Genomic DNA, 55,900 nt, shown 5'->3' with positions numbered 1-55,900 from the left:
GATGTTCGCCGTGGAGATCGCGCGCCGCAGCAGCGAGGTGTGCAGCACGTCCGGCAGCACGCCCGCGTCGCGGAGGAGCTCACCGCCGCGCTTGGCCTCGGCCTGGCCCTTGTCCGACAGCGGGACGTCCACCCAGCCGGTGAACAGGTTCTCGGCGTTCCACGTGCTCTCACCGTGCCGCAGCAGCACCAAAGTCGAAGTCATGGCCCCAGGCTATCCGGCCCGATCCGCAGGGCAGCGGGGTTGTGAGCTTCACCCGAGAGTTACGTGATCCCCGCCCGGCTGTGACACGACAGTGTCGGCCGTCACTTTCCGTGGAAGATATGGCGCCTCCAACCGTGCGTGCTCTAGTTTTCTAGTCGAACATCACACGAATGGAGTAATGCGGCGGCCTTGTGGCAGCTACATAACTCTGCGAAGTTGACAACGCTCTCCTTGATCGGCTCCCACGCACTCCCCGATCTCGCGAGAGCGTGAGCGCGGTTCAGCTCCCCCAACGAGCCGCGCCCCGCCGGGTTCAGGGTGCCCCCGCCCTCCAGACCCGTCAGGCGGGACCACCGTGGTGGGGCGGCTCGAGCTCGTGACTCCCCCTCTCTCCCGAGCCGCCCCTCCCGGTCTCTTTTCGATCGTGGTCGTCTTGCGTGGCGGTGCGGGTAGCGGAACCTGAGCGCCTCCGTGGACTCCGTGCGCCGCTCCTTGAGTATGTGAATACGCGGCGTCACGGCGTACTCGCCACGAAGGCGCTCAGAACCCGCGGCGGTGCCGGTTGCTTGCTCGGGGTACTGCGAAAGCACCTGCGGTGCTTGCCTGACGTTCGTGACTTTCCCGTCAGCCCTCTAGTCCTCTTGGTCCACCAGTTGTTTGAAGGGTTGGAGGTTGGCGAGGGACTCGCCCCTGGACTCGCGCCAGGCCCATTCCCTCCTGATGGCAGTGGCGAAGCCGAGTTCCAGGAGGGTGTTGAAGTCCCCGTCGGCCGCTTCGAGGACCTGGCCGAGGATCCTGTCCAGCTCGTCCGGGGTGGTGGCCTGGTGGCTGATGCGGCCCACCAGGTAGATGTCACCGGTCTTGTCGATCGTGTAGTGCACGCCGTAGAGCTTGGCGTTGCGGCGCAGCAGGTAGCGGTAGACGTTCTCGTGGTTCTCGTCCGGCTGCCTGCAGACGAACGCCTCGATGAGCAGAGCGTGCTCGGCGACGATGAGCCAGCAGTTGGTCTGCAGCTTCTTCGTGCCGGGCAGCGTCACGAAGAAGCGCCCCTCGCCCTTGTCCTGGTGGGCGAGCTCGTTGGCCTCCAGCGTGGACGTGATCACCTGTTCCGGGGTCACGCCGTCACCTCCTCGATCCGCAGGCTCCGGTTGAACGCCAGTTTCGCCTGCGCGTAGGTCTCCAGCAGGGACTCCGTCGTGCGCGCCCAGGAGAACGTGCTCGCGTGCTCCCGCGCGCGGGCCGCCAGCCGGTGCCGCAGCTCCGGGTTCAGCAGCGCCGAGCCCAGCGCGTCGGCCCACTGCCCGGTGCGGTGGCCGTCGACCAGCACGCCGGACACGTCGTCGGCGACCGCCACCGGGAGGCCGCCGACCGCGGCCGCCACCACCGGCGTGCCGCACGCCTGCGCCTCCAGCGCGACCAGGCCGAACGACTCGTTGTGGCTGGGCACCGCCACGACGTCGGCAGCGCGGTAGAGGCGGGCGAGGTCCGCCCCGCCGCGCGGCGGCAGGAAGCGCACCACGTCGTCGACGCCCAGGTCCACCGCCAGCTGCTGCAGGGCCCGGGGCCGCTCCAGACCGCTGCCGGAAGGACCGCCGACGACCAGCACCACCAGGCGCTCGCGCAGCTCCGGACGTCGTCGCAGCAGCTCGGCGGCCGCGCGCAGCAGCACGTCCGGCGCCTTCAGCGGCTGGATCCGTCCGACGAACGCCAGCACCAGCGCGTCGGCGGGAACGCCCAGCTCCTCGCGCGCGGCCGACCCGTCGCCCGGGGTGAAGACCTCCAGGTCCACCCCCGGCGGGATCGTCGCGACCGCGTCCGGGTCGGCGTCGTAGCGGTCGATGAGATCGGTGGCCTCGAACTCGGTGTTGGCCACCAGCATGTCGGCCTGGTCGACGATCTGCTCCTCGCCCAGCACCCGCACCCTGGGCTCCGGCGAGTCGCCCTCGGCGAGGTTGGCGTTCTTGACCTTGGCCAGCGTGTGCGCGGTGTGCACCAGCGGCACTCCCCAGCGCTCCCGGGCCAGCCAGCCCACCTGGCCGGACAGCCAGTAGTGCGAGTGCACCACGTCGTAGTACCCGGGCTCGTGCCGGGCCTCCACCCGCAGCGCGCCGGCGGCGAACGCGCACAGCTGCGAGGGGAGGTCGTTCTTGTCCAGGCCCTCGAACGGGCCGGCCACCACGTTGCGGACCAGCACGCCCGGTGCCAGCTCCGCGATCGGCGGGATGTCGGAGGAGGTGGCGCGGGTGAAGATCTCCACCTCGGTGCCGAGCTCGGCGAGCCGCCGGGAGGTCTGGGCGATGTAGACGTTCATCCCGCCCGCGTCACCGGTGCCGGGCTGCTCCAGCGGGGAGGTGTGCAACGAGAAGACGGCGGCGCGGCGCGGCCGCATCCGCAAGGTCCTGGAAGTCATCTGCTGCCCATCGCAAGCCGGTGGGCCCGAGTTGTTCGGACCCGATCAACCCCGACACCGCACGCCGCCGAAACATTCCCGTCGACGCGCTGAAACCTCGGAGCCAACCCACGACGCTACCCCCGAGGGGCGGCGAAACCCCCGCTCCGCCGCCCCTCGGTGGCTTCCGTCACAGGCCGTCCGCGCTTCCACGGCAACGCGGTGGGGGTGGGGAAGTTTTCATGAAAACCTCCCCACCCCGGGCCTCGATCAGAGGGCGGACTTCGCCTTCCACTGGTCCCAGGTCAAGATCCAGTCGTAGACGTCGTAGCGCGGTTCCATCGAGCTCGCCGAGCCCGTGACCTCGACCGGGTCGCCCAGCAGGGCGCTGTCGTAGTAGGCCTTGGCGTCGGCGGCGTTGAGGTTGATGCAGCCGTGCGAGTTGTTCACCTTGCCCAGCGCGGCGGCGTTCTCCTGGTTCTCGTGGATGAACTCGCCGTGGTTGGAGAAGCGGGCCGCGAAGGTCTTGCGCACGTCGTGGTACCCGTAGCGCGGGTTGTCCATGATCTCGACGGGGTTCTTCTCCATCACGATGTACGTGCCGTTCGGGGTGTTGCGCCCCGGGTCGTACTCCTCGCCGTAGCTGGCCGGGTAGCTGGCCACCTGCTGCCCGTCGCGCATCACGACCATCTGGTGGGTGCCCACCGCGGCCTTGACGATCTGCGCGCGGCCGATGTCGAAATCGCTGGTCAGGTCGGCCAGGCCGTAGGAGCCGTTGCCGTAGGGCACGCCGTAGAGGTCGGCCTTGACGGTGACGTGCGTGTTCGCCGGCCAGTACTCCTTGGGCCGGTAGTCGACCTGCTTGTCCGACAGCCACGCCCACGAGCCCTCGACGGGCGTGGAGGTCTGCACGCTCAGCGCGCGCTCCGCCGCCGCCTTGTCCTTGACCGGCTCGTCGAACTTGACGCTGATCGGCATCGCGATGCCGACCTTCGCGTCGTCGGTCGGGTTGACCGTGGCCCGGACCGTCTTCTTCGGCTGCACCGTGCGGAAGGAGCCCTGCACCGGCGCCTTCCTCCCGTCGGTCCCGACGGCCTGGCCGGACCAGGTGTACTCCTTGCCGTAGCCGAGCGCCTCGGTCGCCTGCCAGCTCGTGCCGTCGGCGGCCAGCTGCCCGGCGACGGCCTTGCCGTCGGCGTTGGTCAGCTGGACGGACTCGAAGCGCCCCTCGTCCACGGAAGCCTTGATCGGAGCGGTCGGACTGACCTCACCCGCACCGGCGCCCGGTTCGAGGTGGACCGCGGCGACCGGCGGAGCGGGCTGGGACTGCTCCTGCGATTGCGCAGAACAGCCCGCGATCAGCAGGACGGCCGCCAACGCCCCCAACAACACGCGCCACGGCAGCCGCATCACACCACTCACTTCGAAGGAATCCTCTCTGAAAATGAAGTCGAAATCGGCAAAAAACGGTCACCGCCGGAAAAAGCGAACGCGCTTCTCTCCAGCCGGCGGTTCTCCTCGCCCCCACCATTAAGACGCGCGACGGCGCGAAAAGATGTCCGGGACGCTTGTGCATCGCATCACAACCGCCGAATGCCGCTCCACCTGCCCCGAAAGGGGGACATTCGACGCGAAATGGAGTTCGCGCGATTCCCCGGCACAATTCGCGCGAACGGCCCTCAGACGCCGAGCGACTGGAATCGCGGGTGGAGCCGGACGTCGAGTTCCGAGAGAACGTCCCCTATCGGAGTCGCATATCCGACGACCCCGCCCTCGGCCCCGGCGACGTGCAGACCCAGCAACCGGCCCGACGGGTCGACGACGGCCGCCCCGGCATCACCCGGGCCGCAGAAGTGCGGCCGATCGGTGGTGATCCGGATCTGCTCGCGCAGCACCCGCACCCCCAGCGCCGCCCCGTGATCGACCCTGATCGTGGCGTCCACCGAGGTCACGACGCCGTCGGTGAGACCCGTGCCGAAGCCGTGCTTGCGGACCGGCTCGCCCGGGCAGGCCCGCGCGTGACCGGTGACCGGGCCGAGCCTGCCGACCTCCGGCGAGGCCGTCAGACCGGGCACGACGCGGACGGCGGCCGCGTCCACCCGGCCCGACAGGGCGGCCCTGGCGAGTTCGGCGTGCACCTGGCCGCTCTCCGGCTCGGCCATCCGGTCGCCCACCGACCACGCGTCGTCCAGGCAGCCGACGTCGAAGGTCGTCAGCCCCATCGGCTCGGCGGAATCACCGGCCACCAGCACCCCGAGCGTCCCGATCCGGCGGTACTCGCCGGCCTCCAGCCGGACCGACCGGCACGGCGCCAGGCCGCTGCCGCCGCGCACCGCGCGCAGCGGGCACCCCGGAGCGCCGTCGGAGCCGATCGTCCGGGTCGGCCACCGCAGCGGCTCCTCGCTGGAGCGGTGGATGTGCTGCAGGAGAGCCTGCTCCTCGACCACGTCGGTGGGGATGCCGAACAGCTCGGCGGGCACGCAACCGTCCCGGCCGAGGACCTCGCGCGGCCGCTTGCGGGCGACCGACACGACGATGACCTGCTCGCGGAGTCGGCTGCCCGCGCGCGTCCGGGCGCCGATGTCCACGCCCGTGACCCCGGGCAGGTCCAGCAGCTGGTCCTCGACCGCGCGCTTGATCGGGCGGATCACCGCGCGGTCGCGAAGTTCCCTGATGCTCAGCATGGTGGCCCCCTCCACCTCTGCCATTTAACACACAGGGTTACCTGTTAGTCACTAAGAGTCACCTGGATGGCCGCTGGATCAGAGCGCGCAATCGACCATCACGGGCTCGGGAGCGAGGGTGACGCCGAAGACCTCGCGGACGCCGTCGCGGACCTCGCGGGCCAGTTCCAGCAGGTCCGAGGTGGTCGCACCGCCCCTGTTGGTCAGCGCCAGGGTGTGCTTGCTCGACAGCGCGACCCGACCGCCCGGCCCCCGGTGGCCCTTGGCGAAACCGGCGCGCTCGATCAGCCAGGCCGCCGACAGCTTCCCGCCGCCCTCGGCCGGGTACTGCGGGATCCGCTGGTCCGCGCCCACCCGCTCGGCGATGCGCTCCAGCGCGGCGGGCAGCTCGGCCTCCGGCACGATCGGGTTGGTGAAGAACGAGCCCGCGCTCCAGGTGTCGTGATCGGCCGGGTCGAGCACCATGCCCTTGCCGCGCCGCAGCCCCAGCACCGCGTCCCGCGCCTTCGCCGCGTCCACCCGCTCCCCGGGCTCCACGCCCAGCGTCCGGGCCAGCTCGGCGTAGCGGATCGGCGCCGACAGGCCGCTGTCGTGCAGCCGGAACCGGGCGCGCAGCACCACCGCCGCGTCGCTGTGCTTGAGGACGCTGCTGCGGTAGGTCAGGCCCAGGTCGGCGGCCCGCACGGTCCGCACCCGGCCGGTGCGCCGGTCCAGCAGGTCGACCGAGACCAGCAGCTCGGAGACCTCCACGCCGTAGGCGCCGACGTTCTGCACCGGGGTCGCCCCGGCCAGGCCCGGGATGCCCGACAGGCACTCCAGCCCGCCCAGGCCCTGGGCCACCGAGTCCGCGACCACGTCGTCCCAGTCCTCGCCCGCCTCGGCGGTGAGCTGCACGATCCCGTCACCGACGTTGTCGTACTCGCGGCCGCGGGTCGCGATGCGCACGGCGTGCCCGTCGAAGCCCTCGTCGGCGATGACCAGGTTCGACCCGCCGCCGAGCACCAGCAGCCGGTGCCCGCCGTCGTCGGCCGCGCGGACCGCGTCGACCAGCTCGTTCTCGCTGGTGGCGACCACGAGGCCGGTCGCGGGGCCGCCGAGTCGCAGGGTGGTGAACTCGGCCAGCGGCGACCCGCCGCCCGGCTTCTCACCAGGCAGGGCAGTGTCGTCGCGCACTTCTTCGGCACCGGACGTAGAGGCACTCACGACTGCCAAAGGTAACCTCCGCTGCATGGCACGCCGCATCGAGCACCGCAGCACCTCCGAACGGCCCGCCGTCGAGGTGTACCGGGCGCTGATCGATTCCGACTACCTCGCAGCCCGGCTGGAGGAGCTCGGCGGCTCCACCGCGACCCTGCTGCAGCACGTGGACACCGACGACGGGGCCCGCTTCCAGACCCGTCAGGGCGTCCCGGCCGACAAGCTCCCGTCGGTGGCCCGCACCGTCGTCGGCGGCGACCTGCTCATCGACCGCAGCGAGTCCTGGCGGCGCGAGGAGGACGGCCACTACACCGGCGAGATCGCGGCCGAGATCGCCGGCGCCCCCTGCTCCATCACCGGCTCGATGTGGCTGCGCGACCTCGTCGACCCCACCGGGCCCGCGGTCAGCGAGCTCGTCGTGGAGGGCTCGGTCAAGGTCACCGTCCCGTTCGTCGGCGGCAAGCTCGAAGACCTCGTCGCCGAGCAGGTGCAGAAGATGCTGGTCGAGGAGGACCACTTCACGGCCGCGTGGCTGGCCCAGCGCGCCTGAGCGCGCGACTCCCGCCCGCGATGAACGTCCCGAAGAAGCGCAACCCCCGGCTCGCCGCCGGCCGCGCCCGGGCGATGGGGATGCCGACGCGCGGCACCACCAACCCCAACCGGCTGCGCCGCGTCGACCGCTGGATCGCCGCCACCCCGCAGGTCGCCCGCGCCGTCCGCACCGCCGTGGAACCCGTGGTCATCGACCTCGGCTACGGCGCCACCCCGACCACCACCGTCGAGCTCGCGCAGCGGCTCTCCGGGCTGCACCCGCGCCTGCGGGTGGTGGGCCTGGAGATCGACCCGGAGCGGGTGGCGGCGGGCAAGGTCGTCGCCGATCCGCCCCGGCTGGAGTTCCGGCGCGGCGGGTTCGAGCTCGCGGGCCTCGCCGCGGGCGTCCGCGGCTTCCCCGGTCCCGCGCTGATCCGCGCGCTCAACGTGCTGCGCCAGTACACCGAGCCGGAGGCGTGGAAGGCGTGGGACGAGCTGTGCTCGCGGCTCGCCCCGACCGGGCTGCTGGTGGAGGGCACCTGCGACGAGATCGGCCGCCGCTGCTGCTGGGTCATGCTCACCCGCGAGGGCCCGCGCACGCTCACGCTGGCCTGCCTCCCCTCCGCCATCGACAAGCCCTCCGATCTGGCCGAGCGGCTGCCGAAGACGCTGATCCACCGCAACGTCCCCGGCGAGCGGATCCACGCGCTGCTCGGCGAACTCGACTCGTGCTGGGCGACGGCCGCCCCGCTGGCCACCTTCGGTCCCCGCGCCCGCTGGGCCCACGCCGTCCGCCTCCTCGCGGAGCGGTGGCCGGTCCTCGACCGGCACCCCCGCTGGCGCCTCGGAGAACTCACCGTCCCCTGGTCCTCCGTCGCCCCCTGACCTCGGTCCTGGGGGAAGTTTTCATGAAAACTTCCCCGTCCCCCTCCGGGGCAGGAGACGGCCTGGGGACGGGAGAGCCCTTCTCACCTGCATCGGAACGGGATCTCCTCTCGGCTCTCGAACGTGACCCTGCTTCGCAGGGGTCCGACAGTTCTCATGAGAACTGCGCCGTCTCGGACACGACGGGAGCGGGCGTTTCCCCGCGAGCGGGGTAGCGCTTTTAATGGGGGCATGGATCGCGACTTCCACCTCAAGGCGTTTCAGGAGCAGGCGGACGCTTTCCGGCGTGCGGTCCTGCAAGCCGGTCCGGACGCCCCGGTCTCGACCTGCCCGGGCTGGGACGTCCGGCGGATGACCGGGCACCTCGCGCGCGTCTACGCGCGGGTGCGGGCATCGCTGCGGTCGGGCCCGGGCGACGCGCGCCCGGACGTTCCCGACGCCCCAGCGGATTTCGACGCGCTGCTGTCCTGGTGGGACGAGCTCCGCGGCGAACTCGTCTCCGATCTGTCCACGATGGACCCGGGTCGGCGGGTGTGGGCGTTCTTCGACGACGCGACCCCGACCGGCTGGGCGCGGCGGGTCGCGCACGAGACCGCGATCCACCGGCTCGACGCCGAACTCGCCCTCGGGCAGGCGCACGACCTGGTCTTCGACCCGGAGCTGGCGGCCGACGGCATCGACGAGATGCTCACCGTCCTGCTGCCGCTGGGCGACTGGAGCGCGGGCGAGCACGACGGCACCGTGCTCTACCACGCGGCCGACGCGGGACGGGCCTGGCTGGTGACCTACCGCCCCGGCGAACGCCCCGAGACCGGCGCTCCCGCGGGCGCCGGGCTGGAGACCGGCGCGACCGTCGCGGGCACGGCCGACGCGGTGTACCGACGGGTGTGGGGACGGCCCAGTTCCGCTTCGGTCACCGGCGACACCGCGCTGGCCGGTGTGGCGGCCGGACGCTGAAGGAACCCAACCGACCTGCGACAATCTTGGTCGTGAGCTCTTCCGAACGTCGCTTCGTCATCACCCTCGGCTGTCCCGACCGGACCGGGATCGTCGCCGCCGTCTCCGGCTTCCTGGCCGAGCACGGCGGATGGATCGTCGAGGCCGGTCACCACACCGACACCACGACCGGCTGGTTCTTCACCCGGCAGGAGGTGCGCGCGGATTCGCTGCCGTTCGGCATCGAGGAGCTGCGCGAGCGCTTCGGCGCCGTGGCGGGCGAGCTCAGCGACCGGGCCGAGTGGCGGATCTGGGACACCGCCGAGCGCCGCCGCGTCGTGGTGCTGGTGTCCAAGGAGGCCCACTGCCTGCACGACCTGCTCGGCCGGGTCGGTTCCGGGGAGCTGGACGTCGAGCTGTGCGCGGTGATCGGCAACCACCCGGAGCTGGGGCCGATCACCGAGGCGCACGGCATCCCGTTCCACCACGTGCCCTTCAGCAAGGACCCGGAGACCAAGGCGGCCGCGTTCGAGCAGGTCCGGGAGCTGGCCGAGCAGCACGACCCGGACGCGATCGTGCTCGCCCGGTTCATGCAGGTGCTGCCGCCGGAGCTGTGCGAGCGGTGGGCGGGCAAGGCGATCAACATCCACCACAGCTTCCTGCCGTCGTTCGCCGGTGCCCGGCCGTACCACCAGGCCTACGAGCGCGGCGTGAAGCTGATCGGCGCGACCTGCCACTACGTGACGGCGGAGCTGGACGCGGGCCCGATCATCGAGCAGGGCGTGATCCGCATCGATCACACCGACGACGTCGCGGACATGGTCCGCAAGGGACGCGACATCGAGAAGATGGTGCTCTCCCGGGGTCTGCGCTCCCACGTCGAGGACCGCGTCCTGGTCCACGGCAAGCGCACCGTCGTGTTCTGAGCGTCACCAGTGGACAGTTTCTCCTCGAATCACCCATGATCAATGTCCGTTTTGCCCGGACAATTCGAGGAAAAACCGTCCCCTGGTGCGGAACGCGCCTCCCAGGACCTCCGCTCAGCGGGCGAGGTCTTCGAGGACTTCGGCGTGCGGGAGCTCCGGGAGCACGTCGGCCGGGGTGATGATCTTGCTGCGGCGGAGGCCGCTGCCGACGACGACCGCGCCGGCCTCGACCACGCGGGGATCGACGAGGATCGGCCAGCCCTCGGGCAGGCCGAACGGGGTGATGCCGCCGTACTCCATGCCGGTGAGCATCACCGCCTCGTCCATCGCGGCGAACGAGGCCTTGCGGACGTCGAGACGGCGCTTCACCACGCCGTTGACGTCGGCGCGGGTGGTGGCCAGCACGACGCAGGCCGCGCGGCGGACCTCGCCGGCGCGCTTGCCCGCCACCACCACGCAGTTCGCCGAGAGCTCCAGCGGCGAGCCGTACTTCTCGCAGAACGCGGCGGTGTCGGCCAGATCCGGGTCGATCTCGGCTACGCCGATCCGGTCGTCGCCGAGCCCGCGCACGGACTCGGCGACCGGGTCGGCGAGCAGGTCGAGGCGCTCCAGCGCCGTGGTGACTTCCAGCGTTCCCGCCGCCGCGGACCCATCGAAACCCATGCCCGCACGATAGAACGCTCAGCGCAGGAAACCCGTCAGCAGGTCCCGCAGCAGCTTGCGGTGGGTGAGCATCGGCGCCTGGGACTCCAGCAGCTCCAGCCGGGCGTCGCCGAACGCGGCGGCGGTGGCCTTCGCCGCCGAGGCGGGGTGCATCGGATCGCTGGTGGCGCCGATGACCAGGACCTCGGCCGACGCCCGCGACAGCGCGCTCGCGTCGGCGACCGGGACCTGCTCCGGCAGCTCGCGCAGCGCCTCGGCGAGCCGGGACAGCGCGGCGGCCCGCTGCGCCAGGTGATCGCCGACCTCGACGCCGGGCGGGATCTCGGCGGCCAGCGCCTCCCGCAGGCTCGCGCCCTCGTCGTCGGCGGCGATCGCGGCGGCCAACCGCTCGTAGGCCCAGGCCGCTGCGGGTTCCCGGGGCCGGTCCAGCGCGGCCGGGAGCAGCAGCGCCAGGCGCTGGAAGCGATCGGGGTGCTCGGCGGCGATGCGGGTCAGCGCGCCTGCGCCGAGCGAGACGCCGACCGCCTGCGTCGCACCGACCTCGTCGGCGACGGCGAGCACGTCGGCGGCCACCGAGGCGTAGTTCCAGTACCCGGCCGGGGCGTCGGGCGCGGAGCCGTGCCCAGGCAGGGTGATCACCACCCGGGTGCCGCGCAGGCCGGACGCGGGGATGCGCGCCTCGCCCTCGGTCGCGCCGAGTCCGTGCGCGACCAGCGTCACCGGCGCACCGCTGCCCAGCGCCCGCCAGCGAGCGCGCACTACCAGGACCGCCCCTGGACTTCCTTCACCTTCGGCCGCACGTCGACGATGTAGACCAGCGCGGCGACCAGCCCGGCGATCCAGATGATCCCGTAGGGCCCGCGCGTGTCGACGATCAGCAGCAGCGCGGCGGCGCCGGTGATCCCCATCCAGGCCAGCTTGTTCAACTTGTCCGCGGCCGTGAAGGCATCCGCGCGCTGCAGCGCGGCGTGCACGAACGCGAACACACCGACCGGGATGCACACGATCCAGATGACCGTCAGGATCCACCAGTACAGCGGCATTCCGCTCGAAAAACCCACGTGCCCACCTTACGTGCCGGGTGCCGTCGTGGGCACCCGCCTCCGGCAGCAACCGGTCCCGGCACCCGTCGGGTACCGGGACCGGCGCTCGCGGCGATCAGTCGTCGGCGGCGGCCTTGGCGCTCGTCGACTTCTTGGCGGGGGTCGCCTTGGTGGTCGTCGCCTTCGGCGCCGGGGTGGCCTTGGCCGCAGCCGGCTTGGCGGCGGGCTTGGTCTCGGCCGGCTTCTCGGCGGTCTCGGCCTTCGGCTCCTCGGCCTTCCCGGAGTCGGCCTTGTCGGATTCGGTCTCCGGCTCCGCGTCCTCCTTGACCAAGGTGCGGGTGACCTTGCCGAGCACGTCGTCGGCCAGGCCGCGCACGTCGCCGACGGTGTCCTCGACCTTGCCCTGGGCGGTGCCGACCTGCTCGCGGACCTTCTTCACCTGCGTGGAGTCCTGCAGCTTCTTGAAGGTCTCCTCGCCGTGCTCGGAGAGCTGCTCGTAGAACTTCTTGGCGGACTCGCCGTAGGTCTCGAGCTGCTTGCGCACCTCGGACGGGTCGAGCTTGGCCTTGAACTCGCTGAAGTCCTTGGGCAGCTCGGACTTGGCCGACTCGGTGCGCTCGGCGACCTGGTTGCGGAACTTGGTGACGGCGTCCAGCACGGCCTGCGCGGCCAGGTCACCGGCGCCCAGCGCCGCCAGCAGCGGGGTCCGGGCCTGGTCGACGCCCTCCTTGAAGGCCTTGTTGACGTCGTCGGTCTTGGGGAAAGCCGGCATCGCGGTTCACTCCTCGGGTTGGTGGGTGTCCCCGTCGCTGTCCCCGTCCTCCGCGGCGTCCTGCTCGCGCCGGAACGAGGAGTAGATGTCCAGAAGCACTTGTTTCTGCCGCTCGCTGAGCTCCGGATCGGCGAGGATCGCGTCGATCACGGGCCCGGACTCGCGGCTCTCCAGGATTCCGGCCTGCACGTAGAGCGCCTCGGCGGAGATCCGCAGCCCCTTGGCGATCTGCTGGAGGATCTCCGCGCTCGGCTTGCGCAGCCCGCGTTCCACCTGGCTCAGATACGGGTTGGACACTCCGGCGAGCTTCGCCAGCTGCCGCAACGAGATCTGGGCGTTGTTGCGTTGGGTCCGGATGTAGCCACCGAGGTCGCTGACCGCCTGGTTCACGGCCTTGGGGACGGCTTTGTCCACGCGTTCCATCGGGCACCTCTCCGGTTTCGACATCCACCATAGCCCCGAGTGCTAGCTCTTGCAAGCACCCAGCTAACACCCTGCTAGCGCTCGGCCGGGAACCCTACTGACTTGCGCACATGCAGAAGGGATGACCTTCGGGATCGGCGTAAACCCGAAATCTCGCGTCGCGCTGATCGGCCGGCTGCGGGAGCTGAACCGCCCCGGCGGCGATCGCCCGCTCGTGCCCCTCGTCGAGCGTGCCCACCCGGACGTCGAGGTGCGCCATCTGCGGCACCTCCGGGCTCGGCCAGGTCGAGGGCTTGTGGTGCGGGTCGAGCTGGAACGCCAGCGGCGCACCGCCGGACGGGTCGGCGAGTTCCACCCACCGATCGCCGGACTCCTCCTCGTCGATCCGCCATCCCAGCAAGCGGCCGTAGAACTCGGCGAGCCGGCGCGGGTCGGCGCAGTCGATCGCGTACGCGGCGAGCGTCAACGCACTCATCGCACTTCTCCTCAGCTGTGTCGGAGCTAACTAACCACCAATGAGCAGAATGCAGGTTACAAGTGTCGGCCGCAACCCCCTACTGGCTTACGATGGTGTCCGTGAACAGCAGAGCTGTCGCTCCGGAAGTGGACCGCGCGTCTGTGCTGGAGGCGGTCGGACTCGACTTCGACCACGACATCGAGCTAGTCCTGGCCTTCCTCAACACCTGCGACGCCGAGAAGGGCACCGAAGTCCTCGACGAGCACGCCCATTGGCAGCGGTGGTGCACCGAACGCGGCCTGGTCGTGGTCCCCGAAGTCGAAGCGGCCCGCGAGATCCGCGACACCATGCGGTCGTCGGTGGCCTGCGGAACCCGCCCCACCGGCTTGGCGAACACGACCTGGCCCGTGCAGGTGCAGCTGCGCAACGGCATCCCCTCGCTGGTCGGCGTGGACGCGCTGGGCAGCGTGCTCGTCGCCGCCACCCGACTCGTGCACACCGAGCACTGGGAACGCATCAAGATCTGCCCGGCCGAGGACTGCCTGTGGGCGTTCTACGACCGCTCCCGCAACAGATCCCGCACCTGGTGCTCGATGCGAGTCTGCGGCAACCGGGAGAAGGCCCGTTCCTGGCGCGAGAGACACACTCCCGCCTGAACAAAGCGATCGTCGTCACCTCGCTCAGCGGTGCGGGTTGCCCGGGTGGTGGAGGAGAACGCGGCTCCGCCGCATGCCGCGAAGACCTAGATCAGCAGCTCCGAGATCGCGTAGATCGCCAGACCCGCCAGGGCGCCCACGACGGTGCCGTTGATGCGGATGAACTGCAGGTCCCTGCCGACCTGGAGCTCGATCTTGCGCGAGGTCTCCTGGGCGTCCCAGCGCTCCACCGTGTCGGTGATCAGCGTGGTCAGCTCGTCCCGGTAGTTCGACACGACGTAGGTCGCGGCGCCCTCCAGCCAGCCGTCGACCTTCTCCCGCAGCTCGGGCTCGGCGTGCAGCCGGGCCCCGAGCGAGCGGAGGCCGTCGCGGACCCGCACGCGCAGCTCGCTGGACGGGTCCTCGGCGGCGTCGAGCAGCATCTTCTTGGCCGTGCCCCAGGCCGAGGACACCAGGTTCTGCACCTCCGGGTGCTCCAGCACCTGGTGCTTGATCTGCTCGGCCTTGGCCATCGTCTTCTCGTCGTGCTGCAGGTCGTGGGCGAACTCGACCAGGAAGCGATCCACGGCCTGGCGCATCGGGTGCTCCGAATCGGTGCGCACCGCCCACGCGAAGGACAGGACCTCGGCGTAGATCTTGTCCGCGAGCATCGCGTCGACGAACTTCGGCGACCACGAGGGCGCGCGCTGGCTGACCACCCGCAGCACGGTCTCGTGGTTGTCGCGCACCCAGTCGTAGGCGCGGTCGCAAACCAGGTCGACCAGCTTGTGGTGCGATCCGTCGCTGAACACCTGGCCCAGGATCCGGCCCAGCGGCGGCCCCCACTGCTGGTCGACGAGCTTGCGCACCACGCCGTGCTCGATGATCGCCTGCACGTCGTCGTCCCGGAGCACCTGCACGGCACCCCGCACCGCCGTGGCCAGCTCCGACGTGACCCGCTCGGCGTGATCGTCGTCGTCGAGCCAGACCCCGATGCGGCGGCTGATCCCGGCGCTGCGCAGCTTGTCCCGCACCACGTTCTCGGCCAGGAAGTTCGTGCCGACGAAGTCGCCGAGGCTGCGGCCGATGGTGTCCTTGCGGGTCGGGATGATCGCCGTGTGCGGGATCGGCAGCCCCAGCGGCCGCCGGAACAGCGCCGTCACCGCGAACCAGTCCGCCAGCGCACCGACCATGCCCGCTTCCGCCGCGGCCCGGACGTAGCCCACCCAGGCCCCGGCCCCCGCGTTCTCCTGCCACCGCGCGAAGAAGTAGACCGCCGTCGCCACCAGCAGGAACGCGGTGGCCACCGCCTTCATCCGCCGCAGGCTCCGGCGCTTGTCCGAGTCGGGGACCGTCGTGGGTTGCACTCCACGATTGTGGCAGCGTTTTCGGGCAAGCCGGGGCGAACACGACGACGTGAGCCCCGACACGGCGCCCGGCCCCACCCATCGGGGGCCTTAAAACGCTGGTCACGCGGGTTGTTCGGTGTATTAGGCTCCGCAAGCGTGCGCACTCCTGCTTTGACCTCGCGTCTCCAGCCGTTCACGTCCACGATCTTCGCGGAGATCACCGAGCTGGCCCGCCGCACCGGCGCGGTCAACCTCGGCCAGGGCTTCCCGGACACCGACGGCCCGGAGAGCATGCTGCGCGTCGCGCGGGACGCCATCGCCAACGGCGTGAACCAGTACCCGCCGGGCGCCGGTGAGCCCGAGCTGCGCGCGGCCATCAGCGAGCACCGCGCCCGCTACGGCACCACCTACGACCCGGCCGACCAGGTGCTGGTCACCGTCGGCGCCACCGAGGCCCTGACCGCGACGATGATGGCGCTGGTCGAGCCCGGCGAGGAGGTCGTGCTCGTCGAGCCGTACTACGACTCCTACCCCGTCGCCGTCGCGATGGCCGGTGGCGTGCGCAAGACCGTCGGCCTGCGCCAGGGCCCCGACCACCGCTTCGAGCTCGACCTCGACCAGCTGCGATCGGTCGTCGGACCGCAGACCCGCGCGCTGGTCCTCAACTCGCCGCACAACCCCACCGGCACCGTGTTCACCGATGCCGAGCTGGCCGCGATCGCCCAGGTCTGCCGGGACAACGACGTCATCGCCGTCACCGACGAGGTCTACGAGCACCTCCTGTTCGACGGCCGCGAGCACCACCCGCTGGCGAGCCTGCCCGGCATGGCCGAGCGCACCGTGTCGATCTCCAGCGTCGGCAAGAGCTTCAGCGCCACCGGCTGGAAGATCGGCTGGGTCTGCGGACCCGCCGAGCTGGTCGCGGCGGTCCGGGCCGCCAAGCAGTTCATGACCTTCGTCGGCGGTGCCCCGTTCCAGCCGGCGGTCGCCCACGCCCTGCGGCACGAGCTGCCCTGGGTCGACTCCCTGCGCACCGACCTGCAGCGCAAGCGCGACCGGCTGGCCGAAGGACTCGGTGAAGCCGGTTTCGACGTGCTCGACAGCGAAGGCACCTACTTCATCTGCACCGACGTCCGCCCGCTCGGCTACACCGACGGCGCCGAGTTCTGCCGCTCGCTGCCCGAACGCGTCGGCGTCGCCGCCATCCCCGTCCAGGTCTTCTGCGACAACCCCGACGACTTCAAGCACCTGGTCCGCTTCGCCTTCTGCAAGAAGGACGAAGTCCTCGACGAGGGAATCCGGCGGTTGCACAAGCTCCGGTAGCGAGACGGGTCTCAACCACCTCCGTAGCCGATGCAGATGAAGCCCGCTTCTCCGTGCTGCGCTTGGGCTTTCGCGAGGGCTGCTGCTGGTGGCAGACCCGCGTCGAGGGCCTCGTGCAGGGTCAGCATGACTTCCACGGTGCGCTCGTCCGGAACCGGGACGACGCTCGCGATCACCGTGGCGGTGCCGCGTTCGAGCAGCGTGGCGGTCAGCCCGCTGAGCTGATCGCCCCTGCTGATCGCGGACTTGCCGACGTCGCAGGCCGAGAGCACGACCGTGGTGGGGCTCCGGTGCAGGCCGTCGAGGTCGTGGGCGTAGAGCGGCCCGTCGACCAGATCCAGGCAGGACAGCAGCGGCTGGTCGGCGCGAAAATGACCGTGCGCGGCCAGATGCGCCACCGCTGCTCCGTCCACTGCGGACAGGACCTGGTCGGTCCGCGCCTGATCACCGGCGAGCAGCCGTCCACCACCTCGCCGCTGCAAGGTCGTGACCTCGCGCTCGGCGTGGTCCAGCGCGGGCCCGGCGACCCACACCCGCTCCCCGGCGGGATCGGCCGCGCGAGCCCGGGCCGCGCCACCCAGCCAGCAGCGGATGGACGGGCTCACCGTGACCGCGTTCCCGCCGCACGCCGGCAGCACCGACCACGGCAGCAGGTGCAACCGCCCGGTCGGCACCACGACCAGATCGCGCCCCCGCTCCAGCTCGGCCAGCACCGGGGACAGCAGCTGCGACTGGAGTTCCGCCGCTGCCACGCTGATCCCGTGCTCGAACATCGGCGCCGCGCGCGACGCCACCCCGCACGCCTGGCGCGAGAGCAGGTGCCGGAGCCGGAGCGCCTGCGCTTCGGCGGCCGATTCCGGACCGAGCGCGTGCAACCCGAACTCACCGTCCACGATGGACACCGCGAACAGGTTGCCGCGCTCGGAGAACAGGCTCAGCAGCACGGCCTCCCCGAGCTCGGCGCTGATCTCGTCGGCCTCGGCCGGGGCCCGCAGCCGGTCGGTGCGTCCCTGGACGAGCATCGCCCGGCGCCGCACCCGCTCTTCCATGTCGGCGACGGTTCTCATGCCGCGCTGCGGGTCGGCGGACCGCTGCGCGTCGAGCACCGCGCCCCGCAGCCGCACCAGGGCGTCGTTGAGCGCCGGATCCGTCGGCGGGAGCAGCGAACGCCGGTGCAGCGCGCTGCTGGCTCGGGAGCGCTCCGTCCAGCGCAGCACCAGCTGCGGGTCGCCGACGCGCAGCGCGGCCCGCACCGCGACCTCGCCGAGCTCGTCGGCGAGCCCCAGCGCGTGCACCCGCATCTCGAAGGCGGCCATGTCCACGGCCTGACCGTCGACCGCGCGCAGGCCCGCGCGGCAGGACCGCAGCAGCCGCGCGGTGTTGCCGTCCTGCTCGGCAAGCAGCGCGTCCGCCAACCACCCGATCGCCCGCAACTGCGGTGGCACGGCGTCGCTTTCGCGCAGCCGGGAGCAACGGCGGAGCAGCTTGCGCGCCACCGAGTGCAGTCCCGCGCGCTGCGCGGTCTTCCCGGCGGTCAGCCGCAGCTCCGCCGCCGTGGCCCGCCACCCGAACTCCTCGCAGGCCGAGGCCGCGCGGCGCGCAGCCGACACGGCGCAGCGCGTGCTCTGCCCGGTTCGCAGCTTGGCCTGCCACACGATCGCCGCGGCCAGCGCCGCCCAGGCCGGCCGCTTCTGCGTCCGGAACAGCCGACGCGCCGCGCTCGCGGCCTCGACCGCGGCCGCCGGGTCGCCGTCGCGCAGCGCGCACCCGGCCAGCGCCAGCCGGGTCTCGGCGAGCCTGCCCTGCTTCCCGGTGGCGGACAGCCGCCGGGCCGCCTGCTCCATGACCGCGCGGGCCTGCTGCGTCAGCCCCGCCGCCGCCAGCGCCTCACCCCGGTCGACCAGCGCTTCGGGGTTGGCCCGGACGTCGAGCCCGGCGGCCTCGGCCTCCTCGAACAGCCGCAGCGCCCGGGGCAGGTCCCCGGCCCGGAACGCCACGCAGCCCCGGTTGTGCCGGCACCCCGCCGCCCGCGCGCCCCGGCCGTCGGCGGCGAAGATCCGCTCGGCGTCGGCCAGGTCCTGCTCGGCCTCCTCCAGCCGGTTGGTGTAGAGGTTGGCCAGGCCGCGACCGAGCAGCGCGTTCGCCCGCCAGCGCCGGTCCCCGTCGAGGTGGGCCAGCGCGCTGGTCAGCCGCAGCCGCGCGTCCCGGTGATGACCGCGCTGGCAGTGCAGCAGCCCCCGCAGGCAGGTCGCCCGGGGCCGGTCGTCGGCGGGCAGGTGCGGCTCGGCCGCGGCCAGGTTCGCCCAGCTCGCCCCGGTGTCGCCGCGCTCCAGCTCGATCCAGGCCAGCGTCAGCTGCAGCTGCGCGGACCGCTTGGCCCACCGCCCGCGCTGGGCGGTGGACAGCCCGAGCCGCACGTGCCCGCGCGCCTGCTCGACCATGCCGAGCTCGACCGAGGCCAGCGCCGCGATGTGCCGGGCGAGCACCCGCAGCTCTCCCTCCGGTGCCGCACCCGCCAGCAGCCGCTCGGCCTCGCGCAGCGCGTCCCTCGGCACGGCCGTCGCCTCCTCGCGCCAGCGCAGCGCGTCCGCGATCGCCTCCGGCGGTGTCACCGCCGCCGCGGCGCTCAACAGACCAGCCAATCCGCGAAGGCGGGCTCGGCCCGCTCCGGCCGGTAGACCACGCTCAGCGGTCCGCGCGGCACGTCGGTCACCTGGAACGCGCCGTGCCGGTCCAGCTCGCCGCTGCGCTCACCCGCGGGGTGGCGCAGCACGATCTCGCCGGTCGGCGAAGCCTGCCCGGCCTTGTTGAGCACCAGCCCGGAGACCGTGACCAGCCCGCTCGCGGCGGGCACCAGGTCCATCTCCAGCACGCGCCCGGGCATCGCGAAGGTCAGCACCCGGTTCTGCGGTCCTCCGGTGCGCACCCCGACGCGCTCGTCCGCCGAGTCGCCGACGAGCTTGAGCTCGCCCCGGTCGCGACCGCTCGTGCGCATCGCGACCGCCGCGTACGAACCGGCCAGGACCCGTTCCGGGACCGGATCCTCGGTCTGGAACAGCTCGCGCAGCTTGCGCAGTTCCGCTGGAATCCGCTGGTTCATCCCGCCACCTCCTCGGGCAGTTCGGCGCCGAGCAGCCGCTTGCGCAGCTCGGCCAGGCACCGGCTCTTCTTCGGGCCGATCGTTCCTCTGGGTATCCCCAAGGCCTCGCTGACCTGGGCGTAGCTGGCCTCCGGCGTGACCGCCAGGACGCGCAGCAGCTGCTGGCACCGCTGTGGCAGGCCACCGAACGCCTGCGCCAGGCGGGAGGCGGAGACCATCCGCATCACCAGGTTCTCGGCGGGCTCGGAACGCTCGGAACCGTCCAGGTGATCGGTGTCCAGCCCGATCGGCGCCTCCCGCGACCGGGCCCGGCGCAACCGGATCGCCTCCCGCCTCGCGGTGGTCACCAGCCAGCCCGGCAGCTTCTCCGGCTCCCGCAACCGATCCAGGTTCTCCGCCAGCGACAGCCAGGTGGCCTGGCAGACGTCCTCGGCGTCGGCGGTGTTGCCGGCGAACGCGCGCGAAACACCCCAGATCACCGGCGTGTACAGGTCCACCAGTTCCCGCCACGCCTGTTCGTCCCCGGACGCCGCCCGACTCAGCAGCACCGCAGCCGGACCGGCTTCCCCGACCTCGTACACGACCAGCACCTCCGGAGCTCGGCGTTGTCTTCTTTCCCACCGAGTAAGAGGAGGAAGGGGGCCTCAAAGATTCAGTTCGAGCCGGATACCCCACGATCGAGTCAAGAATTGCCCGCCGGAATCACTCCACCGCAGCAGTTTCGGGCACCGCACCGGCCTCGGGCGCCACATCGGTCTCGGGCACCGCGGCCGGGTAGATGTGCGCGACGGCCGCGCGAGCCCGCTCGGGATCGCGGTCGGCCTGCAGCGCGGTGGCGATCACGGCGGCGACGCGGGGCGCGGCGAACGACGTCCCGCTCCAGCGCGCGTAGCCGAAGCTGCGGCCGCCTCCGGCCCGCATCCGGACGAAGCAGCTGCGCACGTCCACGCCGGGAGCCGCCGCGTCGACCCAGTCGCCGCTGTTGGAGAACTCCGCGATCCGGCCGTCGGGCCCGGTCGCGGCCACGCCCACCACCTCGGGCAGCGCGGCGGGCCAGAACGGTCGGGTCCGGCCGTGGTTGCCCGCGGCGGCCACGACGACGGCCGGGGCCATCTCCCGCAGCTCGGCCGCCAGGATCTCCGGGCACTCGTCGTCTGCGGTGTGGCAGCCGGAGGTCAGCACCACCACGTCGACCGGAACGCCCCGCTGCTCCGCCGAACGCCGCAGCGCGCGCAGCCCGGTGGCGACGGTGAGGTCGTCGGTGAAGCCCAGCGAGGACAGCACGCGCTGCGGCCGGATGACCGCGCCGGGCGCGTGCTGGAGCACGACACCGCTGACGAAGGTGCCGTGCCCCGCCTGCCGGTCCTGCCCCGAGTCGTCGTCCGCGTCGAGCACCTCCGGCGCCGCGACGAACCCCGGGCGGCCGGTGAACCAGGGGTGCGGATCGCAGCCGGTGTCCAGGACTCCCACGACCACGGGCGGTTCCCATTGGGCCGCAGGCGGTTCCGGAACCGGTGGGATGAATTCCGCTTCGGCGCCGGTCCCGAACATCACCGGTGTGCCGAACATGACCGGGCTGCCCACGTGCACGTTGTTCACCGACACACCGGAGGTGTCGCGGGCGAGCTCCACGCAGTGATCGCGTTCCGCATCGCGCAGCCGGATGCGGGCCAGCAGCAGCTCCTCGTCGTGGTGCACCCGGTCGATCCACCGGCGGTAGCGGTCCAGAACGGGATCCAGCGATTCCGCCGGAGCCAGCAGTTCACCCCGCCTGACCAGGCATTCCGAGTCGCCGCCCGCATCGTGCAGCACCATCTCGTGCCCGTAGGACGTCCAGATGCGATGGAGTTCGGCCAGCCCCAGGCCGCCGCGCTGTTGCTCGTGATCCACAGCGGACACTCTGCATGTTTCGGGCGAAGTCCACAGCGGACGAGACCCTTTCGGGGAACGGGCCACTCCGTCGCGACAACGTTTGGCCCCTTCCGGAGTCCCCCGAATGCATGGAGAATGCTGGCCCAACTGTCGTGATCGTCGCTCCGGGTGGTCCGAAATCGCCCCCTGGAGTGGTTGAATGTCAACCGGAGGCGCCGACCCCGGCGCAGCCGTTGCCCCGCCGCGCTCGAACCGCGCGAATCTGACGGACATTGGCGGTGATCACCGTGAAGGGAATCTGCGCAGCGCGCGGTCCCCGTTCGCGGACCGCCGCGTTCCTGGTGCGGATCTCGTTGTTCAGCGGCGTGTGCCTCGGGGTGCTCGTCGGTGGTGCGACCGCGGCCTCGGCCGCCGAGCACGCGCACGCCGACAAGCCCAGCGCCACGCAGTCCGCCTCCTCATCCGACTCGGCGACGGGGTCCGGCTCGGCGAAGGGGCCGGACACGACGAAGGGGTCCGACTCGAAGGACTCCAGCAGCTCGGGCTCGGACTCGACGGCATCGGATTCGAAGGGGTCGAGCAGCTCGGGCTCCGAGAAGCCGTCGAAGCCCGACGTGCAGGACCCCGGTTCGAAGCCGGACACGTCCGGCGTCGAACCCGCGAAGCCCGAGAAGGTCCAGCCCGAGAAGGCCGAACCCGCGAAGCCCGAGAAGGTCCAGCCGAGCAAGCCCGAGGTCCCGGACCCGGCCGAACCCGCGGCCGGCAACTCCGAGGACGACGGCCGACGCTCCGAGCAAGCCGAGACGAACTCCTCGTCGAACGCCGACGCCGCGTCCGAGAAGGGCCAGGGCTCGTCGGCCCAGGTCTCCCACGCGCGCCACACCACGCCTGCGGCCGCCCACGGCCAGCCGCAGGGGACGACTCCCGAGCTGATCAGCGAGCCGATCACGCACGAATCGGCGGCAGCGACCGGCACGAGCACCGCCCGCGACGACGCGCAGCCCCGGGCGCCCGACGAGGCCCCGGCACCGGACGTGGAGCGGCAGAGCGATTCGAGCCCGGCGGCGCCCGCGCCCTGCTCACCACCTGCCAGTTCGCTGACCTCCGCGAACACCGGCTGCATCGGTGGCCTGCGCAGCGCACACGCCATCCTGCCCGGATCACCCGATCTTTCCGACACCGCCGCCGCGCTGGTGGCGCAACGCGACATCGGCCCGGACATCAACACCCGATCGGCCGAAACCACGGCGTCGCCCGACTAACAGCGGCCGATCCGGCCTGCATGAAACCGCATCTGCGGTGACTCTGGTGTCAACACCACCCGATGGACTCCGATCCGGACGCCTGCGCCCGGCCGGATCGGACCGGGGCGCCATCAGCCTGCCCGGCAGCGTCGCTGAAGAACATCGCTGATTAAGCGTCTCTGACCTGCTGGAAGAACAGGACTGGGCCCTGGCCCCGGTGCCGCTAATGCCCCAGCGGCACCGGGGCGGCGCCCCACAGGTCGAACCGCCCGTCGGCACGTCGAGGGGCCGTGCCGACGGGCGGCCGGCAACTTCTCATCGGTGGGATCCGCACGAAATCCGCACGGGACTTCGCCCGGCATCCCACCCGGCGCAGTCCTGAAGCTCGCTACGAGGGGTGTGAGCTTCAGGCGATGGGAACGGTGAGCGGGTTCGGTGCCGGCCCCGGCCGCACCGAACCCGCTGCCGCCGCGAGCCGCTGGATCGCCTCGACCAGCCGCTCGCCGGGCAGCGTGTAGGGAACCCGGATCCAGCGCTCCAGCGATCCGTTCACCGAGAACCGCGCCCCCGGAGCGAGTCTCACCGAGTGCGCCTCGGCCGCCACGGCCAGCCTGCTGGCGATGGGTTCGCCGACGTCGCACCACAGCGACAGACCGCCGTCGGGAATCCGGTACCGCCACTCCGGCAGGTGCTCGCGCAACGCCGCGACCAGCACGTCCAGCCGCTCCCGGGTTTCGGCCCGCCGCCGGGCGAGCACGGGTTCGGCGTCGTCGAGCAGCTCGGCGAGCACCAGCTGCTCCAGCACCGGGGTGCCCAGGTCGGTCGCGGCACGACCGAGCACCAGCCGCTGGACGAACTCCTCCCCGGCCCGCACCCAGCCGAGCCGCAATCCTCCCCAGAACGACTTGCCCGCCGAACCGATGGTGATGACCCGGTCGGTGAAGCTCGCCATCGGTGGGGGCGCCTGCCGCCCGGTGAGATCGATGTCCAGCAGCGTCTCGTCGATCACCGCGTTGGTGCAGGTCCGGGCGAGCGCCCGCGCCAACCGCTCGCGGCCTCCGGCATCCAGCCGCACGCCGGTCGGGTTGTGGAAGTCGGGGATCAGGTAGGCCAGCCGCGGCGCGGTCTGGCGCAGCGTCGCGGCGAGCAGCTCCAGGTCCCAGCCGTCGCCGGTCATCGGCACGGCCACCGGTGTGGCCCCGAGCCCGCGCAGCGCCTCGATCGCGTTCGGGTAGGTCGGGTGCTCGACCAGGACGCGCTCACCGGGGGAGACCAGCGCGCGCAGGACCAGCGCGAACGCGTGCTGAGCGCCGTTGGTGATCATGATCTGCTCGGGGTTGGTGGGCAGTCCGCGCGCGGTGTAGCGCTCGGCGACGCGGGCGCGCAGCGCGGGCAGCCCGTGCGGCTGGTAGCCGTGGTCGCCGATCTGCTCCGCGAGCCGCACCTGCGCGCGCTCCACGGCCCCGCGCAGCTCCGGCGGAGCGCCGGGCGTGGCCTGGGCCAGGTTGATCACGCCCGGATCGTTGGAGGGGAACCAGCCGCCGTGCATCTCGCTGCCGCGCCGTGAGTCCGGCAGCTTCACCCACGATCCCGCGCCGCGCCGGCTCGCCGCGAAACCGTCCTCGCGCAGTCGTTCCAGCGCTCGGGCGACGAGGGTGCGGCTCACGTCGAGGGACGCGGCGAGCTCCCGCTCGGCGGGCAGCCGGGTGCCGGGAGGGAGCCGACCGTCGAGCACCAGCTGGCGGACGCCGTCGGCGAGCAGCTGCGAGGACGGGCGAGCGCCCTGGTGCCAGAACCCGAGGAGGTCGAGGAGCTTCTGGCCGTGGATGTGCGCACCGGGAGTCGGCAACATGAGTCCAGAATAGCCAGATTGGATATCGAGTTTAAGTCCAATTCACGGCTATTACTGGGTCATGGCCTCAGCAACGGTTCCCGTGGATCTCTCACCGCTGTCGATGCGATTCCGCCCCCTCGCCCGGTTCGCGCAGCTCATCGGCGGGCTGCTGCTCTACGGGGCGAGCCTGGCGCTGATGGTGCGCGGCGACCTGGGCCTGTCGCCGTGGAGCGTGCTCGACCAGGGCATCGCCGAGCGGCTGGGCGCGAGCATGGGCACGGCCAGCGCCGTGGTGGGCGTGGCGGTCCTGCTGTGCTGGCTGCCGCTGCGGGAGCGTCCGGGCGTGGGCACGGTCGCCAACGTGCTGCTGATCGCCGTCGCCGTGGACGCCACGCTCGCCGCGCTGCCTCCGGTGCAGGCGCTCGCGATGCGGGTCCCGCTGCTGGTCACCGGGGTCGTGCTCAACGCGCTGGCGACCGCCACCTACGTCGGCGCCCGCCTCGGCCCGGGACCGCGCGACGGTCTGATGACGGGACTGCACGCGCGGACCGGGTGGTCGATGCGAGCGGTGCGAACGTCCATCGAGGTCTGCGTGCTCGCCGCGGGCTGGCTGCTCGGCGGCACGGCCGGCCTGGGAACCGTGCTGTACGCGGCGGCGATCGGCCCTCTCACGCAGGCATGTCTGCAATTCACCGCCGTGCGGGTGAAAAAAGATCTCTTCCCCTAGAGACATCTTGGATACCACGCAGTAGCATTGACGCCGTCCACCTGACCCCCAGGGGTGGACCTTGACGCCCCCGCACTCCCGGTAACCCCCAGGCCGGTTGAGCGCGGGGGCGTCGCTATTCCTAGATCGCGTTGAATGTGGACGAGGTCCCCTCCACCTCCACCGGCGCCCGCAGCGACCTGAGCGCCCAAGGTGGACAGCACCGTCCCCACCTCCACCGCACCTTGACCACGACGTTGTCATCATCCACAGAGGTCCCCCTCGTCCCCGCGACCCGAACCTAACCGCACCCACCGACAACCCGCCCCGGGTCGAAACCGGGGTTCTCGTCGGGGCGATGAGTTCCGGGGTTGGCGGAGGTCTACCTGGGGAGTCGTCGAGCGGGAGGTGCGGCATGACGCAGCGAGGGCCCGTGGTGGGGCCGGAGTTGGTGGGGTTGTTGGAGCGGAGCTTCGCGGTGACGCGGGCCGTGCTGGCGGCCGTGCCACCGGAGCGGTGGGGCGCGGGGACGCCGTGCGACGGGTGGAACGCCGGGCAGCTCGGCGGACATCTCGTCGGGGGCGCGACCTACTTCGGGAGGTGTGCGGCCGGGCTGGCGCCGGAGCTGCCGACCGAGGAGCCCCGCCCGTTGGGCGACGAGGTGGTGGCCGACTTCGACGAGGCCACCCGGCTCAACGTGGAGGCGTTCGGCCGGGACGGTGTCCTCAGCGAGGAGCTGCCGTTCGCGTTCGGCCCGACGCCGGGTTGGGTGATCGCCAACATCAGCTTGTCCGAGACCGTGCTCCACAGCTGGGACCTGGCCCGGGCCACCGGTCTGCCGTACTCCCCGGACGAGAGCTCGGTCGACGCCGTCCTCCGGTTCCAGCGGCAGAGCGGGGAGGAGGAGCTGCGCGCCGACGGGATGTTCGGCCCGGCGATGCCCGTGCCTCCGGGGGCGGGCCCGTTCGAGGAGCTGCTGGCGTTCACCGGGCGGAAGCCCTGAACCGTCGGGACGAAACGGACGCGATCGTCGGTGCTTCGTGGCAGGATTCCGCTGGTGAGCAAGCCGCAGCAGGGGCTCCGAGCGGGAGCCCTGCCGGGCACGTCGAACGGGAGCCGCTATGCACGTCGCCGACAGCCATGACCTGATCCGCGTGCACGGGGCGCGCGTCAACAACCTCGCGGACGTCAGCGTCGAGATCCCCAAGCGCCGGTTGACGGTGTTCACCGGCGTGTCCGGATCGGGCAAGAGCTCGCTGGTCTTCGGCACGATCGCCGCCGAATCGCAGCGGATGATCAACGAGACGTACAGCGCGTTCCTGCAGGGCTTCATGCCGACGCTGGCGCGCCCCGACGTCGACGTGCTCGACGGCCTGACCACGGCGATCATCGTCGACCAGGAGCGGATGGGCGCCGACCCGCGCTCGACGGTCGGCACCGCCACCGACGCCAACGCGATGCTGCGCATCCTGTTCAGCCGCGTCGGCGAGCCGCACATCGGTTCACCGCAGGCGTTCTCGTTCAACGTCGCCTCGGTCAGCGGCGCGGGCGCGGTCACCCTGGAGCGCGGGGGGATGAAGGTGAAGGAGCGCCGCGAGTTCAGCGTCACCGGCGGCATGTGCCCGAGGTGCGAGGGACGCGGCAGCGTGTCCGACTTCGACCTCACCCAGCTCTACGACGAATCGAAGTCGCTGCGCGAGGGCGCGCTGACGATCCCCGGCTACACGATGGAGGGCTGGTACGGGCGGATCTACATGGGTTCGGGGTTCCTCGACCCGGACAAGCCGATCCGCGAGTACACCAAGAAGGAGCTGTTCAACCTCCTGCACAAGGAGGCCACCCGGATCAAGGTCGAGGGCGTCAACGTCACCTACGAGGGGCTGATCCCGCGCATCCAGAAGTCGATGCTGTCCAAGGACCGCGAGGGGATGCAGCCGCACATCCGCGCGTTCGTGGACCGGGCGATCACCTTCGACACCTGCCCGGAGTGCGAGGGCACGCGGCTGAACGAGGGCGCGCGGTCGTCGAAGATCGCCGGGATCAGCATCGCCGACGCGTGCCGGATGCAGATCAGCGACCTCGCCGAGTGGGTCGGCGGCCTGGACGAGCCGTCGGTGGCTCCGCTGCTCGGCAAGCTCCGGCACACCCTCGACTCGTTCGTCGAGATCGGCCTCGGCTACCTGTCGCTGGACCGCCCCGCCGGAACGCTGTCGGGTGGTGAAGCGCAGCGCACCAAGATGATCCGGCACCTCGGCTCGTCGCTGACCGACGTGACCTACGTGTTCGACGAGCCCACGATCGGGCTGCACCCGCACGACATCCAGCGGATGAACGACCTGCTGCTGCGGCTGCGCGACAAGGGCAACACGGTGCTGGTCGTCGAGCACAAGCCGGAGACGATCGCCATCGCCGACCACGTCGTCGACCTGGGTCCGGGCGCGGGCACCGACGGCGGTGCGGTGTGCTTCGAGGGCGACGTGGCGGGCCTGCGCGCGAGCGACACCGTCACCGGGAAGCACTTCGACGACCGCGCCTCGCTGAAATCGCAGTTCAGGAAGGCCGTGGGAGCGCTGGAGATCCGCGGGGCCAACGCCAACAACCTGCGCGACGTCGACGTCGACGTGCCGCTGGGCGTGCTGTGCGTGGTCACCGGGGTGGCGGGTTCGGGCAAGAGCTCGCTGATCCACGGATCGCTGCCCGCGGAGGAGGGCGTGGTGGCCATCGACCAGAGCGGCATCCGAGGGTCGCGGCGCAGCAACCCCGCGACATACACCGGCCTGCTCGACCCGATCCGCAAGGCCTTCGCCAAGGCCAACGGCGTGAAACCGGCCCTGTTCAGCGCGAACTCGGAGGGCGCCTGCCCGACCTGCAACGGCGCCGGGGTCGTCTACACCGATCTGGGGATCATGGACACCGTCGCCACGACCTGCGAGGAGTGCGAGGGCAAGCGGTTCAACGCCGACGTGCTGGAGTACACCTTCGGCGGCCGCGACATCAGCGAGGTGCTGGACCTGTCGGTCGCCCAGGCCGAGGAGTTCTTCGGTTCCGGTGAGGCCCGCACGCCGGCCGCGTACAAGATCCTGGAGCGCATGGACCAGGTCGGGCTCGGCTACCTGCGGCTCGGCCAGCCGCTGACGACGCTGTCCGGTGGTGAGCGGCAGCGCCTCAAGCTGGCCACGCGCATGGGGGACAAGGGCGGCGTCTACGTCCTCGACGAGCCCACCACGGGCCTGCACCTGGCCGACGTGCAGCAGCTGCTGGGCCTGCTGGACCGGCTCGTGGACTCGGGCAAGTCGGTGATCGTCATCGAGCACCACCAGGCGGTCATGGCGCACGCGGACTGGATCATCGACCTCGGTCCCGGTGCCGGTCACGACGGCGGTCAGGTGGTCTTCGAGGGAACCCCGGCCGACCTCGTCGCGTCCGGCAGGACCCTCACCGCGAAGCACCTGGCCGACTACGTCGCCTAGCGGTCGGGGCAGGGCTTCTGGCTCGGGTTGCCGCAGGGAGTGGTCTCGGCGCCGATCAGGAGCGCGCGGGCCGGATCGCCGGTGAGGTACTCCTGGAACCGGGTGAGCAGCGGGTCGTCCTCGGACTTGCGGGTGTAGAGGTACTCCACCGCCCAGAACGGGTAGCCGTCCTTGCCCGGGTCCTTGCCGTCCAGGGGCACGATCGTCAGCGCCCGGGCCTCGGCGACGGTCCTGGCGGCGTGCACGTCGGCGAACCCGATCGCGCCGGGCGTCGTCTCGACGCGGTTGAGCACTGCAGCGGTGTTCGGCGACCAGCAGCGCACGGGCGGGCCGTCCGGTGCGAGGACGTGGCTGTCGCAGGGCAGCGTCGGCGCGGTGATGTCGCCCTTGATGACCTCGTTCTCGAACACCTTCCGGGTGCCGGACAGATCGGTGCGGTCGACGATCTTGACCGGACCCGGCGCGCCGCCGACCTGGCTCCAGTCCGTCAGCTCCCCGGAGAAGATGGCGCGGAGATCGTCGGAGGTCAGGCCCGGGACGTCGGTCTCGCTGTTGACGACGACGGCGAAGGTGACGACGGCGATCGGCCGCTGCTGGAAGTCGCCGCGATCGGCCGGGCCGTCGGAGAACACCCCGACCACGGGCGATCCCGCGTCGCGGCCGAGCAGTCCCAGTCCGTCGATGCTGCCGGTGTCGGAGGTGCTGATGGTCGCGCCGTCGCAGTCCTTCTCGTACTGCTCGGCCACCCGGTCGACGACCGGCATGACGGCGCTGGACCCGGCGATCTGGATGGAGCCGCTCGCGCAGTGGTCGGGTTCGGCGGAGACGGCGGTGTGGATCGAGGTCGCGATCAGCGCACCGGCGAGCAGCAGGCTCAGCCCGGTCGCCACCGCGGCCCCGGTGAAGCGGGGTTTGGTCTTCTCGTCGCGGATCCAGCCGTTCTCGATCCGGCCGTCTGCCAGCACCGTCTTGGTCGTCTCGCCGCCGGAGCGGTCGTCGGGCTCCTGCAGGACCACGACGAGCTTGAACTTCTCCCGCCTCTTGAGCGCCAGCTGCCCCACCCGCACGCCGTGCCACTGCGGGCCGAGCTCGGTCGCACCGGCTTCGATCGTGGTCGACATGCGGCTGCGCAGCCACGTCCGCACGGCGCCCAGGTCGCCGGAGTCGCCGGGAGCGGGTCGGCGGGGCGCGGTGTCCTCGGTGAAGAACGCGAGGTTGGCCCGAGCCGCCGCGCGCAGTTCGGGGGTGCTCGCCTCGGAGATCCGCGCGTCCCACACGACGCGCTTGCCGAAGGTGAACGAGAGGGGGAGGTCGTAGTCGCGCTTCTCGATGTCGTAGCTGCCGACGTTGCGGATGCGGATGATGACCACGCTCATCCGGTTGGCCATGTCGGTGAGGTGCCGCAGCCGCGGATCCGCCTCGGAGGACAGCTCGTCGTGCCTGGACAGCGGGTCGAGGCCGATCTTCGAGTTGTACAGGACGCGGTAGTCGATGCGCTTGCGCCGGATCACCAACCGGTCCGCGAGCGGCGCGGCGAGCATGAGCGCCGCGGCCAACGCGATCCACCCCGGGGTACCGAGCTCGGCGACGATGCCGACCAGACCCGCCCACAGGTTGGCCATTGCCCTCTCCCATCAGCGCTGGTCAGCACAGCGTAGGGCCGATTCGCGGCGGTTCGGGGGCCGAGATGATCGCTGTTCACGCCGAGTTCATCTCCCGGCCCGCCGGGAAACCCGGTGGCACGGCCCGCTTTCCGCGCCGAGCGACCGGTGGTCCGGTTCGAGCGGACGTCGCCAGGGGACGGTTTTTCCTCGAATCATCCGGACAAAACGAATGTTGATCATGGGTGATTCGAGGAAAAACTGTCCCCCTCCCACAACGGTCGTCCCGGAACAGGGCACCACGCCGCCCCTTGACTTCGAGTTAACTGGAACTTCTAGCGTGGGGTCAGGCTCTTCGACTGGAGGTAGTCATGAAGCGGATTCGACCTGATCTCTGGGAAACCGAACCCGAGTACCCGGCTCCCGGCCTGAGCACCCACGCCTACCTGTGGACCTCACCGGACGGGAACGTGCTGTTCTACAACACCTCGCTGGAGTCCGAGATCGAGGCGATGGCCGAGCTCGGCGGCATGCGGCACCAGTACCTCAGCCACCGGGACGAGATCGCCCCGTCGCTGCGCACCATCAAGGAGCGCTTCGGCTCGGAACTGCACATCACAGCAGCCGAAGCACCCGTCGCGGGCGAAACCTGCGACGTGGACGGCACTTTCGACGAGAGGAGAACGGAAGAGGCCGGTTTCGAGGTGATCCCGACGCCGGGTCACACCCCGGGCAGCGCCTGCTTCCTGGTTCCGGGCGCGGACGGGACGCTCTACCTGCTCACCGGCGACACGATCGTCCGCGGTGCCGACGGCGAGTGGTTCGCCGGATACCTGCCCGGACACAGCGACCACGACTCCCTCGTGCACAGCCTCGAAACCCTGGCTCCGCTCACGCCGGACGTGGTGATCTCCAGCGCCTTCACCGGCGACTCCGGCGTCACCAGCCTCGACCGCCCCTGGGCGGACTGCGTCGCCGAAGCCCTCGCGAGCCTCACCCCGGTGAGCTGACAACCGGAGGCACCGATCGTGAGTACCCTGAAAAAGGGGATCTTCAGCGGAAAGGCGATTCGCATGATCGAGCACCTCACGATCCCGCGCGGGCCCTTCGAGCTCGCGGCCGACCTGCACCGCCCGGACGACGCCGCCCCACCACGCGCCGTGGTGCTCTCCACGCCCGGCAGCAGCGTCAAGGAGCAGATCGGCGCGAACTACGCGTCCCGGCTCGCCGCCCGAGGCATCACGGCCCTCACGTTCGACCCGAGCCACCAGGGCCAAAGCGGCGGCGAGCCGCGCGATCTCGAGGACCCGTACCGCAGGGGCGAGGACATCTCGTACGCCATCGACGCGCTGAGCACGCTCGACGGCGTCGATCCGGAGCGGATCGGGGTCCTCGGGATCTGCGCCGGCGGCGGATACGCGGTGCACACCGCCCGCACCGATCACCGCATCAAGGCCGTCGGCACGGTCGTTCCCGGCAACATCGGCACCGCGTTCCGGGGGTTCCAGCCGGACGGCCCGGCCGCCGCGCTCGGCGAGCTGGCCGCCGCGCGCACCGAGGAGAACCGGACCGGTGCGCTGACCCGCTCGAACTGGCTGCCCGACACCCTCGACGAGGCGGGCGAGCTCACCGACGTCGACACGATCCAGGCGATCAACTACTACCGCACCGAGCGCGGCGGGCACGAGAGCTCGACGAACCGCCGCCTGTCGCGCAGCGACTCTCTGCTGCTCGGCTACGACGCGTTCCACCTGGTCGAGGAGCTGCTGACGCAGCCGCTGCAGGTCGTGGTCGCAGGTCGGCGCGGCAGCACCGGCTCCTACGAGGACGGCGTGCGGCTGTGGGAGCTCGCCCCGAACCCGGTCGACCTGATGGTGATCGACGGCGCGGGCCACTACGAGCTCTACGACGAGCCCCGGTACGTCGACCCAGCGGTGGAACGGCTCACCGAGTTCTTCTCGACGCACCTGTGACAAGCCGGGCTGCGCCCGACGGTCGTCCGGCTGCGCCGAACGGTCGATGCGCCTGGTGCGTCCACCTGGCTCTCCCCGCTCACCGCCGTCCGGAGGCGCAGACCTGGAGCGACCGCGTTCACCGTGGTAGATCCCGCGTCCGGGCCCGCTTGTAGGCTCGTCGGTATGCCGGACACGCAGTACGAAGACCTGCTCCGCCACGTGCTGGACACGGGAGCCCGCAAGGACGACCGCACCGGGACCGGGACGCGGTCGATCTTCGGTCACCAGCTGCGCTACCGGCTCTCCGACGGGTTCCCGCTGATCACCACGAAGAAGGTCCACTTCCGGTCGCTCGCGTACGAGCTGCTGTGGTTCCTGCGCGGCGATTCCAACGCCACGTGGCTGCAGGACAAGGGCGTCACGATCTGGGACGAGTGGGCAGGCCCGGACGGCGACCTCGGACCGATCTACGGCGTCCAGTGGCGGTCGTGGCCGACACCGGACGGCGGCCACATCGACCAGCTCAGCGAGGTCCTGCGCGCGCTGCGGGAGAACCCCGACTCGCGGCGGATCATCGTCTCGGCGTGGAACGTCGCCGACATCCCGCGGATGGCGCTGCCGCCGTGCCACGCGTTCTTCCAGTTCTACGTCGCCGACGGCGAGCTGTCCTGCCAGCTGTACCAGCGCAGCGCCGACCTGTTCCTGGGCGTGCCGTTCAACATCGCCAGCTACGCGCTGCTCACGCACATGATCGCCGACCAGGTCGGCCTGGACGTGGGCGACTTCATCTGGACCGGCGGCGACTGCCACATCTACGACAACCACGAGGAGCAGGTCCGCAAGCAGCTCTCCCGCGAAGCCCGGCCGTTCCCGACGCTGAACCTCAAACCGGCGGACAGCCTGTTCGACTACACCTACGAGCACTTCGAGATCGACGGCTACGACCCGCACCCCGGCATCAAGGCTCCGGTGGCGGTGTGATCGGCCTGATCTGGGCCCAGTCGTCCACGGGCGTCATCGGCCGCGACGGCACCATGCCGTGGCACCTGCCGGAGGACCTCAAGCACTTCCGCGCGGTCACCCGGGGCGCCGCGGTGCTCATGGGCCGCCGCACCTGGGAATCCCTCCCGCCGCGCTTCCGCCCCCTGCCCGGCAGGCGCAACCTCGTCCTCTCCCGCACCCCGCAGGACGGTGCGGAAACCTTCCCGGACCTCGACGCGGCCCTCGCCGCGGTGTCCGGCGACGTCTGGGTGATCGGCGGCGCAGCCGTCTACCGAGCGGCCCTGCCCCTGGCGGACAAGATCGTCGTCACCGAGATCCGAGAACCCTTCGAAGGCGACACCCACGCCCCCGAACTCGACCGCCCCGCAGACACGGTCGGCGAATGGCACGAGTCCACCACCGGCCTCCACTACCGCTTCCTCACCTGGGAGTGAGGTCGTCGGTCAGCCGCACCGGTCGGTGCAGCACGTCGAATCCGACACCGATCGTTCAGACGTACGAGGTACCGCGCCGTATCTGATCGGCTTTTGCGACGAAGGACTCCTCCAGGAACGAATCCGGAATACCGCAAGCATCGAGGAGCAGCGCGATCAAATCCCGAACCAGCGGTTGCTCGGGCAGGGTGTCCATGACGAGAAGCTCGTATACCGAAGGCACCGACGACGAGCGGCCGACTCGACGCCTCCACTTCTGCTCCAGACGGCGGAAATGCAGCCCGGACGCCTGCCGGATCTCCCGTAGCAACGCCATGTACTCGGACTCCGTGGTGAGCGTCTTGAGCGTGGAGAGCACCTGCCCGGAGCCGTGATGAGGCTTGAATCGCGGATGCCCGCTCACGGCCACCACAGGCACGGCGGGCTCCTCCTGCTGCGACCACTGACCGTCGTCCGCCGACCACGACCGGCCAACAGCCTCCGCCTCGAACGCACGACCGTCCTGCTGAACGTCGCTCTTCCACTGGTCAGCGCTGTACAACTCGTCCCTGCCTGCGACGATCATCCCCGCTGGAACGTCCCTGGTAACCGTGGCGCCAGCACGGATGTGCGCGCCCTCGCCGATCGTGATGCCACCGATCACCGTGGCGCCCCAGCCGACGACGACGTGGTCCTCCAGCTTCGGCGAGAGATTCCCCGTCCGCGGCTCAACGCCCGCCGCTGTGAGAGGAGTGATGTGGCGCACGAGATCTCCGTACACCTGGCAGTTCTTGCCGATCTGGCTGCGCGAGCAAATCAGCGCGTTGCTGACGACGCTGGCGTCACCAACGGTGGCGTGGGCGCAGATGGAAGCCCGGTGCATGATGAGCACCCGCTCACCGAGCCTCGCGCCCCGCTCGACCAGACAGTAGTTTTCGACGGTGGTCCCCGGACCGACTTCCGCTTCCGCCCCGATCACGCAGAAATGGCGAACGGTGCAGTCCTCGCTGATGACCGTTTCCCGTTTCTCCAGGGAGCCACTCCGCCGCGAGGGCGCAATGACACGGGCTGTTGAGGCAATCCTGGCTGTGGGGTGGATGGAAATCCCTTCTCGCGAGGTGTCGAGCACCGTCTCACCGAACGCCCGAGCGCCCGCGAGCACAGGTTCCTCTCCGACAGCGGGGTTAGCGGGACCGGACTGCGGCTGTTCGGATGAACGCCGAAGCTGGGCCAGCTGCTCTTCCCGCGCCGCGTCCCACAGTTCACCGAAACGCTTGCACTCGTCTTCGGGGCTTCGCGAAACGGTCCGCTTGGCCAACTCCTCGACCACCCAGAGCATGTGCTGGACCGGCACCGGGAGCATCGGCTGCGTGAACATCTGGTGGATCTTCGTGTGCGACGGAGCTGCGCGATGCCCGTTCTCCTGGTCGATCCACCCTTGGATCCTTCGGCTGCCCAGGCACCCGGCGAGTTCGTGAAGCTCGTGCAGAGCGTCGTTGAGGTCCTTCAACGCGCCCTCAGACAGGGAGGGACGCTTCCACGGTGCACCGGCCACTTCAACTCCTTGACAAGCAGAATGCGTCAGAATCCGTAAGATAGCGTAAATGATCAAGGCCTCAGAGCTTTTCGAGCCTGGAGCCGAGACCGGCCGAGAAGGTCGGCGGAACCCGCCGAAAATAGCCAAAAAGAACCTCAACCCATTTCGTGCAAGAGCGTAAATTACGGTTTGACCTGCAGTTATGTTGATCCCAAGTCCGGACTCGAAATCCGGCTTCGAGCGGGAATGAAGGGATTGATGTGGACATGTGGGTTTGGTTGATCGCTGCGCACGTCCTCTTGGTGGCCGCGATCGTCAAGCCGCTGTGCCTCGGGATCACGGTGCGATACTTGAACCGCCTTTATGAGCGCGGCGGCATTCTCGCCCTGGACGCCGGGGCCGACGCGCTGGCCCGAGCGAAGGGCAGGAATACCGCGGAAACCGCGTCTCAGGCCGAACCGTGACGGACCTCGCGAGCTCGTCAGGGAGCCGATCCGAGGAGGCCATACCTGCAGATCATTTGCAATAGCGTCCGGGTATGGCCGTGGTGCACCGGGCGACCGTCTCGCCGACCAAGCAGGAAATCGCCACCGCGTGGCTCGACGCGCATCCTTGGGGAGCTGAAGGGCACGTCGAAATTCTGGGTAGCTATCGCTTCGACGACCCGGAGAGGAGGTGTGCGTCGAGTCGCTTGTCGTACGGCGCGGGAAAGTGCTGCCAGCTGCCGTTGACATATCGGGGGAGACCGATGGACGACGCAGGGGTCGTGCCGCTGACCACGATGGAGCATTCGGCACTCTATTCATATCCTGTTTGGCATGGGCGAAGTTCTGACGACGCGTCGCGTCTTCTCATGTTCGCTCTGCGCAGGACCTATGCGTTCCGATCACGAACCTCCGGGTTCGCCGGTGGAAAAGGGCGTGCGGAGCGGGCGCAGCGCCTTCTCATCCTGATCGGTGCGCCGACGCAGTGGAGCCGAGGTGGGGCCGGTCGTGCCGGGCTCGAGGAACGCCACAGGCTCCACCGGCCTCCGCGCGCGAGAGGTGTCTCCGCGGCCAGGTGGACGCGGGTCGTGGCCGCTCCGCGGCACGTTGCCAGGGCGGAGGGAAGTGGAGAGGTTCACGGGAAAGTCCGTTCGCAGGTCTGAAGCCGGTAGTGGTTGGTCAGTCGGCGTCGGTGAGGAACACGCGTCCTCCGCCGTAGGCGGCGAGCTGGTGGTGAGCGCGGGCGACCGCATCGTGTTCGGTGCCTGCGATGCGGGCGGTGTGCTGGCCTTCGGCATCGGTGATCTGCCAGGCATCGTCGGACAAAGTCCGCGCGACGTGACGGCAGTGCCGCATCACGCCATCACCGCCGCGTTGTGCTGCCGAGGTGCAGGTGCCGTGGCCTTCGCGGCCGCGAAATCGGGACGGCGACCGGGGGCCGGGAGCGCGTGAACTCCGGCCGCCTGCAGCGCAGCACCCGAGGCGCTGCGTTGACGATGCGCAGCGGAATGCGCCGGTGAGCCGCGTAGGAGTGCGCGGCGACCAGAAGGTCGAACCCGGCGGTATCGATGGTGCCGGCCTGGGCCAGGTCCACGAGCGTGTCCGGTGGTCCGGTCAGCACGTGCGGCCAAAGCCGCTCGGCCAGCAGGACGACTTCCTCGCCGGCGAGGTCACCCTCCACTGCGAACAGGGTGGGCAGGGTTGTGATCAGGTTGCGTTTAGCCCGCATCGGGCTCCAATACACGTCGAAGGAACCTGTGGCCTGGCGCAACGCAGAGAAGTCGCCGCTGCAGGCCGCAGGCAGAAACAAGACTGGTTCCGGGAACCGCCGGCGCACACGCGCTCGGCTCAACCGGGAGGGGGAGAAAAACTGGTGCAGCAGGCGACGGACCAGCCGCGTCGTTGCGCTCACCAGCGGTGGGCGGAGTCGTCACGGCGGCGAGCGTCCTGCGCGACTAGATCGCCTCGGCCTGTCTCAACCGCACCGCAAGTAGCGGGTGCGGGAGCCGTGCCGGGTGAAACCGCGGTTCCCCGGCCCGCACACGAGGCGCGGGCCGGGGAGGAAACTCAGCGGAGCCTCAGACCACACGCACCAGGTCGGCCTGCGGGCCCTTGGGGCCCTGGCTGACCTCGTAGGTCACCTGCTGGTCCTCGTCCAGGCTGCGAAAGCCACCGGCGTCGATGGCCGAGTAGTGCACGAACACGTCCGGGCCGCCCCCGTCCGGGGCGATGAAGCCGAAGCCCTTTTCCGAGTTGAACCACTTCACGGTTCCGTTGGTCATGTCAGTCTCCTTCGGGAGCTGGGGGTATCACGGGCACCCACACCGCGCGGAGGCCCGGGCCGGGGGATCTCAGACGGCGGCTCACTCCAGCTGCAAACCAAAGAAAGAAGCTCGCCCGCATCAACATCCTGCGAGCATGCGCAAAACACGAACCCAGAAATACAACGACCACCGCTCACCCTACACGGCCCGCGCGCGGTCAACACCCGGCGTGTCGATGCCGATCGCGCGAATCCGGTGTCAGACGCGCCGAGGCCATGCGCGCTCGGAAGGCGGCAAGCCCGGCGGCCTGCACAACGCCCCGCGACGCTCGACTGAGACTAAAAAAGCCCCTCCGGGATCCGGAGGGGCTTCTTCGCAGCTAAGAGCGGTGGCCAGGGGCGGGGTCGAACCGCCGACCTTCCGCTTTTCAGGCGGACGCTCGTACCAACTGAGCTACCTGGCCGATAGCGTCCGGCTTGATGCCGTTCGCCTTGGCGACCCAGACGGGACTCGAACCCGCGACCTCCGCCGTGACAGGGCGGCGCGCTAACCAACTGCGCCACTGGGCCATGCAATCGTTCTTCAGTTGTTCGTACCCCCAACGGGATTCGAACCCGCGCTACCGCCTTGAAAGGGCGGCGTCCTAGGCCGCTAGACGATGGGGGCTTGACCGATCCGAAACCGGTCCGGCCGTCGCCTCCAACCGGCTTTCCCTTTCGGGGCGCCCCGTTGGCAGTGATGAAAGCTTACGACACACGCTTCCGGCCACCCAAACCGGGGGTCCCCTAAGCCGCGCGACACCGTCGCGGGCCACCTCGGCGCCCCGCGCCTGACGCCGATACTAGCCGCCTGACCAGCCCAATCGCCACAGTCGAGCGCGACCCGACACGGCCGCCCGGCGCCCGCCGGAGCGGGTCCGCAGGGGGCGGAAGCGGTCAAAACCGACAGCGGGCCGGTTTTGTGATCCACGACTCATGATCATCGGGCTGCGGCGGCCATGCGGGAGCTGTCGGCGAGCAGGCCCGGAAGCAGGACTCGCCACGACTCCTCCAGGCGGGCCGCGAGGCGGTGCGGGTCGCCGGCCACCAACAGGTTCGTGCCGACCACCATCGCGTAGCAGAGGCGGGCCGCGGCGGCCCGATCCGCGCCCGGGCGCAGCTGACCGCGCTCCGCCGCGCGACCGACCAGATCGTCGAACAGGCACTCCCAGCCGTCGGTGTCCGTGCCGACGTGGTTGCAGGCCAACACGAGACCCGCGCGCAGCAGCACGTCCTCCTCCAGGCGGCGAGCCGTGTCGCAGGTGAGGCCGACCAGCGTCGCCATCGGGTCCTGCGCGCGCTGGTACCAGCGTTCGCTGAGCTCGGTGAGGTTCTCGCGGTAGCGCTCGACCAGCGCGTGCGCGACCTCCTCCTTGCCGCTGAAGTGGAAGTAGAACGCGCCCTTGGTCGTCTCACAGCGGCGCAGGATCGCGCTGAGCCTGGCGGCCTCGTAGCCGACCTCATCGATCACCCCGGCCGCGGCGACCAGGATCGAGTGACGCGTGAGCTGTGCCCGCTGCTGCTGCGGCATTGATCGACTCCGACCCCCGATGGCAGTGCATGACCCGCTCGTGCGGGCGAGACCCGCCCGAACGGATGATCAAATATGCCACCGGAAGTTACCTCGGACGGCGGTCTTTCGCCCAGCGGAACACCTACGTGTCACACGTTCGGAGAACGCACGCCGACCGGGGCTGCGCCCGGCACGCCGCTCCGGCGCGCGGCCGACCCGGCCGCGTGCGCGTCCCAGGTCAGCGCGCCACCGGCGGTTGGCCGTCCTCGTCCGGGACCAGGCCCAGCATGTCCAGCAGCAGGCGGCAGTCCTCCGCGCTCTCGGCGCTGCGGGCGACCGCGATCCTGGCCCGGTGGACCTGCTCCTCCGAGATGCGCGAGGGCTCGCCGACGCGCTGCCCGGGCACCGCGCCCGACTGGCGCGACTGCCCGTCGTCCTGCTGCCACAAGAACTTTCGTACGTCCAGCGACCCGTACATGACGCCTCCCAGGCCTCGGGTTTCGGCCGCAGGTTATCCACAGGTTGTCAACAGCCGCAGCCCCCCAGAGAGTGATTCGCAGTCAACTGAGCGTAATCACGTGCGTGGGTCGATCCACTTCGGATATCGGCTGCGTCACATCCCCGCGTCCTAACCGGACAACGAACACGACAGCTCCGGCATTCCGGATCTCGGCGACCTCACCGCTCGTAGCGCACCGCGACCGCCGACCGGGTGCCCGCGGACGGCTCCGGAAGCACGAATCGTGGCGAGAACACTCCCCGGCAGAGGGAGGCGCGTGCCACAATCGGCCTCGCTGACACACCCCCGGTCAGCACCTGTGGAGATCCCCTCCGGCCCCCGTGCTCCTCCCCCTGGCGCGGGGGCCCTTCCACGTCAGGACGGGTTTTCGCCATCTCCCGCCCCGGCCGGCTCACCCGCAGGTGGTGATGCCCGGCCCGGACGCACGGCTGGAATTCCGAGGTCGCCGTGATAGGCAGGCCGCAACACAACCGTTATCGTGTCCGCGTGGCTCTAGGACGAACCAGGGCGAATCGGCAGCGCAAGACAGCCGAGGAAGCCGAACCGGACCCCGAATTCGAGTCGTACCTGGCTGCGCTGGACCCGGCGGACAACCCCGAAACCACCGGGTCAGGGCGTCGCTTCGGTGCCGCTCAGGTGTACCAGCTGCGGCTGCCGCTGCTGGCCAACGAGCGACTCCGCGAGCTCGCCGTCAAGCAGGGCACATCCCCTGCCGCGCTCGCGCGCGACTGGGTGATGCAGCACCTCGAGATCGCCGAGGAGGAGCACGAGGCCCAGACGCAGGTGCAGCAGCCCGCTGCGCAGGCGCCCGCGTGGCCCGGCCAGGACGGCCCCTACCCCGACAACAACACCCCCGACCCGATGCCCTCCGACTTCTCCGGAGGCATCCCCGACGTGGAGCGAACCGAGGAGATGACCGTCCCGGTCGACCGCTACCGCCCCATGTGACACGAACTCGACGAGGCCGTGGGCGCGCCCCCCGATGCGCGCCCACGGCCTCGTTTCGCGTCTGCCGGAGGTCAGGCCGGCAGACCCAGCTCCCTGGCGATGAGCATGAGCTGGACCTCGCTGGTGCCCTCGCCGATCTCCAGGATCTTCGAGTCGCGGTAGAAGCGCCCCACCGGCGTCTCGTTCATGAAGCCGTAGCCGCCGAAGATCTGGGTGGCGTCGCGGGCGTTGTCCATCGCCGCGTTCGACGAGGCCAGCTTCGCGATCGCCGCCTGCTTCTTGTACGGCTCGCCGCGCACCATCCGCGAGGCGGCGTCGTAGTAGGCCAGCCGGGCCGTGTGCGCCCGCAGCTCCATCTGGGCGACCTTGAACTGCATCGCCTGGTACTCGCCGATCTTGTGCCCGAACGCCTCGCGTTCTCCCAGGTAGCGCAGGCACTCGTCGACGCAGCCCTGCGCGGTGCCGACGCCGAGGGCGGCGATGGCCACCCGGCCCTCGGTGAGCGTGGCCAGGAACTGGGCGTAGCCCCGCCCGCGCTCGCCGACGAGGTTGGCCGCCGGGACGCGGCAGTCGTCGAAGGACAGGGCGTGGGTGTCGGAGGCGTTCCAGCCGACCTTCGAGTACTTCTTGGCGACCGTGAAGCCCGGGGTCCCGGACGGCACCAGGATCGCCGAGATCTCCTTGCGCCCGTCCGGACGTTCGCCGGTGACCGCCGTGACCGTGACGAACCCGGTCATGTCGGTGCCGGAGTTGGTGATGAACGCCTTCGCGCCGTTGATCACCCACTCGTCGCCGTCGAGGACCGCGGTCGTGCGGGTGGCCCCCGCGTCGGAACCGCCGTCGGGCTCGGTGAGGCCGAACGCACCCAGCGCCTCACCGGTGGCGAGCTTGGGCAGCCAGGTGCGCTTCTGCTCGTCCGAGCCGAACCGCAGCAACGGCATGATGCCCAGCGAGACGCCCGCTTCGAGGGTGATGGCGACCGACTGGTCGACGCGTCCGAGCTCCTCCAGCGCCAGGCACAGCGCGAAGTAGTCGCCGCCCATGCCGCCGTGCTCCTCGGGCACGGGCAGGCCGAACAGACCCATCTCGCCCATCTTGCGCACCAGCGGGTAGGCGAACTCCTCCCGCTCGTAGTAGTCGGCGATGACCGGGGCGACGTCCTTGCGCGCGAAGTCCTGCACGCTCTGCCGCAGCGCCTCGTGCTCCTCGGTGAGCCGGTGGTCCACCATCTCCTCATCCCTCCCCTTCGGCGGTGAGGACGGCCAGCGGCTGGTCGAGCCCGACCGACTGCCCCTTCCGCGCGTGCAATTCGGTGACGGTTCCGTCGATAGGGGCCGTGACGGTGTGCTCCATCTTCATCGCCTCGACGACGAACAGGCGCTGTCCGCTGCGCACCTGCTGCCCCTGGGCGACGTCGGCGACCAGCACCGTTCCCGGCATCGGGGCGGTGACCACGCCGTCGGAGCGGCCCGCGGTGCCGCCGCGCTCGGCCAGCAGCTCGTGCTCGGTGAGCGCCCAGGCGTGGCCGTCGGAGGCGAGCCAGGTGGTGCCGTCGACGTGCGCGAACCGGTAGCGGCGGGTGCGCCCCTCGTAGGTGACGGTGAGCGCGTCGTCCCGGGCGTGGGCGGAGACCTCGGCGGTGGTCGTCGACCCGCCGGACTCCACCACGGCCTCGGCCCCGTCCGGGGCGCCCCGGAGGTGGATCTTGAGGTCGTCGGCGAAGCGCCAGGTGCTCCAGGCCGGTGGCCCGATGCGCCAGCCGTTCGGGACGTCCCACGGGTCGGCACCGCGGCCGGGCTGGGCCGCGAGGAGGCCGCGCAGGGCGGCGGCGACGTAGGCGTGCTCCGGGACGGCGTCCCCGGTGAGGGAGTCCAGGTCGCGCTCGACCAGACCGGTGTCGAGGTCGCCCGCGATCACCTCCGGGTGCTGCAGCAGGGCGCGGAGGAACGCGATGTTGCTGCTCAGGCCCAGGATCGTCGTGTCGGCCAGGGCCTTGTCGAGCCGACGCAGGGCGTCGGCCCGGTGCGGGGCCCAGGCGATGACCTTGGCCAGCATCGGGTCGTAGTCGGAGCCGACGCTGCCGCCCTGCCGGATGCCGGAGTCGACGCGGACGCCCGGGCCGGTGGGTTCGTGGACGGCGAGCAGCTCGCCGCCGGTGGGCAGGAAGCCGCGGGCCGGGTCCTCGGCGTAGACGCGGGCCTCGACGGCGTGGCCGTCGAGGGACAGGTCCTGCTGCCGCCAGGCGAGCGGCTCGCCGGAGGCGACCCGGACCTGCTGCTCGACGAGGTCGACGCCGCGTTCACCGCGCACCGCCGTGACCAGCTCGGTCACCGGGTGCTCGACCTGCAGGCGGGTGTTCATCTCCATGAAGAAGAACTCGTCCGGCCGGTCGGCGGAGACGATGAACTCCACCGTCCCGGCCCCGGTGTAGCCGACCGCTCGGGCGGCGTCGGCCGCCGAGGCGCCGATGCGGGCGCGGGTCTCGGCGTCGAGCAGCGGTGACGGGGCCTCCTCGACGATCTTCTGGTGACGTCGTTGCAGGCTGCACTCGCGCTCACCGAGGTGCACGACGGTGCCGTGGGCGTCGGCGAGGACCTGGACCTCGATGTGCCGGGGCCGGGAGACGAACCGCTCGACGAACAGGGTGTCGTCGCCGAAGGCGGCTCCCGCCTCGCGGCGCGCCGAGGCGATCTGGTCGTCGAGCTCGGATTCGGCGTGCACCAGTCGCATCCCCTTGCCGCCGCCGCCCGCCGAGGGCTTGAGCAGCACCGGGAACCCGACGTCGAGGGCCGCCCGGTGCAGGTCGGCGTCGGTCATGTCGGGGTCGCTGCGGCCGGGCACGACGGGAACGCCGGCTGCCGAGACCGTCTGCTTGGCCCGGATCTTGTCGCCCATCGACTCGATCGCGTTCGCCGGCGGGCCGATGAACACCACGCCCGCCTGCTCGCAGGCGCGCGCGAAATCGGCGTTCTCCGCGAGGAACCCGTAGCCGGGGTGGATGGCCTGCGCCCCGGTCTCCCGGGCTGCGTCGAGGATCCGCTTGCCGTTGAGGTAGCTCTCGGACGCCAACGCCGGTCCGATGTGGACGGACGTGTCGGCTTCGGCGACGTGACGCGCGTTCCGGTCGGCGTCGCTGAACACCGCGACCGAGCGGATGCCCAGCTCACGCAGGGTGCGGATGACCCGGACCGCGATCTCGCCGCGATTGGCGACCAGCACGGTGTCGAACATGCTCACTCCACTCACATCCGGAAAACGCCGTAGGAGATCGGTTCGAGCGGGGCGTTGCCCGCCGCCGAGATGGCCAGCCCCAGCACGTCCCGGGTCTGCTTGGGGTCGATCACGCCGTCGTCCCAGAGCCGGGCCGTCGCGTAGTACGGGTGGCCCTGGTGCTCGTACTGGTCGCGGATCGGCTGCTTGAACGCCTCTTCGTCCTCGGTCGACCAGTCCTCGCCTCGCGCGTCCTTCTGGTCGCGGCGGACGGTGGCCAGCACCGATGCGGCCTGCTCGCCGCCCATCACCGAGATCCGGGCGTTGGGCCACATCCACATGAACCGGGGCGAGTAGGCCCGCCCGCACATCGAGTAGTTCCCGGCGCCGAACGAGCCACCGATGACCACGGTGAACTTCGGGACCCGGGCGCAGGCCACGGCGGTGACCATCTTCGCGCCGTGCTTGGCGATGCCGCCGGCCTCGTACTCCTTGCCGACCATGAACCCGGAGATGTTCTGCAGGAACACCAGCGGGATCGAGCGCTTGTCGCACAGCTCGATGAAGTGCGCGCCCTTCATCGCCGACTCGCTGAACAGGATCCCGTTGTTGGCGATGATGCCGACCGGCTGACCGTGGATCCGGGCGAAGCCGGTGACCAGCGTCTGCCCGTACTCCTGCTTGAACTCCTGGAACCGGCTGCCGTCGACGATCCGCGCGATCACCTCGCGCACGTCGTAGGGCGTGCGCGAATCGGTGGGCACCGCGCCGTAGAGCTCGCCGGGATCGACCGCGGGCTCCTCGCTGGGCGCGACCTCCCACGGCCGCGGCTCGCGCGGCCCCAGGGTGCTCACGATGTCGCGGACGATGCGCAGCGCGTCGGCGTCGTCGGCGGCGAGGTGGTCGGTGACGCCGGAGGTGCGCGAGTGCAGCTCACCGCCGCCCAGCTCCTCGGCGGTGACCTCGGCACCGGTCGCGGCCTTCACCAGCGGTGGACCGCCGAGGAAGATCGTGCCCTGCTCGCGGACGATCACCGCCTCGTCGCTCATCGCCGGCACGTAGGCGCCACCGGCCGTGCAGGACCCGAGCACGGCCGCGATCTGCGGGATGCCGCGCGCCGACATCGTGGCCTGGTTGTAGAAGATCCGGCCGAAGTGCTCGCGATCCGGGAACACGTCGTCCTGCCTGGGCAGGAACGCGCCACCCGAGTCGACCAGGTACAGGCACGGCAGGTTGTTGTGCAGCGCGACCTCCTGGGCGCGCAGGTGCTTCTTGACCGTCACCGGGTAGTAGGTGCCGCCCTTGACGGTGGCGTCGTTGGCGACGATCACGCACTCCCGGCCGGCGACCCGGCCGACACCGGTGATGATCCCGGCGGCCGGCGCCTCGTCGTCGTAGAGGCCGTGCGCGGCCATCGGCGAGAGCTCCAGGAACGGCGAACCCCGGTCCAGCAGCGCGTCCACGCGGTCGCGGGGCAGCAGCTTGCCGCGCTCGACGTGCCTGATCCGCGCCTTCTCCGGCCCGCCCAGGCGGGCTCGGGTCAGCTGCGCGTTGAGGTCGTCGACGAGCTTGGCGTGCTGCTCGACGTTGCGCGCGTACTCCGGCGAGTCCGGATCCACCGACGTGCGCAGGACGGGCGCATCCATGGGGCACACCTTCCTCGGGCGGTTAGTCATCGTTAACTTGAGCCTCATGTTAACGACGACTAACGCGCTCGTCTAGTATCTCGGGGCATGTCCACCGATGCGGCGAAGCCGACCCGGCGCGAGCAGATCCTGACCGCCGCGGCCGAGAAGTTCGCGCGAACGGGCTTCCACGGCGTCGGGATCGACGACATCGGCGCGGCCGTCGGCATCTCCGGACCCGCCCTGTACAGGCACTTCCGCAGCAAGGACGCGATGCTGGCGGAGCTGCTGACCGGTATCAGCGACCGGCTGCTGCTCGGCGGCAAGGACCGGGTCGACGCCACCACCGATCCGGCGGAGGCGCTGGACCGGCTGGTGCGCTGGCACGTCGAGTTCGCGCTGCGCAACCCGGCTCTGATCACCGTGCACATGCGCGACCTGGACAGCCTCTCCGACCGCGATCACCGGCGCGTCCGGGAGTCGCAGCGGCTCTACGTCGAGGTGTGGGTGCAGACCCTGGTCGACGCCCGCCCGGCGCTGGACCGCCCGCGCGCCCGCGCCGCCGTGCACGCGGTGTTCGGCCTGATCAACTCGACGCCGTTCAGCGCGCACCTGGACACCTCCGCCATGTCGCGGCTGCTGCGCGACATGGCGCACGGCGCCATCGCCGCGATCTGAGCCCTTCCGCATGGCGGAGGCCGGGTTTCGCGGCGCCGGTGGTCGCTTGCGGGGGTTCCGCCTCGGGAGAAGACTGGGCCTGTAGGTCGCTCCCGCGCTCGGCCGGAGGCGGACATGGCCACCACCGAAATCCATCCCACCGCGGTACCCACGCGGGCCCTGACGGGAAGGCGCCCGCGCAAGGGCGGACGGCTGGTGCCGTGGCTGCGGACCACCGATCCGAAGGACATCGGGGTCCTGTACCTGCTCACCTCGTTCGCGTTCTTCCTCGCCGGGGGCGCGATGGCGCTGCTCATCCGCGGCGAGCTGGCCGCTCCCGGGCTCCAGATGCTGTCGCAGGAGCAGTACAACCAGCTGTTCACCATGCACGGCACGGTGATGCTGCTGCTGTTCGCGACGCCGATCGTGTTCGGCTTCGCCAACATCGTCCTGCCGCTGCAGATCGGCGCGCCGGACGTGGCGTTCCCGCGGCTCAACGCGCTGTCCTACTGGCTGTTCCTGTTCGGCGGGCTGATCGTGATCAGCGGCTTCCTGATGCCCGGCGGCGCCGCCGACTTCGGCTGGACGGCCTACGCGCCGCTCTCGCGCGGCGCCTTCACCGGCGGCCCGGGCGGTGACCTGTGGGCGGCGGGGCTCATCGTGTCCGGGCTGGGCACGATCCTGGGCGCGGTCAACATGATCACGACGGTGGTCTGCCTGCGCTGCCCCGGCATGACGATGTGGCGGATGCCGATCTTCACCTGGAACGTGCTGGCCACCAGCATCCTGGTGCTGATGGCGTTCCCGATCCTGACCGCCGCGCTGTTCGGGCTGCTGATCGACCGGCACCTGGGCGGGCACGTCTTCGACCCGGCGCACGGCGGGGCGATCCTCTACCAGCACCTGTTCTGGTTCTTCGGCCATCCCGAGGTCTACATCGTGGCGCTGCCGTTCTTCGGCATCGTCACCGAGATCCTGCCGGTGTTCAGCCGGAAACCGCTGTTCGGCTACACCGGGCTGGTGCTGGCCACGATGGTGATCATGGGCTTGTCGGCGATCGTGTGGGCGCACCACATGTTCGCCACCGGGGCCGTGCTGCTGCCGTTCTTCTCGTTCGCCACGTTCCTGATCGCGGTGCCGACCGGGATCAAGTTCTTCAACTGGATCGGCACGATGTGGCGGGGGAAGCTGACGTTCGAGACCCCGATGCTGTTCTCCGTCGGGTTCCTGGTGACGTTCCTGCTCGGCGGGCTGACCGGCGTCCTGCTGGCCTCACCGCCGCTGGACTTCCACATCACCGACACCTACTTCGTGGTGGCGCACTTCCACTACGTGCTGTTCGGGACGATCGTGTTCGCGGTGTTCGCCGGGGTCTACTTCTGGTTCCCGAAGATCACCGGCCGGATGATGGACGAGCGGCTGGGCAGGCTGCACTTCTGGCTCACGTTCGTCGGGTTCCACACGACGTTCCTGGTGCAGCACTGGCTGGGCGACGAGGGGATGCCGCGCCGCTACGCCGACTACCTGGTCACCGACGGGTTCACGGCGTTGAACGTGGTGTCCACGATCGGCGCGTTCGTGCTGGGCGCCTCGATGCTGCCGTTCCTGTACAACGTGCTCACCAGCTACCGCTACGGCACGCCGGTCGAGGTGGACGACCCGTGGGGGCACGGGAACTCGCTGGAGTGGGCGACGTCGTGCCCGCCGCCGCGGCACAACTTCACCGCGCTGCCCCGGATCCGCTCGATCCGGCCGGCGTTCGAGCTGCACTACCCGCACATGGCCGACCGCCTCGACTCCGAGGCGCACGCCAGTCTCCGACGCCGTTGACGGCGCAGTTTTCATGAAAACTGTCCCCACCTCCGAACCCCTCCGAGAACGGGCGGGGAGGCTTTCACCAGGGCATCTCGTGGTCCTGGTGGTTCTGAGACCGGGAAGTTCTCATGAAAACGTCGGATTCTTCGGGGTCTCTGGGGTGGGGAAGTTTTCATGAAAACTTCCCCACCCCGCGGGAGGGGTCGGGGTCAGGAGACCGGGTCCGAGCGGCCGAGGACCTGGCCTTGGGCGTCGAGGGCTTCGACGGCGAAGTAGCGCTCGGGGCGGACGAGCTGGCCACTGGTCTCGAAGCCGGATTTGGCGACGTCGCCGATCGGCTTGAGGTCCAGCTCGGTGTCACCGGCCAGGATCCGCCACGAACGGACCTCGGTAGCGCCGTTCCAGCTGCTGTGGAGGTACCGGGAGCCGTTCTCCTCGCTCAGCGCCACGTCCGGCTTGGTCTTCGGCGTGCCGACCCACGGCAACCGCAGCGCGCGGTAGGACTGCATCCCGTCGCCGAGCGACGCGTGCAGCACGACCCCGCCCGCCGCGTCGTACTCGGTGAACTGCCCCTGCGAGCCCCAGCCCACGAAGTGGTGGCCGCCGGGCAGGACCTGGTAGCTGCCCTGGGTGGGGCTCGTCGTCCCGCCGGGATGGGCGACGGACTGGGCGAGCCGGGCCGTGCGGGCGACCGGGTCGAGGTCGAGGACGATGCCGCGCGAGGGCGGTCCGGGCACGTCGGAGGCGTTGTCGAAGATGCTCAGCTGCCCGGTCGGCAGCCAGCGGGCGTCGTGCTGCCGGGCGAACCGCGCGGCCGGATCGACGGCGAAGTCGCTGCGCACGCCGCCCAGCCGCCATTGGATCGCGCCGGTGGCGCGGTCGATCTGGTAGACGGCGTCGGTGTTGCGGGCCGACAGCAGCAGGTTCCCGTTCGCGTCCTCGGTGACCGAGTTCGGGTGCAGGTAGTCGAACAGCGCGTTCGGGTCGGCCGGGGCGGGAATCGTCGACTCCTCCAGCCCGACGTGGTCGAGGCTCCGCCAGTCGAACAGGACGCGGCCGGTGGCGATGTCGACCTCCTGGATCACGCCCTCGACCACCTGGCGCCCGTCCCGCTCCACCTGGTGGTAGCCGAGCAGCAGCGCGGTGTCGCGCGGCGTGATGGTCATGTCGTGCAGGTCGGTGTCGATCCCGTTGCCGGTCCTGACGGTGGCGACCTCCTCGTAGGACTGGTCGAGCACGTGGAACTCGCCGTCGCCCCAGCCCTCGTCCTGATCACCTTCCCACCAGGTCAGCACCGGTTGGCCGCGGTAGGTCTGGGTGCGCAGAGACGTGCTCACCCGGCTCATGCCGTCGCCGTAGGGCCGGAACCACACGGGCTGCCCGGAGTCGTCGACGATCATCGGTCCGCCTTGGGTCGCGGTGCCGCGGGCGTCGAGGAAGATGTAGCCGGGTTCGGTGCCGCGCGCAGGTGACTCGATCTGCACCTGCGGTGGACTCAGGTCCGGCCGGCTGGCGTACTGGCTGGGCACGGGTGGTGCCGCCGCTCCGGGGATCGCGGCGGCGACGAGCGCCGTCATGGCGAGCGCTGCTCCCGCGACGAGACGTGAACCCGGCTTTCGCATTCAGCTCTCCATTTTCGAAATTTTCGGGGATTTCCGAATTCGCCCAATCCGAGCGCCATTCGGTTGTGCGTTCCGCACCGTTGAATTCCACAGTGGACGCGCTGATCCCGCAGCGCTGTGGTCCGAACGAGCGATCTCGGCAGTGGCGCGCTTCATACTCGGACGAGGAACAGCGCAGGCCTGAGTACTGTTGAACGTGTGCGGAGCGCCATCGTGGGCGCTGAACTGAATCGTTTCCGCAGCCACCCCAGCACCAGCAAGGCGACGAACGCCTGAACACGCCGTGCAGTGCAGCGCGCGGAAAAGGACCACACCTTCACCACACGGGAGAATTCCTTGCCCATTGCCCTGTTGGCCCTGGCCATCGCCGCATTCGGGATCGGAACGACCGAGTTCGTGATGATGGGGCTGCTGCCAGAAGTGGCCACCGACCTGCAGGTGTCGATCCCCGACGCCGGCGGGTACATCTCGCTGTACGCACTCGGCGTCGTCATCGGCGCACCCGCGCTGACCATGCTCGGTCTGCGAGCCCGCCGCAAGACGATGCTGCTGTGGATGCTCGTGCTGTTCACCGCGGGAAACCTGTTCTCGGCGTTCGCCCTGAACCACGGGACGCTGCTGGCCGCCCGGTTCATCTCGGGCCTGCCGCACGGCGCGTTCTTCGGCATCGGCGCGGTCGTCGCCGCCGGTCTCGTCGCCGCCGACCGGCGCGGGCAGGCCATCTCGATGATGTTCATCGGTCTCACCGTCGCCAATATCGTCGGCGTGCCGATCGGCACCCAGCTCGGCCACGCGCTCGGCTGGCGCTGGGCGTTCGGCCTGGTCGCGGTGATCGGCGTGCTCGCGCTGGCGGCCGTGGCGGTGCTGGTGCCCAAGCAGCCCAAGCCCACCGAGGTCAGCCTGCGCGGGGAGCTGCGGGCCTTCCGCAACCCGCAGGTGTGGATCGCCTTCGCCGTCGTGGTCTTCGGCTTCGCCGCGATCTTCTCCTTCTACAGCTACATCAAGCCCGTGCTCACCGACGTGACCGGGTTCAGCGCGACCGCCGTCACCCCGCTGCTGGCCGTGTTCGGCGTCGGCATGACCGTCGGCACCGCGATCGGCGGCCGGCTGGCCGACCGCGCGCCGCTGAAGACGCTGTGCGCGGGCATCTCGGCGCTGGCGGTCTCGCTGGCGGTGTTCGCGCTGACCGCGCAGAACCCGATCATGGCTCCGATCATGGTGTTCCTGATCGGCGCGACCGGCTTCACCGCGATCCCCAGCATCCAGGCGCGCATCCTCGACGAGGCCAAGGAGGCCCCGGCGCTCGGTTCGGCGAGCATCCAGTCCACCTTCAACATCGCCAACTCGCTGGGCGCCTACCTGGGCGGCGTGGTGATCGCGGCCGGGTTCGGGCTGGTGTCGCCGAGCTGGGTCGGCGCGCTGCTGGCGCTGGTCGGGCTGAGCTTCGCGGTGCTGTCGGGCCGCTTGGGCACCCGCCCGAACCGGCGCGGGGTCGTGGTCTCGCACCAGTCCTCGCAGCAGGCCGCGTCGGCGGAATCCGAGCTCACCGCCTGATCTGCGGTTGCTCAGCTCACACGAGTGCTCTGGAATGCAGGTGCCCCTGAATCGGTTCCAGCCGGACGGGGGCCCTGTACCAATTCCGAACTGCGGCCAGACAATCCCGAACTCGGTGGAGGAAACACCCACATGACTCAGGTTCCGAACGTCACGCTGAACACCGGTGCTTCGATGCCCCAGCTGGGCTACGGCGTCTTCCAGGTTCCGGCCGACGAGGTCATCGCCCCGGTTCGCGCAGCGCTCGACGCCGGGTACCGCAGCATCGACACCGCGAAGGTGTACGGCAACGAGGAAGGCGTCGGCAAGGCCATCGCCGAATCCGGCGTCAAGCGGGAGGACCTGTTCGTCACCACCAAGCTGTGGAACGACGACCAGGGCTACGACAGCACGCTCAAGGCCTTCGACGCGAGCATGGCCCGCCTCGGCCTGGACTACGTCGACCTGTACCTGATCCACTGGCCCGTTCCGAGCCAGGACAAGTACGTGGAGACCTGGAAGGCGTTCGAGGAGATCAGCAAGAGCGGCCGCGCCAAGGCGATCGGCGTCTCGAACTTCCAGATCGCGCACCTCAAGCGCCTGTTCGACGAGACCGACGTCGTGCCCGCGCTGAACCAGATCGAGCTGCACCCGAACCTGCCGCAGGCCGAGCTGCGCGCCTTCCACGCCGAGCACGGCATCCTGACGGAGGCGTGGAGCCCGCTGGGCCGCAACAACGGTCTGCTCGACAGCGCCACGGTCGCCAACCTGGCGGAGAAGTACGGCAAGACCCCGGCCCAGATCGTGCTGCGCTGGCACATCGAGCTGGGCAACGTGACCATCCCGAAGTCGGTCACGCCGTCCCGCATCCAGGAGAACATCGAGGTCTTCGACTTCGAGCTCGCCCAGGACGACATCAAGGCCCTCACGGCCCTGGAGAACGGCGTCCGCGTCGGCCCGAACCCGGACGACATGTGATCCGGAACTGAACGGAGAAGGGCCCTCGACCTGATCAGGTCGAGGGCCCTTCTCGCTGCTCAGGCCGCGCGCAGCGCCGGTTTGGCCGCCAACGAGCGCAGGACGTTGCTGCCGGAGCGCAGCGACACGACCTGGCTGTGGGTGGCGAGCCAGCCGGGGAAGCGCGCGAGGCGCTGGATCGGGGTGCGCCGCTGGGCCGAGGTCAGGGCCGCCGTGCGGGACACCTTGAGGACCCGGGGGCGGCGTTCGAACTCGTAGGCGCGCAGCCGCTCGGCGAGGGAGCCCTCGCCGTCGGCCAGGTACTCGGTGAGCAGCCAGGCGTCTTCGAGGGTCTGGTTGGCGGCCTGGGCGACCGCGGGCGGCATCGCGTGCACGGCGTCGCCGAGCAGCGTGCTGCGGGCACCGCCCCACACCTGCGGGACCTTGTGCCGGATGTGCGGGAAGAACCCCAGGTCGTCGTCGGTGACCGAGTCCAGCAGCGCCTCCACCGGCTCCGGCCAGCCGCGGAACAGCTCGCGGAGCTCGGCGACCGCGTGCACCGGGTCGCCCGCGCGCCACGGCATGTCGAACCACCAGTGCAGCAGCCCGTCGCCGGTGGGGATGAGCCCGCAGTGCGCGTTGCGCCCGGCGATGTTGAGGGTCTGCCTGCCCTCGGCCACCGGCAGGTCGCTGCGGGTCAGGCCCTGCCAGCTGGCCCAACCGGTGGGCTTGGCGGGTTCGCCGCCGATGACCTGCTGCCGCACCACCGACCGCTGGCCGTCGGCGCCGATGAGCAGGTCGCCGGTGGCGCTGGAGCCGTCGGCGAAGTCCACTCGCACGTGGTCGGGGTGCTCGGTGATGGCGACGCAGCGGCGGCCGAACTGGAGCGCCCCTGCGGGCAGCGCCCCGGCCATCTCGGCGATGAGCCGGCGGCGCGGGATCTGCACGGTCGGGGAGCCGAGCCGTTCGGTGACCTCGTCGAGGTCGGCTTCCCAGAGCAACCGACCGGATTCGGTGAGTGACCGGAGGCTGTCGAGCTGGTGCCCGCGATCGCTGATGTCCACGCCCAGCTCGCGCAGCGCGGCGGTGCCGTTGCTCCACACCGTGATGCCGGCGCCCGACGTCCTCAGCGCGTCGTGGTGTTCGTAAACCTGCACGTCATAGCCGCGGCGGAGCAATCCGTTGGCGATTGCGAGTCCTCCGACTCCGGCTCCGATCACGAGAACTCGCATCGTCTCCATCCGTCATCCCCGACAGTGCTGCTCCACAATTTTATCCACTCGACCGTATGTACCGAATTGTCCTTGGTCACACGCCGTGAACGAGTCAACCGGCACCCGGAAGGGGACGGGTTTTCGGAAAATGAAAACTCACCTAGGCACGCCCTGGCCCGAGAACTATCTTGCGTCCCATGAGCCCACGTGTTGCACCACCGTTCCGGGCCGACCACGTCGGCAGCCTGCTCCGCCCCGAACGCCTGCTGGAAGCCCGTGACTCGCACGCGGCCGGCCGCATCGACGACGCCGAGCTGCGCGGCATCGAGGACGAGGCGATCGCTCAGGTCGTGAAGATGCAGGAGGACGTCGGCCTGCAGAGCGCCACGGACGGCGAGTTCCGCCGCAGCTCCTGGCACATGGACTTCCTGTACCAGCTGGACGGCGTCGAACGCGTCGACGACAACAACCTCAAGGTCCAGTTCCACAACGCCCAGGGCGACATCGAGTTCATCACCCCGGACCTGAAGGTCACCGACAAGATCAAGCTCTCGGGCACGATCTTCGCCGACGCCTTCAAGTACCTGGCGTCCCGGACCACCAAGAACACGCCGAAGCTGACCATCCCGTCGCCCGGCATGCTCACCTACCGGGGCGGACCCGCGGCCGTGGACTCCGAGGTCTATCCGGACATGGAGCAGTTCCGCGCCGACCTGGCCGCCGCCTACCGGGCGGAGGTGCGGGCGCTGGCCGACCTGGGCTGCCACTACCTGCAGCTCGACGACACCAGCCTGGCCTACCTCAACGACCCCAAGCAGCGGGAGATGCTCAACGCGCGGGGCGAGGACGGCGAGAACGCGCATATCAAGGACATCCGGCTGATCAACGAGTCGCTGCGCGGACGTCCGGACACGCTCACGGTGACCACCCACATGTGCCGGGGCAACTTCCGGTCGTCGTGGGTGGCCGAGGGCGGCTACGACTTCGTCGCCGAGGCCCTGTTCAACGAGCTGGAGGTCGACGGCTTCTTCATGGAGTTCGACGACGAGCGCTCGGGCGGCTTCGCCCCGCTGCGGCACGTGCCCCGGGGCAAGTACGTGGTGCTGGGCCTGGTCACGACCAAGCGCGGTGAGCTGGAGTCCAAGGACGAGCTCAAGCGCCGCATCGACGAGGCCGCCAAGTACGTCGACATCGACCAGCTGTGCCTGTCGCCGCAGTGCGGCTTCGCCTCGACCAAGGACGGCAACGCGCTGACCTACGAGGAAGAGGTCGCCAAGCTCCGCCTGGTCGTCGAAACGGCCCAGGAGGTCTGGGGCTGATCAGGAGGTCAGGCTGGTCAGGGGTTCTGGGGCTGGTCAGCCCCGCCTGAGCAACCCGCACCGCCGCAGGTTCTGAGCGGCTTCGTGGCTAGGACGGCCGCACCCGCAGCCCACGGAGCCGCTCAGGTTCTGCCACCGGCACCGCCGAGCGAGGTGACCACGGGATTCAAGAAATCACGCCGCCTCTTCCAGGAAGCGGCCCGCTACGAGGCCGGGTTCTTCGGCGCCGTCGAATCTGACCCAGAGGACCGGGCCCTCGAAGACCTGCGGGAGACCGGTGGCGGTCTCCACCACCGTGCCCTCCTGATCACGGAACCGGCCGAACGTGGCACGCACACGCACGCCTGGTTCAAACGGGCTCGATGACTGCTCCATGAGGGTGGACGGTACGGGGCGGTACCGACAGGTCCGAAATCGCCCGCCCTTTCCATGAAAATCCCCACACGCCGATCGGTGAACCCCCAGGTGGGAGGATGGCGGTGGGGAGGTCGCATGCGGACGATCAAGCGGTCGGGCGAGCACGAGATCGAGGTGCGCAAGTCCCGGTTCATCTGCTCGCTGCTGCGGGTGACCTCCGAGGCCGAGGCCCGGGAGTTCATCCAGCTGCAGCGCAAGGCGCACCACGACGCCCGGCACCACTGCTCGGCGTTCGTCCTCGGCGACTCCGGGGAGATCCAGAAGTCCAGCGATGACGGCGAACCCGCGGGCACGGCCGGGGTGCCGATGCTGGAAGTGCTGCGCCGCAACGAGATCACCAATACCGTCGCCGTGGTCACCCGCTACTTCGGCGGGGTGCTGCTGGGCGCGGGCGGCCTGGTCCGCGCCTACGGCGGCGCGGTGTCCGAGGCGTTGGAGCACGTCGGGACGCTGGAGCGGCGTCCGGTGCGGGTGCTGGAGGTGGAGGCCGACTACGTGCTGGCGGGCCGGCTCGACAACGATCTGCGGTCGGCCGGTTACCAGGTGGCCGACACCTCCTACGACGCCGCGGTCCGCTTCCACGTCCACGTCCCGGTCGAGGACGTCGAGACCTTCCACGCCTGGCTGGCGGAAAACACCGGGGGATCAGCCCAGGCCACCGAGGGCGAGCTGGTCCACGCCGAGCTCTGAGAACCGTTCACGTGGTTGCTCTGCGCGTCGGTGCCGCCGCACGCTTTCAACACTTCTGGGCAGCAGCGGTCTCGTCAGCGAGGACGGTCGGCGGTCGTTTCGCGCTCGGCTTGCTCGCGACGGCCGCGATCGCACCGATGATGGCGCCGAACAGCAGGCCCGCGAGAACGTCGTGCGGGTAGTGCACGCCCAGGTAGATCCGCAGGAACGCCTCCAGCACGGCCACCACCGCCACGATCGCGGCGGCCCGCCGCCACAGCACGGCCACCGTCACCGCGAAGGCCGCGGCCGTGGCCGAGTGCCCGCTGGGGAAGGAGAAGACACCGACCTCGCTGCAGTGCTCGACCGTGCGCACCGGGAACGTCCGGCACGGCCGCAGCTGCCGGACGACGTCCTTGACCGGGTCGGTGAGCACCCAGGCGG

Annotated in this window: 55 protein-coding genes and 3 tRNA genes (2 of these 58 cut by a window edge); 23 read left to right on the top strand and 35 right to left on the bottom strand. The window is 70.4% G+C overall.

Annotated features, from left to right (window positions below):
• The 6 genes from REH65_RS18975 to REH65_RS18950 form a co-directional block, all read right to left on the bottom strand.
• Nucleotides 1-204, bottom strand: the beginning of a protein-coding gene (locus REH65_RS18975; RefSeq protein ID WP_281457461.1) for a phosphoglyceromutase. It extends 540 nt beyond the left edge of the window; 204 of the gene's 744 nt are visible here — the first part of the coding sequence; its start codon is at nt 202-204; its stop codon lies off the left edge, out of view.
• 632 nt (nt 205-836) lie between these two features.
• On the bottom strand, nt 837-1,322 hold the full coding sequence (locus tag REH65_RS18970) for a YbjN domain-containing protein (RefSeq protein WP_281457460.1): 486 nt from the start codon (nt 1,320-1,322) through the stop codon (nt 837-839).
• The gene (mshA, locus tag REH65_RS18965) at nt 1,319-2,614 is read right to left on the bottom strand and encodes a D-inositol-3-phosphate glycosyltransferase (RefSeq protein WP_406688520.1); all 1,296 of its coding nucleotides are present in this window, start codon (nt 2,612-2,614) and stop codon (nt 1,319-1,321) included. The genes REH65_RS18970 and mshA overlap by 4 nt, the downstream gene beginning before the upstream one ends.
• 249 nt (nt 2,615-2,863) lie before the next feature.
• Complete coding sequence (locus REH65_RS18960) at nt 2,864-4,003, bottom strand: Ig-like domain-containing protein (RefSeq protein ID WP_406693196.1); 1,140 nt, start codon at nt 4,001-4,003, stop codon at nt 2,864-2,866.
• A 269-nt stretch (nt 4,004-4,272) separates the two neighbouring features.
• The gene (locus tag REH65_RS18955; protein ID WP_406688519.1) at nt 4,273-5,277 is read right to left on the bottom strand and encodes a hypothetical protein; all 1,005 of its coding nucleotides are present in this window, start codon (nt 5,275-5,277) and stop codon (nt 4,273-4,275) included.
• A gap of 78 nt (nt 5,278-5,355) precedes the next feature.
• Entirely contained in the window at nt 5,356-6,519 is a 1,164-nt protein-coding gene (locus tag REH65_RS18950) for a UDP-N-acetylmuramate dehydrogenase (RefSeq protein WP_406688518.1), read from the bottom strand.
• On the opposite strand from REH65_RS18950, the gene REH65_RS18945 reads away from it, so the two are divergent.
• From REH65_RS18945 to purU, 4 genes are all read left to right on the top strand, one after another.
• Entirely contained in the window at nt 6,506-7,024 is a 519-nt protein-coding gene (locus tag REH65_RS18945) for a DUF2505 domain-containing protein (protein ID WP_281457455.1), read from the top strand. The two genes, REH65_RS18950 and REH65_RS18945, sit on opposite strands and share 14 nt — an antisense overlap.
• Before the next feature lie 20 nt (nt 7,025-7,044).
• Nucleotides 7,045-7,890 carry a class I SAM-dependent methyltransferase gene (locus REH65_RS18940; protein ID WP_406688517.1) on the top strand — a complete coding sequence of 282 codons (846 nt, stop codon included), beginning with the start codon at nt 7,045-7,047 and terminating at the stop codon, nt 7,888-7,890.
• A 231-nt stretch (nt 7,891-8,121) separates the two neighbouring features.
• Nucleotides 8,122-8,847 (top strand): maleylpyruvate isomerase family mycothiol-dependent enzyme, encoded by a 726-nt coding sequence (locus REH65_RS18935; protein ID WP_406688516.1) that lies wholly within the window; start codon nt 8,122-8,124, stop codon nt 8,845-8,847.
• A 32-nt stretch (nt 8,848-8,879) separates the two neighbouring features.
• A complete protein-coding gene (gene purU / locus REH65_RS18930) occupies nt 8,880-9,752 on the top strand; it encodes a formyltetrahydrofolate deformylase (protein WP_281457453.1) in 873 nt (290 codons plus the stop codon).
• Between the two features lie 114 nt (nt 9,753-9,866).
• Here the strand turns inward: purU and REH65_RS18925 are convergent, their stop codons facing one another.
• The 6 genes from REH65_RS18925 to REH65_RS18900 all read right to left on the bottom strand — a co-directional run bounded on the left by REH65_RS18925 (nt 9,867) and on the right by REH65_RS18900 (nt 13,128).
• Nucleotides 9,867-10,415 (bottom strand): YbaK/EbsC family protein, encoded by a 549-nt coding sequence (locus REH65_RS18925; protein WP_281457452.1) that lies wholly within the window; start codon nt 10,413-10,415, stop codon nt 9,867-9,869.
• 18 nt (nt 10,416-10,433) lie between these two features.
• Nucleotides 10,434-11,174, bottom strand: a complete 741-nt coding sequence (locus REH65_RS18920) for an alpha/beta fold hydrolase (protein ID WP_406688515.1) — start codon at nt 11,172-11,174, stop codon at nt 10,434-10,436.
• Nucleotides 11,174-11,458 carry a DUF2516 family protein gene (locus REH65_RS18915; RefSeq protein WP_281457506.1) on the bottom strand — a complete coding sequence of 95 codons (285 nt, stop codon included), beginning with the start codon at nt 11,456-11,458 and terminating at the stop codon, nt 11,174-11,176. Before REH65_RS18915 ends, REH65_RS18920 begins: the two co-directional genes overlap by 1 nt.
• 115 nt (nt 11,459-11,573) lie before the next feature.
• Nucleotides 11,574-12,230 (bottom strand): hypothetical protein, encoded by a 657-nt coding sequence (locus REH65_RS18910; RefSeq protein ID WP_406688514.1) that lies wholly within the window; start codon nt 12,228-12,230, stop codon nt 11,574-11,576.
• 6 nt (nt 12,231-12,236) lie between these two features.
• The gene (locus REH65_RS18905; RefSeq protein WP_281457449.1) at nt 12,237-12,653 is read right to left on the bottom strand and encodes a helix-turn-helix transcriptional regulator; all 417 of its coding nucleotides are present in this window, start codon (nt 12,651-12,653) and stop codon (nt 12,237-12,239) included.
• 94 nt (nt 12,654-12,747) lie between these two features.
• On the bottom strand, nt 12,748-13,128 hold the full coding sequence (locus REH65_RS18900; RefSeq protein WP_406688513.1) for a VOC family protein: 381 nt from the start codon (nt 13,126-13,128) through the stop codon (nt 12,748-12,750).
• A gap of 92 nt (nt 13,129-13,220) precedes the next feature.
• Here REH65_RS18900 and REH65_RS18895 point away from each other — a divergent pair, with 92 nt between their 5' ends.
• Entirely contained in the window at nt 13,221-13,766 is a 546-nt protein-coding gene (locus REH65_RS18895; RefSeq protein ID WP_281457447.1) for a CGNR zinc finger domain-containing protein, read from the top strand.
• A gap of 86 nt (nt 13,767-13,852) precedes the next feature.
• Here the strand turns inward: REH65_RS18895 and REH65_RS18890 are convergent, their stop codons facing one another.
• Complete coding sequence (locus REH65_RS18890) at nt 13,853-15,061, bottom strand: DUF445 domain-containing protein (RefSeq protein WP_281457505.1); 1,209 nt, start codon at nt 15,059-15,061, stop codon at nt 13,853-13,855.
• 189 nt (nt 15,062-15,250) lie between these two features.
• Here REH65_RS18890 and REH65_RS18885 point away from each other — a divergent pair, with 189 nt between their 5' ends.
• Nucleotides 15,251-16,417: a pyridoxal phosphate-dependent aminotransferase gene (locus REH65_RS18885; RefSeq protein WP_406688512.1), complete on the top strand. Its 1,167-nt coding sequence runs from the start codon at nt 15,251-15,253 to the stop codon at nt 16,415-16,417.
• An 11-nt stretch (nt 16,418-16,428) separates the two neighbouring features.
• Here REH65_RS18885 and REH65_RS18880 read toward each other — a convergent pair whose 3' ends face one another.
• From REH65_RS18880 to REH65_RS18860, 5 genes are all read right to left on the bottom strand, one after another.
• Nucleotides 16,429-19,047, bottom strand: coding sequence for a CHAT domain-containing protein (locus tag REH65_RS18880; RefSeq protein WP_406688511.1), 2,619 nt, complete (start codon nt 19,045-19,047; stop codon nt 16,429-16,431).
• The gene (locus REH65_RS18875) at nt 19,044-19,517 is read right to left on the bottom strand and encodes a hypothetical protein (RefSeq protein ID WP_406688510.1); all 474 of its coding nucleotides are present in this window, start codon (nt 19,515-19,517) and stop codon (nt 19,044-19,046) included. The genes REH65_RS18880 and REH65_RS18875 overlap by 4 nt, the downstream gene beginning before the upstream one ends.
• Nucleotides 19,514-20,098 carry a sigma-70 family RNA polymerase sigma factor gene (locus REH65_RS18870; RefSeq protein ID WP_281457443.1) on the bottom strand — a complete coding sequence of 195 codons (585 nt, stop codon included), beginning with the start codon at nt 20,096-20,098 and terminating at the stop codon, nt 19,514-19,516. The genes REH65_RS18875 and REH65_RS18870 overlap by 4 nt, the downstream gene beginning before the upstream one ends.
• A gap of 121 nt (nt 20,099-20,219) precedes the next feature.
• A complete protein-coding gene (locus REH65_RS18865) occupies nt 20,220-21,407 on the bottom strand; it encodes a S8 family peptidase (protein WP_406688509.1) in 1,188 nt (395 codons plus the stop codon).
• 184 nt (nt 21,408-21,591) lie between these two features.
• Entirely contained in the window at nt 21,592-22,032 is a 441-nt protein-coding gene (locus REH65_RS18860) for a hypothetical protein (protein WP_406688508.1), read from the bottom strand.
• Here REH65_RS18860 and REH65_RS18855 point away from each other — a divergent pair.
• The gene (locus REH65_RS18855) at nt 22,004-22,651 is read left to right on the top strand and encodes a hypothetical protein (protein ID WP_406688507.1); all 648 of its coding nucleotides are present in this window, start codon (nt 22,004-22,006) and stop codon (nt 22,649-22,651) included. The genes REH65_RS18860 and REH65_RS18855 overlap by 29 nt on opposite strands.
• Nucleotides 22,652-23,039: 388 nt before the next feature.
• Here the strand turns inward: REH65_RS18855 and REH65_RS18850 are convergent, their stop codons facing one another.
• Nucleotides 23,040-24,485 carry a PLP-dependent aminotransferase family protein gene (locus REH65_RS18850; protein ID WP_406688506.1) on the bottom strand — a complete coding sequence of 482 codons (1,446 nt, stop codon included), beginning with the start codon at nt 24,483-24,485 and terminating at the stop codon, nt 23,040-23,042.
• 61 nt (nt 24,486-24,546) lie between these two features.
• Between REH65_RS18850 and REH65_RS18845 the strand changes: the two genes are divergently transcribed.
• The 3 genes from REH65_RS18845 to REH65_RS18835 all read left to right on the top strand — a co-directional run bounded on the left by REH65_RS18845 (nt 24,547) and on the right by REH65_RS18835 (nt 28,643).
• Complete coding sequence (locus REH65_RS18845) at nt 24,547-25,194, top strand: hypothetical protein (protein WP_281457439.1); 648 nt, start codon at nt 24,547-24,549, stop codon at nt 25,192-25,194.
• Between the two features lie 394 nt (nt 25,195-25,588).
• Nucleotides 25,589-26,176 (top strand): TIGR03086 family metal-binding protein, encoded by a 588-nt coding sequence (locus tag REH65_RS18840; RefSeq protein WP_406688505.1) that lies wholly within the window; start codon nt 25,589-25,591, stop codon nt 26,174-26,176.
• 118 nt (nt 26,177-26,294) lie between these two features.
• Nucleotides 26,295-28,643: an ATP-binding cassette domain-containing protein gene (locus REH65_RS18835; protein WP_406688504.1), complete on the top strand. Its 2,349-nt coding sequence runs from the start codon at nt 26,295-26,297 to the stop codon at nt 28,641-28,643.
• Here the strand turns inward: REH65_RS18835 and REH65_RS18830 are convergent.
• Nucleotides 28,640-30,265, bottom strand: a complete 1,626-nt coding sequence (locus REH65_RS18830) for a substrate-binding domain-containing protein (protein ID WP_406688503.1) — start codon at nt 30,263-30,265, stop codon at nt 28,640-28,642. The two genes, REH65_RS18835 and REH65_RS18830, sit on opposite strands and share 4 nt — an antisense overlap.
• Before the next feature lie 350 nt (nt 30,266-30,615).
• Between REH65_RS18830 and REH65_RS18825 the strand changes: the two genes are divergently transcribed.
• The 4 genes from REH65_RS18825 (at nt 30,616) to REH65_RS18810 (ending at nt 33,635) form a co-directional block, all read left to right on the top strand.
• The gene (locus tag REH65_RS18825) at nt 30,616-31,254 is read left to right on the top strand and encodes an MBL fold metallo-hydrolase (RefSeq protein WP_406688502.1); all 639 of its coding nucleotides are present in this window, start codon (nt 30,616-30,618) and stop codon (nt 31,252-31,254) included.
• Nucleotides 31,255-31,317: 63 nt separating this feature from the next.
• Nucleotides 31,318-32,217 carry an alpha/beta hydrolase gene (locus REH65_RS18820; protein WP_406688501.1) on the top strand — a complete coding sequence of 300 codons (900 nt, stop codon included), beginning with the start codon at nt 31,318-31,320 and terminating at the stop codon, nt 32,215-32,217.
• A 165-nt stretch (nt 32,218-32,382) separates the two neighbouring features.
• Nucleotides 32,383-33,180 carry a thymidylate synthase gene (locus REH65_RS18815; RefSeq protein ID WP_406688500.1) on the top strand — a complete coding sequence of 266 codons (798 nt, stop codon included), beginning with the start codon at nt 32,383-32,385 and terminating at the stop codon, nt 33,178-33,180.
• Nucleotides 33,177-33,635, top strand: a complete 459-nt coding sequence (locus tag REH65_RS18810; RefSeq protein ID WP_406688499.1) for a dihydrofolate reductase — start codon at nt 33,177-33,179, stop codon at nt 33,633-33,635. The genes REH65_RS18815 and REH65_RS18810 overlap by 4 nt, the downstream gene beginning before the upstream one ends.
• 55 nt (nt 33,636-33,690) lie before the next feature.
• Here REH65_RS18810 and REH65_RS18805 read toward each other — a convergent pair whose 3' ends face one another.
• Nucleotides 33,691-35,169 carry an acyltransferase gene (locus REH65_RS18805; RefSeq protein WP_406688498.1) on the bottom strand — a complete coding sequence of 493 codons (1,479 nt, stop codon included), beginning with the start codon at nt 35,167-35,169 and terminating at the stop codon, nt 33,691-33,693.
• A 242-nt stretch (nt 35,170-35,411) separates the two neighbouring features.
• Between REH65_RS18805 and REH65_RS18800 the strand changes: the two genes are divergently transcribed.
• On the top strand, nt 35,412-35,615 hold the full coding sequence (locus REH65_RS18800) for a hypothetical protein (protein ID WP_406688497.1): 204 nt from the start codon (nt 35,412-35,414) through the stop codon (nt 35,613-35,615).
• Between the two features lie 74 nt (nt 35,616-35,689).
• Nucleotides 35,690-36,298 carry a maltokinase N-terminal cap-like domain-containing protein gene (locus REH65_RS18795; RefSeq protein ID WP_406688496.1) on the top strand — a complete coding sequence of 203 codons (609 nt, stop codon included), beginning with the start codon at nt 35,690-35,692 and terminating at the stop codon, nt 36,296-36,298.
• Nucleotides 36,299-36,314: 16 nt separating this feature from the next.
• Here the strand turns inward: REH65_RS18795 and REH65_RS18790 are convergent, their stop codons facing one another.
• The 8 genes from REH65_RS18790 to REH65_RS18755 all read right to left on the bottom strand — a co-directional run bounded on the left by REH65_RS18790 (nt 36,315) and on the right by REH65_RS18755 (nt 39,428).
• Nucleotides 36,315-36,494 carry a hypothetical protein gene (locus REH65_RS18790; protein WP_281457510.1) on the bottom strand — a complete coding sequence of 60 codons (180 nt, stop codon included), beginning with the start codon at nt 36,492-36,494 and terminating at the stop codon, nt 36,315-36,317.
• Between the two features lie 4 nt (nt 36,495-36,498).
• Nucleotides 36,499-36,945 (bottom strand): STAS domain-containing protein, encoded by a 447-nt coding sequence (locus REH65_RS18785; RefSeq protein ID WP_406688495.1) that lies wholly within the window; start codon nt 36,943-36,945, stop codon nt 36,499-36,501.
• A 268-nt stretch (nt 36,946-37,213) separates the two neighbouring features.
• Entirely contained in the window at nt 37,214-37,417 is a 204-nt protein-coding gene (locus REH65_RS18780; RefSeq protein ID WP_406688494.1) for a cold-shock protein, read from the bottom strand.
• A gap of 371 nt (nt 37,418-37,788) precedes the next feature.
• Nucleotides 37,789-37,862 (bottom strand) — tRNA-Phe (locus REH65_RS18775).
• Between the two features lie 29 nt (nt 37,863-37,891).
• Nucleotides 37,892-37,968: transfer RNA gene (locus tag REH65_RS18770), tRNA-Asp, on the bottom strand.
• Between the two features lie 24 nt (nt 37,969-37,992).
• Nucleotides 37,993-38,065, bottom strand: a tRNA-Glu gene (locus REH65_RS18765).
• A gap of 312 nt (nt 38,066-38,377) precedes the next feature.
• Nucleotides 38,378-38,968, bottom strand: a complete 591-nt coding sequence (locus REH65_RS18760; RefSeq protein WP_406688493.1) for a TetR family transcriptional regulator — start codon at nt 38,966-38,968, stop codon at nt 38,378-38,380.
• Between the two features lie 220 nt (nt 38,969-39,188).
• Nucleotides 39,189-39,428 (bottom strand): hypothetical protein, encoded by a 240-nt coding sequence (locus tag REH65_RS18755; RefSeq protein WP_281457420.1) that lies wholly within the window; start codon nt 39,426-39,428, stop codon nt 39,189-39,191.
• A gap of 528 nt (nt 39,429-39,956) precedes the next feature.
• On the opposite strand from REH65_RS18755, the gene REH65_RS18750 reads away from it, so the two are divergent.
• Nucleotides 39,957-40,418, top strand: coding sequence for a hypothetical protein (locus REH65_RS18750; RefSeq protein ID WP_281457419.1), 462 nt, complete (start codon nt 39,957-39,959; stop codon nt 40,416-40,418).
• 71 nt (nt 40,419-40,489) lie between these two features.
• On the opposite strand, the gene REH65_RS18745 is transcribed toward REH65_RS18750, so the two are convergent.
• The 3 genes from REH65_RS18745 to REH65_RS18735 are packed head-to-tail and all read right to left on the bottom strand — an operon-like array spanning nt 40,490 to nt 45,274.
• Entirely contained in the window at nt 40,490-41,647 is a 1,158-nt protein-coding gene (locus REH65_RS18745) for an acyl-CoA dehydrogenase family protein (protein ID WP_406688492.1), read from the bottom strand.
• Between the two features lie 4 nt (nt 41,648-41,651).
• Nucleotides 41,652-43,649: a biotin carboxylase N-terminal domain-containing protein gene (locus REH65_RS18740; RefSeq protein WP_406688491.1), complete on the bottom strand. Its 1,998-nt coding sequence runs from the start codon at nt 43,647-43,649 to the stop codon at nt 41,652-41,654.
• 11 nt (nt 43,650-43,660) lie between these two features.
• The gene (locus REH65_RS18735) at nt 43,661-45,274 is read right to left on the bottom strand and encodes a carboxyl transferase domain-containing protein (RefSeq protein WP_406688490.1); all 1,614 of its coding nucleotides are present in this window, start codon (nt 45,272-45,274) and stop codon (nt 43,661-43,663) included.
• 87 nt (nt 45,275-45,361) lie between these two features.
• Between REH65_RS18735 and REH65_RS18730 the strand changes: the two genes are divergently transcribed.
• Together REH65_RS18730 and ctaD are read left to right on the top strand one after the other, a co-directional pair.
• On the top strand, nt 45,362-45,931 hold the full coding sequence (locus REH65_RS18730) for a TetR/AcrR family transcriptional regulator (RefSeq protein ID WP_406688489.1): 570 nt from the start codon (nt 45,362-45,364) through the stop codon (nt 45,929-45,931).
• A gap of 114 nt (nt 45,932-46,045) precedes the next feature.
• Nucleotides 46,046-47,740, top strand: coding sequence for a cytochrome c oxidase subunit I (gene ctaD / locus REH65_RS18725; protein WP_406688488.1), 1,695 nt, complete (start codon nt 46,046-46,048; stop codon nt 47,738-47,740).
• A 194-nt stretch (nt 47,741-47,934) separates the two neighbouring features.
• On the opposite strand, the gene REH65_RS18720 is transcribed toward ctaD, so the two are convergent.
• Nucleotides 47,935-49,347, bottom strand: coding sequence for an arylsulfotransferase family protein (locus REH65_RS18720; RefSeq protein WP_406688487.1), 1,413 nt, complete (start codon nt 49,345-49,347; stop codon nt 47,935-47,937).
• A gap of 336 nt (nt 49,348-49,683) precedes the next feature.
• Here REH65_RS18720 and REH65_RS18715 point away from each other — a divergent pair, with 336 nt between their 5' ends.
• The gene (locus REH65_RS18715) at nt 49,684-50,901 is read left to right on the top strand and encodes an MFS transporter (protein WP_406688486.1); all 1,218 of its coding nucleotides are present in this window, start codon (nt 49,684-49,686) and stop codon (nt 50,899-50,901) included.
• A gap of 132 nt (nt 50,902-51,033) precedes the next feature.
• Nucleotides 51,034-51,858 carry an aldo/keto reductase gene (locus REH65_RS18710; RefSeq protein ID WP_406688485.1) on the top strand — a complete coding sequence of 275 codons (825 nt, stop codon included), beginning with the start codon at nt 51,034-51,036 and terminating at the stop codon, nt 51,856-51,858.
• Between the two features lie 59 nt (nt 51,859-51,917).
• Here REH65_RS18710 and REH65_RS18705 read toward each other — a convergent pair whose 3' ends face one another.
• On the bottom strand, nt 51,918-53,069 hold the full coding sequence (locus REH65_RS18705) for an FAD-dependent oxidoreductase (protein ID WP_406693195.1): 1,152 nt from the start codon (nt 53,067-53,069) through the stop codon (nt 51,918-51,920).
• 179 nt (nt 53,070-53,248) lie between these two features.
• Here REH65_RS18705 and REH65_RS18700 point away from each other — a divergent pair, with 179 nt between their 5' ends.
• Both REH65_RS18700 and REH65_RS18695 read left to right on the top strand, forming a co-directional pair.
• Complete coding sequence (locus REH65_RS18700; protein WP_406688484.1) at nt 53,249-54,370, top strand: 5-methyltetrahydropteroyltriglutamate--homocysteine S-methyltransferase; 1,122 nt, start codon at nt 53,249-53,251, stop codon at nt 54,368-54,370.
• A 492-nt stretch (nt 54,371-54,862) separates the two neighbouring features.
• Entirely contained in the window at nt 54,863-55,477 is a 615-nt protein-coding gene (locus REH65_RS18695) for a YigZ family protein (protein ID WP_406688483.1), read from the top strand.
• Between the two features lie 46 nt (nt 55,478-55,523).
• Here the strand turns inward: REH65_RS18695 and REH65_RS18690 are convergent, their stop codons facing one another.
• On the bottom strand, nt 55,524-55,900 hold the 3' portion of the coding sequence (locus REH65_RS18690) for a phosphatase PAP2 family protein (protein WP_281457408.1). It continues 190 nt past the right edge of the window; the window shows 377 of its 567 coding nt (coding positions 191-567); its start codon lies off the right edge, out of view; its stop codon occupies nt 55,524-55,526.

It is taken from the genome of Saccharopolyspora sp. ID03-671 (genome assembly GCF_045278815.1).
Taxonomy (GTDB): domain Bacteria; phylum Actinomycetota; class Actinomycetes; order Mycobacteriales; family Pseudonocardiaceae; genus Saccharopolyspora; species Saccharopolyspora ipomoeae.
This window is presented reverse-complemented; position numbering and strand designations above follow the sequence as displayed.

Coding starts and splice junctions, on each gene's coding strand:
- REH65_RS18830 (WP_406688503.1), bottom strand. CDS start 30,265: ATGGCCAACCTGTGGGCGGGTCTGGTCGGCATCGTCGCCGAGCTCGGT.
- REH65_RS18700 (WP_406688484.1), top strand. CDS start 53,249: ATGAGCCCACGTGTTGCACCACCGTTCCGGGCCGACCACGTCGGCAGC.
- REH65_RS18910 (WP_406688514.1), bottom strand. CDS start 12,230: ATGCCGGCTTTCCCCAAGACCGACGACGTCAACAAGGCCTTCAAGGAG.
- REH65_RS18945 (WP_281457455.1), top strand. CDS start 6,506: ATGGCACGCCGCATCGAGCACCGCAGCACCTCCGAACGGCCCGCCGTC.
- REH65_RS18705 (WP_406693195.1), bottom strand. CDS start 53,069: ATGCGAGTTCTCGTGATCGGAGCCGGAGTCGGAGGACTCGCAATCGCC.
- REH65_RS18695 (WP_406688483.1), top strand. CDS start 54,863: ATGCGGACGATCAAGCGGTCGGGCGAGCACGAGATCGAGGTGCGCAAG.
- REH65_RS18720 (WP_406688487.1), bottom strand. CDS start 49,347: ATGCGAAAGCCGGGTTCACGTCTCGTCGCGGGAGCAGCGCTCGCCATG.
- REH65_RS18875 (WP_406688510.1), bottom strand. CDS start 19,517: ATGAACCAGCGGATTCCAGCGGAACTGCGCAAGCTGCGCGAGCTGTTC.
- REH65_RS18895 (WP_281457447.1), top strand. CDS start 13,221: ATGGTGTCCGTGAACAGCAGAGCTGTCGCTCCGGAAGTGGACCGCGCG.
- REH65_RS18745 (WP_406688492.1), bottom strand. CDS start 41,647: ATGGTGGACCACCGGCTCACCGAGGAGCACGAGGCGCTGCGGCAGAGC.
- REH65_RS18940 (WP_406688517.1), top strand. CDS start 7,045: ATGAACGTCCCGAAGAAGCGCAACCCCCGGCTCGCCGCCGGCCGCGCC.
- REH65_RS18955 (WP_406688519.1), bottom strand. CDS start 5,277: ATGCTGAGCATCAGGGAACTTCGCGACCGCGCGGTGATCCGCCCGATC.
- REH65_RS18820 (WP_406688501.1), top strand. CDS start 31,318: ATGATCGAGCACCTCACGATCCCGCGCGGGCCCTTCGAGCTCGCGGCC.
- mshA (WP_406688520.1), bottom strand. CDS start 2,614: ATGACTTCCAGGACCTTGCGGATGCGGCCGCGCCGCGCCGCCGTCTTC.
- REH65_RS18755 (WP_281457420.1), bottom strand. CDS start 39,428: ATGTACGGGTCGCTGGACGTACGAAAGTTCTTGTGGCAGCAGGACGAC.
- REH65_RS18905 (WP_281457449.1), bottom strand. CDS start 12,653: ATGGAACGCGTGGACAAAGCCGTCCCCAAGGCCGTGAACCAGGCGGTC.
- REH65_RS18780 (WP_406688494.1), bottom strand. CDS start 37,417: ATGACCAACGGAACCGTGAAGTGGTTCAACTCGGAAAAGGGCTTCGGC.
- REH65_RS18795 (WP_406688496.1), top strand. CDS start 35,690: ATGGCCGTGGTGCACCGGGCGACCGTCTCGCCGACCAAGCAGGAAATC.
- REH65_RS18845 (WP_281457439.1), top strand. CDS start 24,547: ATGGCCTCAGCAACGGTTCCCGTGGATCTCTCACCGCTGTCGATGCGA.
- REH65_RS18735 (WP_406688490.1), bottom strand. CDS start 45,274: ATGGATGCGCCCGTCCTGCGCACGTCGGTGGATCCGGACTCGCCGGAG.
- REH65_RS18900 (WP_406688513.1), bottom strand. CDS start 13,128: ATGAGTGCGTTGACGCTCGCCGCGTACGCGATCGACTGCGCCGACCCG.
- REH65_RS18925 (WP_281457452.1), bottom strand. CDS start 10,415: ATGGGTTTCGATGGGTCCGCGGCGGCGGGAACGCTGGAAGTCACCACG.
- REH65_RS18950 (WP_406688518.1), bottom strand. CDS start 6,519: ATGCGGCGTGCCATGCAGCGGAGGTTACCTTTGGCAGTCGTGAGTGCC.
- REH65_RS18815 (WP_406688500.1), top strand. CDS start 32,383: ATGCCGGACACGCAGTACGAAGACCTGCTCCGCCACGTGCTGGACACG.
- REH65_RS18760 (WP_406688493.1), bottom strand. CDS start 38,968: ATGCCGCAGCAGCAGCGGGCACAGCTCACGCGTCACTCGATCCTGGTC.
- REH65_RS18730 (WP_406688489.1), top strand. CDS start 45,362: ATGTCCACCGATGCGGCGAAGCCGACCCGGCGCGAGCAGATCCTGACC.
- REH65_RS18850 (WP_406688506.1), bottom strand. CDS start 24,485: ATGTTGCCGACTCCCGGTGCGCACATCCACGGCCAGAAGCTCCTCGAC.
- REH65_RS18835 (WP_406688504.1), top strand. CDS start 26,295: ATGCACGTCGCCGACAGCCATGACCTGATCCGCGTGCACGGGGCGCGC.
- REH65_RS18960 (WP_406693196.1), bottom strand. CDS start 4,003: ATGCGGCTGCCGTGGCGCGTGTTGTTGGGGGCGTTGGCGGCCGTCCTG.
- REH65_RS18915 (WP_281457506.1), bottom strand. CDS start 11,458: ATGCCGCTGTACTGGTGGATCCTGACGGTCATCTGGATCGTGTGCATC.
- REH65_RS18840 (WP_406688505.1), top strand. CDS start 25,589: ATGACGCAGCGAGGGCCCGTGGTGGGGCCGGAGTTGGTGGGGTTGTTG.
- REH65_RS18740 (WP_406688491.1), bottom strand. CDS start 43,649: ATGTTCGACACCGTGCTGGTCGCCAATCGCGGCGAGATCGCGGTCCGG.
- REH65_RS18710 (WP_406688485.1), top strand. CDS start 51,034: ATGACTCAGGTTCCGAACGTCACGCTGAACACCGGTGCTTCGATGCCC.
- ctaD (WP_406688488.1), top strand. CDS start 46,046: ATGGCCACCACCGAAATCCATCCCACCGCGGTACCCACGCGGGCCCTG.
- REH65_RS18890 (WP_281457505.1), bottom strand. CDS start 15,061: ATGAAGGCGGTGGCCACCGCGTTCCTGCTGGTGGCGACGGCGGTCTAC.
- REH65_RS18935 (WP_406688516.1), top strand. CDS start 8,122: ATGGATCGCGACTTCCACCTCAAGGCGTTTCAGGAGCAGGCGGACGCT.
- REH65_RS18825 (WP_406688502.1), top strand. CDS start 30,616: ATGAAGCGGATTCGACCTGATCTCTGGGAAACCGAACCCGAGTACCCG.